Source organism: Niabella pedocola (genome assembly GCF_021044425.1).
Lineage (GTDB): Bacteria > Bacteroidota > Bacteroidia > Chitinophagales > Chitinophagaceae > Niabella > Niabella pedocola.
Genome location: NZ_JAJNEC010000005.1, coordinates 2,594,849 through 2,652,519 on the forward strand (window position 1 = coordinate 2,594,849; position 57,671 = coordinate 2,652,519).

Here is a 57,671-nt window from a genome sequence, read left to right on the forward strand (position 1 = left end):
AAGCGTATTTCTCCGCTGCCCCAGCTGTCGGTGGTATTGGTGATAAAGGCTTTTTCATTCATGCCCGTGGCATTGGAGAAATGGAGCTGGAATACGTGTCCACCGGTTTCAATATCAAAGCCAAGCGATAAGGGGTTTTTATAGAGATCCTTGTTTAAGCCGGAAACCACATAATGATAATCGGCTACAAAAGCCACTCTTTTCGAAAGTTTCAGCCGGCCGCCGATCCCTACCGCATACGTGTCATTGTCATCTGTTTGGCTGGCAACCAGGTTCCGGTGTACATAGGTGGGCGACACCTGGAGGCTGAAGGCTTCCGTAAATTTCCGGCCGATGATCACCTCACTATAATAGGCCATCCGGTGTTTTGTATCGGTGAATTTTGCATCGGCAGCAAATTTTTGCGTAGTAAGCGCCGCCCCGGCCGCCAGTACTACGGAAACCGGTGATGCGCCTTTACCGCCCGTAGCTTGTTGTATGGGCCGGTATTTGATAAAACCATCCAGCTCTTTTTCTGCCGTACTGCGACCGACACCAATGGTAAGGTTCTTTCCAAGACCATAGTCAAATCCCATGCGCATGGCTGCCTGATCGAGCCCGAAAAACTCCCCGATGCCGTCGCTGATCCTTCCAAACCGGTGCAGGATGCGCACGTCCAGCACATTTTTTCCGATAAATTCGACGGAATGGCCATTGATCACACGGCTCGATTTAAAGGCCCCGGTCACATATTCCTTTTGTCCGCCTGAATCGACCAGGCTAAGCAGATCCGCTTCCTGTGCCCAGATAACCGGAGCAATGAGGAGCAAGCAAATTGTTGTTAAAAACTTCATAGTAATTGGGTTTGTGCGTTGGATTGTTATTTTAAAACAGCGTAATTACAGTTGACCGACACCATCGCGGTTTTGGCAATTTTGTCGCTCACGATTCCGGGGATCGCAATTTTGTAATCGGCAATGGTGACCGGAAATTTTGCCAGGGCCTGAACCGTTGTTCCGGAAATGGCTAACGATCCGGAAGTGGTGATCTCTTTCTTTACGCCGTGGATCTCAAGGACGCCTTTTACGGTTACCGGGTAGTTGCCTGGTTTTTGAAAGAGCGCCGGCGTCAGGTTTACGATCTTACCTTTAAATACCGCCTTGGGGTATTTGCTGCTCTCCATATAATTTTCGTTGAAATGTTCCTGCATCAGGGCCCGGCGAAATTCAAAGCCTTTTATCAGCACCGCAAATTCTATTTGCCCGGTTGCGGCGTCCAGTACGCTGGCCGCTGTCTTATTGGTGGCAATGATGTCTTCCAGGGCGGTTCCGGCTTCAAACGAAACGGTACCGTTTTTTGTAAAATATTTCTGCGCAAGTCCTGCTTTTGCCAACACCAGCAGCATACAAAGCGCAAGGGCTGTTTTTTTCATGATAAGGGTTTTATTGAACGATACTGCATTTGTTAAGGACCACATCCATGAGCTTGCCGGTACATACGCCTTTAATAGTAACCTGTTGGCCGCTTTTCAGTTTTTTTACAGCTGCGGCTTCGGTATCATAAAAACTGCAGGTTACCGAAGTCATAGGATCCCCGCTGTCTAAAAAAACCGTAGCAGTACCTCCCTGCTCTATTTTTACGTCCTTGATGTTGCCGCTTACGGAAACAACCTTGTCTACATATTGCTTTGTGGCGGCTGACTCGTCTGTATTAAAGGCCGTAGTTAAACCGGAGGCGGTAATTTCAAATTGCGAATCGGCCTGTTTAATATTCTGTGGTTTCTTATTATACAAATACAATCCATACAGAACAGCCGTTACAACAAGGAGCACCACTGCTATTGCAATTTTTTTCCAGGTGGTCATTTTACTGCATTTAGTTGTTAGGAGTTCCGGAGGAGATCCAGCATCTTAATGTAGCCTTTTGATCGGCGGTAAGTGCTCCTCCCGTTTTCGGCATGCGGCTGTTAACCACCGCAGCATCATTGATTGCGGAACCCTTTGAAGATATCTGGGCGTAAGTAATCAGCTCTCCCGGTCCGTTGGTACTGCCGCTTCCGTGGCAACCGGAATTGGTAGCACAGCGGCTCTGGATGATGGGCAGCACATTCGCGGTAAATTTGGCCTGTATACTGGAACAATCATTTCCCTGTGGAGGGAGATTATCAACGGAGTCTTTTTTATCACCGCCGCAATTAACAGCTGTAAGGGCAATAAAGAGCAATAGGATTCCTGTAGAAAAAAGGTTCTTTTTTTTCATGATGACAGATTTAAATTGAATAAGAGGATTATATGTTTGTTTGCTACTGCATTACAAATCTTTTTTAATGGAGATCTGTGTACCCACACCGCCCAAACTCAGGTTACCATACCCGATCTCACCCATCGGGATTTTTACATAAGGAGCAATCTGCACGGATACATGCTCCCATTTTTGTTCGTAACCGATGGAAAGGTTGGCTACCGCATAAACGCTTTTTCCTTTACCGGATACATCCCGGTTTATAGGCACCGGTCCATCGCCCCGGTCAAGATCGTAGATATAACTCTGTTTTACGATCACTGTTGGGGATACGCCCGTACTTACAAATGCTTTGTTCTTTTTGGAGGCTACCACATCATAACGGACGTTTACGGGTACGTCAATCATGGTACAGGAGCCTTCGATATTGGAAACCCTGGAAGATACCGGGTTGCCGTTTGGATTGAAATCGGCGTTGTTCACATCGTAGGTCATGGATTCATATACCACACCCGACTCTACCGAAAAGCGCGACTGCCCCAGTTTCCGCTGCACCAGCAGCCCGGCATTTAAGCCCGGTTTTTTGGATACGTCGCCCCGCACCATGCCCAGGTTGGAGCCGGCTATAAGCCCTACCTGCCAGCGGTTGTTTGCAGGCCTGGCCGGGGATGTTTCCGCCAGGAACGGATTATAGTTCCCGGGGAGTGCCTGCCGCTCGCCTGCCGGTTTATCCCGCAGTGAAAAATAAGGTTTCCGCTGGAGCGTATCGGCCGGATGGTGTTCCTGTTCTGCCCCTGCCTTTTTGGGAATATCAGAAAACGCCCGGCCATTATGCACCAGGGGGGTGTATTCCTTTCCCGGAAGCAGGGGCTCGGAGCCTGTTGTAATTGCATTCAAAGAGCGAAGAACGTTTCCCGCATCATCCGGACTTAGCACGGCCGGCAACTGCGTGGTTCCGGATGGGAGGGGTACATCTTTAATAATACCTGAGACGATGCCTGCGGCGGAAGGGCTTCCGGCAAGTCCTGGTAACGGCTGCCGTTGAAGCATCCATAGCATACCCGCTATGGCCAGCAACAGGCAGGCGGCGGCCAGTTGCCAGGAGCGGCGCAGGATCAGGGGCCGGCGTTGGCTGGCACTTTCTCCGGCGGGAAGCATTTTTGTTTTATAAAAGTCATCCCATGCTCCTTCCGGGGCATCCGGAGGCTGAAAGCGGCTGGCTGCGTCGCGAAAGAGTTTATCCAACGCTTCATCGTCCATATTTGAAAATTTTTTATTCATTTAACTGCTCCAGCATTTCCCTGAGATTTTTACGGGCCTTCATCAGGTTGGATTTTGAGGTACCTACCGATATGCCCAATGTTTGTGCGATTTCTTCATGACTAAACCCTTCAATGGCAAATAAGCTGAAAGTGGCCCGGTAAGCCGGGCTTAATTGCTGGATCAGCTTTACCAGGTCCAGGTACGCCATATGATCTGTCATATTTCCGGATGCCTCTGCCTGCAACTCCGCGGGGCCTGCATCAACCCGTTCTGCCTTTCTTTTCGCAGATTGGTAGTGGTTGATACTTGTATGGATCATTATTTTCTTTAACCAGCTCATAAAAACTTTCGATAAATGTTCCTGATCTTCCGGTTCCTGAAAATGGGCCATGCCCCTGAATACCCTTACAAATCCGTCATTCACCATTTCGAGTGCCTCCTCCCGCGAAGCGGTATACCGCAGGCATACTGAAAGCGAAAACCCAAAGTATTGCTCATACAACCGCCGCTGCCAGGAGGGTATACCCAACTTACAGCCACCTACCATACTTGACAGGCTATACTCGGTCTTCGGAGGTACTGACAAACACTATGTATAAGGTTACGAAATGGTTTATATATAAGTACATACAGCAAATTCCGGCGAAGGGTTGCCTCCGTTAACATTTTTTTTATTTTACGGAAACCCGGCACTGCGGATGGATTAAAAAACGGACAGGAGTATAGTGTACGGGCGCGCCTCAGACAGAAACCTGCCCGGCCTGCTGCTCAAACTGCATTTTATGCAGCCGTGCATAATACCCATTCTTGTGCATCAATTCATCATGGGTGCCCATCTCTACCAACACACCCTTATCCAGTACAATTATTTTATCGGCTTTACGTATGGTACTGAGCCGGTGGGCAATAACGATGGACGTACGTCCTTTTACCAGCGTTTCCGTGGCTTTCTGAATGAGCAGTTCGCTTTCGGTATCAATGGAAGAAGTAGCTTCGTCCAGGATCAGGATCGAAGGATCATACAGCAAGGCCCGGATAAAGGAAAGCAACTGCCGCTGTCCCAGTGATAAGGTAGCTCCCCGTTCCTTCACATTATAGTTGTATCCTCCCGGCAGCCGCATAATGAAATCATGCATATCGATCATTTTAGCAGCGGCAATTACCTGGTCCTCGGAAATATCAGGATTCCGGAGGGTAATATTGTCCAGCACCGACCCGGAGAACAGGAAGACATCCTGAAGCACCACACCAATATTTTTTCGGAGGTATCCGGGCGACAGGGATTGAATATTCCTGCCGTCTACGGTGATGGTACCTTTTTGGATGGTATAAAAACGGTTCAGGAGATTGGTAATCGTGGTTTTGCCACTGCCCGTATGCCCTACAATGGCCACGGTTTCTCCCTGCCGGATGTGAAAGCTCAGGTTTTTGAGTACCCATTTCTCCTCAACATAAGCAAAGGACACGTCTTCAAAATCAACCGTGCCGGCTACCCGCTGTTGCGGATCCTGGTATCCGCCGGCCGGCGGCTGGTCCGTATCGGGGTTGTCCATTACGGTAAAAACCCGTTCGCTGGCGATGATGCCCATCTGCACCGTGTTAAACTTGTCTGCCAGCATCCGCAACGGGCGGAACAACAGGTTCAAACAAAGGATAAACGATACGATCACCCCCTGCTGCCCCTGTTTTAAATCCAATGCTTCACGGGCCGTATACCAGATAATGAGCCCGATAGACAGGGCCAGTACGATTTCAATTACCGGGAAAAATACGGAATAGGCAAAAATGGAACGGATATTGGCATCCCGGTGCTGTTTGTTAATGGTATTGAATTTATCAAACTCTTTTTTCTCCGCATGGAAGGCCTGTACCACACTCATACCCGACAAATGTTCCTGTACAAAGGCATTGAGTGCCGCTACGGCATTGCGTACCTTAAAAAAAGAGCGGTTGATGCTTTCCTTAAAATAATAAGTGGCAATGATCATGATCGGAAACGGGATCAGCGCAATGAGGGTCAGCCTCCAGTCGATCCAGAACATATATAACAATACACAAAGGATCGAAAGCAGATCGGCGATAATAGGGATCAGGCCATCGGAGAAGATCTCGTTAATGGATTCGATATCATTAATGGTACGGGTGGTGAGGGTGCCGATGGGGGTACGGTCAAATTGCCGCAGGTTCAAACGAAGGATCTTTTTATAGATCGCATCCCGCATATCTTTTACTACTGCCTGCCCTAGCCATGCGGTAGTAAAGGAAAAGGAAAAACGCATGGCGGTTTCAATAAGAATAATCACCAGTTGAATCAGTGTTACATACACCACCATTCGGGGAACGGAGTGCGTGATATAATCATCTACCGTAAGCTGGATCAACATCGGTCGCACAGGGGTGATAAGAGCCAGTAGGATCGCCAGTACAACAGACAGGTAGAACTTTTTTTTGTACGGTGCTGCGTATTGAAAGACCCGTCTGACCTTTGAAACGTCAAAAAATGCCTTTTTTGAATCTGCCATGGGGCTGCAAGATAATTATTCTGGAGACAATTTTTTTTTAAGACCCATAAACTTATCTATCTTTCATGCTTCTAAAAAAAGAAAACAGATATGGCATCCATCACATTGGCTATTGATATTGGCGGTTCCAAGGTAAAAGGGTGTACCCTCAATGCGCAGGGTGAAATAGTGCAGGAATATATCAAACTACCTACGCCTGTTCCGGCCACACCGGAAAACCTGGTGCATACCATCAAAGAGCTGGTGAAAGATTTCCGGTATGACCAGGTATCTGCGGGCTTTCCCGGTTATGTAAGGAACAATATCGTGTATACGGCACCCAACCTGGGTTCCCAGTACTGGAATAAGATAGACCTGGCAGCCCTGCTATCAAAGACGCTGGGAAAGCCGGCCCGGGTGGTGAATGACGCCGATATGCTGGGACTTGGCTGTATTGAAGGAAAAGGTTTTGAAATGATGATTACCCTGGGAACAGGTTTTGGAACAGCCTTCTTTCTCGACGGCAAACTGCTGCCACACCTGGAGATCGGGCAACACCCCTGTATCAATAATAAAACGTACGACCAATACCTGGGGCAGCGGGCCTATGATGACCTGGGAAAGAAAGAGTGGAACAAACGGCTGCAGGCTGTATTAAAGATCCTGCAAACGACGTTTAATTACGATCATTTGTTTATCGGTGGCGGGCTGGCAAAAAAAATAACGCTGGATTTGAAGGAGAATATGACCATCGTTTCCAATGTGGATGGTATCGATGGCGGCGTGCAGTTGTGGAAACAATAGTTTGTTTCAGGTTTAACGTTCAAAGTTTGAGGTTAGATTCGTTTTTATGCTTGGTGTAGGGCGCTGGATTTTAGATACCGGACGCCAGATATTAGACATGTGATGTCTAACGTCTGCAGCATATCGGCCTGAGGAGGTTTATGAAGCAGTTACGGATCTTCATTCCCACATTTTCAAATCTTCAAATGCGCACATTATTACAGATCATCTTCCCCTGTTTCCTTTTTGTACGCTTTAATGAATAATGCACCCAGGTTTTTGTAGGGCGGGATATAATCTTCCATACCTGTGATATGCGCTGCTGCCCGGAATTCTTTCCAGAAAGGAATCCAGTCGATATCTTTTTTATTTCTGAGTGTTTCCAGGAAAATGCGGATGAAAGGTAAATTGATATCCCGGTAGCCCGTTTGTTTCGACGAAATGATATGGGCGTCGGAAGACCGTCTTAAAATAGAGTCGATAAGGTTAAAACCACCGCAGGAGCCCATAAATACCACCCGGTTGGTCGGGCTCACATAACCTACACTGGTCATGGCATGGTAGCTATGGCCCCGGTGAAAGGTAACGGTGGGCGACAGGTTGTTTTTTTCAAGGTATTCTTCCATCGCTGTTTGAGCGACATAATCCTGGTCGTCCTCATTGGGCAGGGGACGGTTGGCATATACATAAACCGGAACGCCGCTGGTGGTTTTGGCCACTACAAACTTGCTGTTGCTCTGGTCCACTTTCCATTTGGGATCTGCAGAGAACGTGCGCACAAAAATATCAAAGTCCATTCTTCCATCCTCATCGCCGTAAAAGAACATTTGGGTAATCACCTCTCCTTTTTCGTTACTCAGATTTGAAAAAGGGACCATGTATACGGGCGGAATACCCAGTTCCTTGGTAAGGTTGATATTGTTGGCGGGGTTGGCAGACATAAACAACTTGGAAAGAATGGTATAAATAGCAATACCCCGTTGGTTGCCGCTACGCCGGTTACTTTCCAGGTTTCTTTTAATATTGGCCAGCATCTGGCGTGCCAGATCCGGCAGGGTTTCGTAAAGACTGGCATAAGAGTCGGCCACGTCCACTCCGTCTTCCAGGCCTTTGGATTTTTCCAATCCGCTGGCAAAAGCGGTCATCAGGTCCTGCGCGTGTGCATCACTTTTGAAAGTGGTAAAAAAGTTCTTAAGCGTGTTATAGGAAGCCGCCTGGCTGATAAATTTGCGGTAATGATCAAAGGTTACGGTTAGCAGTAAGGAATCTCCGCGGTTATTGATCTTACTCATCATCAGCGGGTATACCCCACTTACATAACTACTGGTGTATATCAAACCATCGGTTAATACAGCCAGGTAATACAATTCCTGCGCATTCAGGGGCTGCAGGCATTTAAACCGTACCGCATTGGGCGATTCATGAAGACCATTGATCTCTGAAACAAAATCTTCAGCTGCTTTCCGCTCCAGGCGTTTGGTCAGCTCCGCGTATCCGATAGCGGTATCTCCTCCAAGTGCCCGCTTTGCATAATCGATCTGGGTGTTTACCAACAGCCGGTAATATTTATAACGGTCGTCCTTGGCAGCGTCCAGCTGAGCGGTCGTGATCTTTCCTTTTACAAGATTGTCCAGGAAGGGGAAATAGATCTGTCCGCTTTTTTGCTGGGATAAGGCTACCACTGTTTTTACAAATTCATCGTTCTGTATAGACCGGATCTTATACCCCAGTTTGTTATTGGCCTGGGCATAGGAGTACAGTTGTTCGGGGTACTGTTTTCCAACCGCCTTTATCAGGCTGTCTGCCGCCGGTGCATCCGGGTAATCTGTAAGGGCAATAAATGTTCTATGCGGGTATTGCGTACAGTATTTTACCAGCAGGATGTCTTTTATTTGTTTGTAACTGGGATTTTCCTCAAAAATGCGGGGCAGGGTGGCGGTATATACGATATCATAAGGAAAATACGAGATATACGGCACCAGGGATTCTTTTTTCTGGTTGGCGTCGATCAGCTTCTTATAAAGCGCGATGATTTGGTCAAAATGCGTGGGACGCACTTCTTTTTTTAACCATCCGGTGCGCATATGACTCAAAATGGCCACCAATCCGGAAAGATAGCCGGTTTTCATACGGTTATCAATGCTGGCATTGGTTTCAATTTCATACTGGAGCCAATCCACTTTTGTGGTGATCGCTTTTGTAGCAATCTGGCTGGCACTTTCATTATTGTCGATGGTAAAACTGTCGTTAGCCTTGCCATCGCTGCCCAACAGCAGTTTCTGTTGCTTATTTACATTATCGTGAGAAAGCTGCCGGGTAATCGGAACCGTATACTCGGGTACATTACCATTTTCAGTTTGCGAAAATGCCTGGGTTACGGACGCCAATACCAATCCTAAAACAAAAGCCGATCTTTTCATAAAAAAACGTACAAATAATTCATGCGATGCGCAAAGCTACCCCCTTTTTGTGCAGGAAGGAAGCCCACGGCGATCTTTTAACAAAATCAAGACGCAAAAAATCAGATATCGGTTTCCCCGGTCTCTTTTTTATACGCTTTTATGAAAATAGCGCCCAGGTTTTTGTAGGGCGGAATATAATCTTCAAACCCCGGAACATTGGCCCGGCCCTTAAATTCCTTCCAGAACGGGATCCATTCGATATCTTTTCCCGTACGGAGTTTTTCTGTTAATAACAGGAAAAAGGGTTTATTGATGGCCGTTTTGCCGATCTGTTTGGAGGCAATAATATGGGCATCTTCCGATTTTCTTAAAATAGAGTCGATGAGGTTAAAACCACCGCAGGAGCCCATAAAGACGAGTTTTGAGGTGGGCGACATGTAATCGATGGTAGTAGGAGCATAGTAACTATGGCCCCGGTGGATGGTAACCGTGGGAAATAAATCATGCTCCTCCAGGTAGGCATTTAATGCCCGTTGCGCCTTATCATCTTCCCCTTTCAGTTCATCCAGCGGCCGGTTGGCATAAATGGAAACCGGGTTTCCTTTGGTGGATTTGATCACCACCCATTGTTTATTGCCCCGGTCGATCTTCCAGTTGGAGGGGTTAAACATATTCAGAAAACCATTAAAAATGTTACGCCCGTCCTGGTCACCGTAAAAAAATACCTGGCTGATCACCTCTCCTTTTTCGTTGGCAAGGGTATTAAAGCTGATATCATATACCGGAGGAATATGCAATTCCTTTGTAAGATCGATATGATTGGAGGAATCTGCCGAAAGAAACAGGTTGTTCAGGATGCTGTAAATGGCTACGCCTTTCTGATTGCCGGCCTGTTTGTTGCGGTTCAGGTTCTCCTTTACATCGCTCAACATCTGTCCGGCCAGGTCGGGGAGGGTTTCATAAACGCTCGCATAAGAGTCTGCCACATCTACTCCGTCTTCCAGGCCTTCTGTTTTTTCCAGGTTGCTCACAAAGGAGGTCATCAGTTTTTTGGTGTCTTCTTTGTCAGCAAATGTGCTTAGAAAGTTTTTGAGGGTATTATAGGAGGCCGCCTGGCTGATAAATTTGCGATAATGATCAAAATTGAGGTTCTTCAGCAACTCATCGCCTCTGTTGCGGGCTTTCCGCATCATCAGCGGGTATACACCGTTGGTATAACTGCTGGTATAGATCAGGCCATTGGTAAGCACGGCCACATAGTACAGCTCTTCCGCACTCAGCGGTTGCAGGACACGGAAGCGAATGGCATCCGGCCGCTCATGCAGCCCGTTGATGGGGGCTACAAATTCGTCTTTGGCCTTTTGCTCCAGTTTGCTCAAAAGACTCCGGTAGCCGATGGCCGTATCACCTGCTGAGGCCCGCTTCGAATATTCGATCTGCGTTTTTACCAGCAGGCGAAAATATTTTACAGGATCGTTTTTAACGCCATCAATATCCTGTATGGTTAGCTTTCCGGAGGAAATAAGGTCCAGAAACGGGAAGTAGAACTGGCCGCTTTTATTATCACTCCGCGCCATATCTACAATGCTTTTAATAAGGGCATCGTCTTCAATATTCTGGATTTTATAGCTGAGTTTATTATTGGCCTGGGCATAGTCATATAGCTGCTGGGGATATTTATGTGCCATTACCCGTATCAGGCTGTCAGCATACGGAGATTCAGGGTTGGTGCGCAGCGAGGCAAAGGTCTTATGAGGGTACCGCTCACTCAGTTTCAGCAGGAGCACGTCCTTGGTATCCTTATAACCAACATTGTCCTTAAACACACGGGGCAAAATAGCCGTGTATGCCACATCATATGGAAGATTGTAGATCACGGGAGCTATCGACTGTTTATTCCGGTCGGCTTCAATACATTTTTTATAGGTGGCAAGAATCTGTGGCAGGTAGGCTGCGTCCACTTCGCCCCGTCTCCAGCCGGTTTTTACATACCGGAGGATCTCCGAAAGTCCCGAAAGATAATTCGCCTTAAGTCGCTGATCCATAGTTCGATCAGTTTCTATTTCATATTGCAGCCAGTCAACCCGCTTGGCGGCGGCATCGCTTACCGCGGTATTTACCTGTCCGTCTGCAGAAACGTTTAGTTGTGCATCGGCCTTTCCATCACTGGCCATTAGTGCTTTTTGATCGGCATCTACCGCTTCATGAAGCTTTAACCGGATCATGGCGGGGGTATAGGCCGGAATGGTATCCACCACTTCGATGGGTGCCTGTTCCCGCTTTTTTTTTCTTTTGGATCTTCTTTGTGCGTCTGCCTGTACAGACAACAGCAGCAGTAAAAGGAAAGGTATAAGCTTCTTCATATACATTAAATCACAAGTTACACAGCCTGGATAAGAATATTTGGTTAAAAATCATGCAAAATTTATACCATGATACCCGGCCGGTAAAACCAGGCGGTTTTCGTCGTAATTTTATGATGATGATTAGATTAATTTATTATTAACTCTCTGTAATCCGGCCCGCAGAAAAGCCATATATCAAAAAAATACGGTTAGGTTTGCTTTAAATTTCTGTTAAATGGACAATAAAGGGTATAAAATTTTAGTTGCGGATGACGAACCCGACATTCTCGACATTTTATCTTATAACCTGATAAAAGAAGGCTATGATGTAACCACCGCCAGGGATGGAGAGGAGGCTATTGACATGGCAAACAAGGTAAAACCACACCTGATCATCCTGGATATGATGATGCCGAAGAAAACCGGGGTACAGGTATGCCAGGTGTTGCGGGCGCAATCGGTTTTTAAAGATACCCTGATCATGTTTCTTACCGCATTGAATGATGAGTCTACGCAGATCCGCGGTCTTGAAACCGGTGCGGACGACTATGTAAACAAGCCCGTGAGCCCGAAAGTGCTGTTAAGCCGGGTAAGTGCGCTGTTGCGCCGCATTCACAAAGAAGATAATAAATCCATCAAGGTGGGCCCCGTAACCATCGATCCGGAGAAATTTGTGGTGCTGAACGGTGATAAAGAGATCATTCTGGCAAAAAAAGAATTTGAATTACTATATCTGCTGGCCCTGAAGCCCGGCCGCGTGTTTCTGAGAAATGAGATCCTGAATGCGATCTGGGGTAACGATGTAATCGTAGGAGACCGTACCATTGACGTGCACATCCGCAAAATACGGCAAAAGCTGGAGCTGGATTGTATTACCACCGTTAAGGGAGTGGGCTATAAGTTTGAAGTGTAGGATGGTATCGATTTCCGGAATGATTTTAATGGATTGAGCATGTTTGACCCTAAAAACCTTTCACCAAGAAAATTATCGTTTTATACAGCATTGGGTCTGGCTGCTCCCATCAGCCTTATCGATTATATATTTGAACAAAAATGGCAGCCCGCGGTGGCGTCGTTTTTCGTGGTGCTCATCGGCGGATTCCTCCTGGTGAGTTTTGTACTGGAGCGGTTTATTTACCGGAAGATCAAGGTTATTTACAAGTTTATTTATCAAACCAAGGCCACCCGGCGGCAGGAAACCTATTACAAATATATTCTTCCCAAAAAAAGCCTGGATGAAGTGGCCGTAGATGTGGAAACCTGGGCACAGGAGAACCAGCAAAAAGTAGCCACGCTTCAGGCAAACGAGGAATTCAGGCGGGAATTCCTGCAAAATCTTTCCCATGAATTTAAAACGCCCGTATTTGCAATACAAAGCTATGTGGAAACGCTTTTAGCGGGCGATATGGTGGATCCGGTGATCAGCCGGAAATTCCTGGAAAAAACATCCACGAACGTGGAGCGGTTGACCAACCTGCTGCAGGACCTGGATGAGATCTCCAGCCTGGAACGCGGGGAGATTACCATTGTAAAACGGAACTTTATAATACAGGACCTGCTGAAAGATTCTTTTGAAGGTATTTCGATAAAAGCAGAACAAAAGAATATCCATTTCAGCATTAAAAAAGGCTGCGAGGCACCCATCATGGTGAACGCCGACAAGGAAAAGATCCGTCAGGTGGTGATCAACCTCCTGGAGAATGCCATTAAGTACGGAAAAATTAATGGCAGTATCAAGGCGGGTATTTATAAAACCGATGATAAGCGGATCCTGGTAGAGATCAGTGACGACGGAGTTGGGATTACTGAAAAAAGCCTGCCCCGGATCTTCGAACGGTTTTTCCGTACCGAAACCGGCCGCAGCATGGATATTACAGGCAGCGGGTTAGGCCTGGCGATCTGTAAGCATATTATTGAGGCACACCAGCAAACCATCCATATCCGCAGTACGGAGGGGGTGGGTACCACCATTGGATTTACCCTGGCGGCGAAGAAGGACTAGTGGTTTTTTGCAATTGCCGGCATTCCGCAATATTAACTGATCTTTTTCTTTACTTGTTTTACATAGGTAACCGTAACCTGGGCTAATGCTGCAATTTTTGATACTTCAAAATCGGTATTGGTGAGAAGGTTCATTACAAATGCAAAGCTGCGCTCTTTTTGGCCTTTTTTCTCGCCGATCCTGATACCCTCTTCACGGGCGTAGTTCAGCACATTGGCATGATCCCATTTATGTTTTAAGCTTTTGTCGTAAAGCATTTTTTCTTCTTTTGTAAGGTTACTGTATTCAGCAATATGAAACAGCTTCTGAAATATTGTTTTTCGCAGGAATACCGGCATTTTTTTCATTTGCCCAAGGTTCTTCAACACATACAGCCATTTCTCCAGGTCTGTTTTTAATGCCGCTTCTGTTTTCACAAATTTACGCAATTCAATATAAATGAATCCCAGCTTGTCGTAAAACCGTACTCCTGATCCGGCACTGCAAAGTCCTACATTATGAAGTACGGATCCTGCCGAAAATGCTTCCAGCTCAAAATCTTCCAGCAGTGCAACCAGGTACACTTCCGGTAATTCATAATTCCAAAGATGCCGTTTGCCTTTCGGTGCCAGGTCGCTGATCAGCCGGCTTGTATAAAAAAGCGACCGTTCCTTAAAATTTTTCTGATTGCTGCGCTGCACTTCAATGATGAATTTTTCACCGTTACTCCCGGTGCACAATAAGTCAAAAACGGCCCCGCCTCCATTGGCAGTGTCTCCTTTGTATTCCGTTTTGCTGAAACTGAGTTCTGTAATAAGTTTTTGTCCATTAAAGATGCTGTTGAGAAAAGCAATGAGCAGCTCTTTATGTGGCTCCGTTCCAAAGATGCGTTTAAAGCCAAAATCTGTAAGCGGGTCAATATAAACGGTGGCGCCCGGGTGTTTTGCAGTTGCCATAGGTATGTGTTTTAACAAAGGTGCACGATAAAGATACAGCTTCCGGACGGTAAAAAAAATGCGAAGCTTCCTGTCTTCCGGGGAATACTATAAACTTTATTAATGGTGTTGCCCGAAGATTAATGAACTGCAATTGCCTCCAAATCCAAATGAATTAGACATTACATAGCGAAGGGGGCGTTTTTCGTAAGTGTGTACCGGAATAAGCCCTGTTTTTTCAATGGGTGTTTCAAAATTCAGGGATGGATATATTTCCTGGTGGTGCAAGTTGAGGATACTGTAAATGGCTTCAACGGCGCCGGCAGCGCCCAAAGTATGACCGGTATAGGATTTGGTGCTGGCAAAGGGAGGTGGCTTGTCAAACAGGCGCAGCATCGCCACGCTTTCCGTTTCATCATTGTTTTCGGTAGCCGTTCCGTGCGCATTGACAAAATCAATGGCTCCCGGCTGCAGGCCGGCGGTTTGCAAGGCGCCCTGCATGCAAAGAAACGGGCCATCGGCATTTTCTGATGTAGAGGAAGGGTGATAGGCATCATTGCTGTTCCCATACCCTTTCAGTTCGGCATAAATCCTGCGGGAAGGCGTTATGTTTTCCTCTTTTTCCAAAACAATAAACGCTCCGGCTTCTCCCAGGTTCAGTCCTTTCCGGGCCATATCAAAAGGCCGGCAGGGCGCATCAGACAGGATCATCAGCGCATTAAACCCGTTGATCGTAAATTTTGCAAGACTATCAGTGCCGCCTACAATCGCACGTTCAGCCAGCCCGTTCTGCAGCAGGCGTGCTCCATACATAATGGCATTGGCTGAGGAGGAACAGGCGGTATTAAAGGTATTTACAATACCGCCGATGTTAAAAAAAGACTGCAGGAACAGGGTATTGGCACTATTGGAATAGGATGCCAGGTAAGGACTGCCGGCAGGGGTATCTGCATTTGCGTCGGCATACATATTGTCCGTCAGGCACATACCCCCCACTGTACTGGCGCCGATAAGCGCGGTAGCCGGGTTGCGTAGCTCCTGCCCGGAGAGTTGTGCGTCATCAATAGCCTCCTTTAATGCGTGCAAGGCAATCAGATCTGTACGGGTAACCTGGGGTTGAGGCGTGGGTAACAGATGGGCCAGGGCTTCTGTGCTTTTTTTTACTTCCCCAAACGGAAGCAGGGAGGTATACTTCGACTGTAAAAAGGAAGCATTTCCAATACCGGAACGCCCTTCTATGAGCGATTGCCGGTTTTCCGCCACCGTATTGCCGATCGCGGAAATAAGTCCTATGCCGGTAACTAAAATCCTGCCCAAAACGGAAACTTATTTTGTACGGTGCTGTTCGATATAATCTACCATGGTATTAACGGTAGTTAAAATTTTTCTTCCTTCTTTGGGATCCTGGATATTGATGCCATATTCGCGGGAAAGCATCACAATCAGCTCAATGGAATCGATGGAGTCCAGTCCGAGGCCTTCTCCAAACAAGGGCTCTTCATCTTTAATATCTTCAGGTTTTACATTATTCAGGTTCAAAAACTTAATGATCTGCTCTTTTACCTGTTGTTTCAGTTGTTCTTTTTCCATTGTTATGAATTCTATAAATAGTTATCAAAAATAAGCCTCGCCGGTGGTATTTAACACCTGGTTCTTTAGGTACAGATGCGGGGCATTCATTTTACGTTGCAGCAGTAAACTGTTTTAGAAAACGGACATCGTTTTCGCTGAACAGACGAATATCATTGATGCCGTATTTCAACATTGCCGGCCGTTCTACGCCCATACCAAAGGCAAAGCCTGTGTATTTTTCGGGATCGATATTGCAATTCCGTAATACATTCGGGTGTACCATACCACATCCCAAAATTTCCACCCATCCTGTTTTCTTACAAATATTGCATCCCTTGCCGCCGCATATAAAGCAGCTGACATCCATTTCGGCACTGGGTTCTGTAAAAGGAAAATAGGAAGGACGGAACCGTACGCGTACATCTTTGCCATACATTTCCCTTACAAAAAAATAAAGGGTCTGTTTCAGATCGGCAAAAGATACATTCTCGTCAATATACAATCCTTCTACCTGGTGGAAGAAGCAATGGCTGCGCGCGCTAATGGTTTCGTTCCGGTACACCCTGCCCGGGCAAATTACGCGGATCGGCAGTTTTCCTTTTTCCATTTCGCGGATCTGGGTATTGCTGGTATGCGTACGCAGCAGCCAGTCAACCGCTGTGTTTTCACCGGCATCTACATAAAAGGTATCCTGCATATCCCGCGCAGGATGGTGTGCCGGCATATTCAATGCAGTGAAATTATGCCAGTCATCTTCGATCTCGGGGCCTTCGGCCACGGCAAATCCCAATCGCTGAAAAATAGAAATGATTTTATGACGCATCAGGGAGATGGGATGACGGCTGCCCAGGGGAACAGCGTCGCCCGGCAGGGAAAGATCGGGTGTTGACTGATCCGCCGCACCGGCGCCGGCTGTCTCTTTCAGCTCGGCATACTTGCTTTCTGCAAACAGTTTAAATTCATTCAGCAGTTGCCCCGCCTCCTTTTTTTGTTCAACGGGTACATGTTTCATTTCTCCCATAGCCTCTTTTACCCGGCCCTTGGAGCCCAGCCATTGAATGCGGAATGCTTCCGCAGCCTGTTCACCCGAGCCGGAGAATTCCGCAATTTCCTGTTTGTAAGCATCTAACTTTTGAATCAAATCCTGCATAGCGGGCAAAGATAATCAAAATGAAGGAGGCAGGATACCGGTAATTTTGGGGAGATGGAACCATTTTGTTGCTTGGTTGATCCTGACCGGAGACCAACGCGGCCGGCATCGTGGCAACGGGTCCGGCGCTGCATTTGTTCCGATTTTTCCGTATGATAAAAATGGGGTAAATTGGGGTTGAAAACAGGCTAATCACTAAAAAAATGAAAACACCATGCAATTAACTGTCATTCAGCAAAGAATTTACGAATTAAGAGGTCAGCGCGTAATGATGGATTATGATCTTGCTGAACTATACCAGATGGAAACCAAGCGGCTAAAGGAATCGGTACGGAGAAACAGGAAGCGATTTCCGGAGGATTTTATGTTTGAGCTGACAAAAGAGGAATATGATTCTTTAAGGTCGCAATTTGCGACCTTAAAGAATCCGCCCAGCGTTGACGGTCAACCGGCAACTTCAAAAAGAGGCCAGCACTCAAAATACCCGCCTTTTGCCTTTACCGAACACGGCGTGGCAATGCTGGCATCTGTGTTAAACAGTGACAAAGCGATCGAAATGAATATTGCTATTGTGCGGGCTTTTATTGCTTTACGGCAACTGGCCCTGCAGCGAAGTGATTTCCTGCAGCAGTTGCAACAGCTACGTACCGAGCTGCATCAGCGCATAGACGTACATGATGCCCAGCTCAACCAGATCTATGAGGCCTTGGAAAATATGCTGGATATAGAAGCTGAAAAGAAGGCAAAGGAACAGGCATGGAAAAACAGGGAACGGATCGGGTATCAATAAACATAGCGCTTATAAAACAGTTGAATTCTGCGCCAGGGTACACTGAAATGGAAACGGGGCACAATTACCGCAATAAAAAAAGCCTTACAAGTATTGCTTGTAAGGCTTTTAAAGCTGTAGGGGGAGGGCTCGAACCTCCACGAGGCAGTTAGCCGCAACACAAAATCCGTGGTGGTCAACCCCGGTCGGTCCCAACCGAAATTGGAACCGGCTCTATGCTGTGTTTATCCTGGACTCCTCACCCCCGAGACAAGAGGGCATGTCTGCCAAAAATTTCATCACCCCACAGTGTAAAAGAACCCGCTATTTCAGCGTTTGATAGAACAAAAATAGAGATTGTTCCCCGTTCATTCCAAATAATTCAATAAAAATTTTGAAAATATAGAAAATGTTTAAATATTTGCAATGATTGTTAAATTATTTAAAATCAACATTGCCTAAATGAACAATAAATTGAATCTGGACAAACTCGATTTGCAGATCATCCAGCATATGATGGAGGATGCGGAGATCTCTTATGCCGACCTCGGTAAAAAGCTCTTTGTATCGGGCGGTACCATACATGTGCGCATAAAAAAACTGCAGAAAGACGGCATAGTGAAAGGTACGAAATTAAATACAGACCTGAAACTATTGGGGTACGATGTTATTGCTTTTATTGGAATTTATCTGAAAGAAAGTTCCCTGTATGATTCGGTAGCCAAAGAATTGTATAAATTAAAGGAGGTCGTAAGGCTCAATTATACTACCGGAAACTACAGCATGTTTGCAGAAATCATTTGTAAAGATATTAGTGAGCTTCGAAACGTACTGCATGAGAAGCTGCAGAAGATCAAAGGCATTGAAAGAACCGAAACGCTGATCTCGCTTGAAGAAAGCTTCGCCCGGAATGTAAAGGTGCTGGACTAAGTTTGGTCCTGATTCATTGTTCAATGGTTTTTGTGAATGAACAAGGACTGTTTCGCGGTGACTGATAAAGATCGTGAGCAACGATCGTATCGGAGATCCGTACCGGTTACAACTTTCCTCTCACATTGAGGGCATCCCGTAACCCGTTTCCAAAAAGATTAAAAGCCAGTACAAGGATCATAATGGCAAATCCCGGAGCCAGTGCCAGCATAGGGTTTTGCGTAATGATGAAATTATAGTTTTCCTTGATCATCAGCCCCCAACTGGGTTGAGGAGGCTGTACACCAACGCCCAGGAAGCTGAGGCCGGCTTCAATAACGATGGCCGATGCAAAATTGGCCGCAGCAATCACCAATACAGGGCCCATGATATTGGGCCAGATATGTCCCGCAATGATCCGCGCATTTCTAAACCCAAGCGCCCTGGTAGCTTCAATATATTCCAGTTCTCTTACGGCCAGCACCTGACCTCTTACAAGCCGGGCCACGTTTACCCACATTGTTAACCCTACCGCAATGAATACCTGCCAGAAGCCTTTGCCCAGCGCCAGTGTAATGGCAAATACCAATAGCAGCGTAGGAATACTCCAGATTACATTGATGAACCACATAATGGCGTCATCGATCCTGCCCCGGTAAAATCCTGCAAGGGAGCCGAGGATCAATCCGATACTTATTGAAATCAGCACGGTGATCAATCCCACACTCAAACTAACCCTTGTACCTACGATCAGCCTGCTGAGAATATCCCGGCCATAGCTATCTGTGCCCAGCCAGAATGTTTTGGTAACAACAGGGGTTTCGGCCAGCTGTGTTTTTGAGAAATGCATCTTTTCTGTAACGCCTTCATCAATATATTTATCAACAAAAATGCTATCGGCAGTGTACTGGTATGCCGTAATGGGGATATAATCTGCCTGGTCTGGCCGGCCATTCAGCAACCGTTGCATAAAACCGGCAGGATCCGGCAGCTGTTCTTTTTTTACTTTTAAAAAGGTTTGTTTCCATCCGGGCTTGGCACCCCCGATTTCGAGGATGATGCGGTTGGCATTAGGGGAGGCATCTTCTGCAAGGTAATAACAAAAGATTGCCACAAAGATGGAAAACAGGATCACACACAAACCCGCCACCGCTCCTTTATTTTTTTTAAGCCGTTTCCAGCCTGCCTGTCTGGAAGGCTGGACAAACCGGCGGAATATGGAGAATAATTGCATGGGTACCAAATGTAAGAAAAAACCAACCTGTACGTATTTTATTTTACCTGCCGTCCCTTCCACTCATACCGTCCAAAACTCCCCAGGAACCCGGCAAGTATGGTATAGCCGATATGCAGCGGCTGAAACAGAAAAAAATATTTTAACCGCGATTGTTTGTTAAAGAACCACGCCACGCTTTTGATAAAGGGATATTCGATAATGGTTTTTAGGCCCCAGAAGATAAACAGTACATACAGGCAGCGGCTGTTGATGAATGCTGCGATGAGCAAAACCAGAAAGGAAAGGTTAAAAAGATACACCAGCAGCAGCACGGCAAAGATGCGTTTGTCATCATAATGGGTGGCCTTGCTTGCCCAGCGGATCCGTTGATTGATAAAGGCCTTCCAGGTGGGGGCCGCCACTGTTTTTACAATCGTTTGCTTCGATTTGAGATAAGCGATGCGATGCGGATACTGTTTCCATATTTTGTGCATCAGCAACATATCATCACCGGAAGCAATGGTATCAATGCCTTTGAAACCCTTCACTTCTTCAAATACATCCCGCCGGTAAGCCAGGTTGGCCCCATTGCACATGGTATGTATATTTTTATAAACGGAGGCTGCGGTAATGCCCTGCAATGTAAGAAAATCCAGATCCTGGAATACGTTTACAAGCGTTTCCGCTTCCATAAAAGCAACAGGGGCGGCAATAAATACCGGGCCGGCTTCATGGATCAGTTGTGCAAAACCCTGTAGCCAACCGGGCGGAACAATACAATCTGCATCGGTGCAAACAATCCATTCATGCCGGGCAGCTGCAATGCCTGTTTCAATGGCTTTTTTCTTATAGGAGTTCAGCCCATCCCCGGTAAGACGGATAAGGGTTATTAAAAAGGACGGGTGGTTGGCTGCACGGAACTGTTCTACAAGCGTTGCTGTTTCATCGTCCGAATGATCATCCACAACAATAAGTTCAAAAAGATGAAGAGGATATCGTTGCTGTTTTATAGATTCCAGCAGGCGCAGGATATTGGCGGCTTCATTCCTGGCAGGAATGATGATGGTAAAACGGGTCTTCTCTTTAGCAGGGTCCGCTGCCGGAGCCTGCAACGGCATCTGGTTCCAGCTTCTGGTATAAAACAGGATAAGAACTGTATAGAATAAAAATAAAACACCGATAATGCCAATAAGCCACATGCAACAAAACTACTGCATCAGCAGAACAATTGATCATATTGACGAAAACTGGTCGCCGGAGCCAAACTATTCTTTCGGATGGGTTGCCGTCCCGATCCTTTTTGAGAAATCATAATTTATATATCTGACCATGCAACGGGTTGCTACAATACCCCACAAATGGCTGACGTAAACTGCAATCATTTTGTCGTTTTCTGTTATCACCCTTCGACAAGCCGCGGTATATTTTTGCTGCATGAAAAAAGTAGTTACATACAAACGGGTTTTAGGAACCGTAACAATAACAGCCGGTGTATTATCCGCTGCCTGTATGCTGGCGGGCATAATTGCAGTTGAGTTTAATTTTGATGTATTTAGTGATACGACTCTTTTACTGCAGTATGCACGTAATTTCAAATCAGCTTATTGGTTTTTGTTATTTGATATGGCCGGGTATTATTTGCTCCTGCTGCCGGTTATCTTTTACCTCCACCAGCAGTATAGGTATCATTCTCCGTGGGTTCCACTGTTCACTTTTAGCGGTATCGGTTATGTTTTGACCGGAGCAATTGGCGCTGCTGTGCTGGCTGCCGTTTGGCCATACTTAATGCAAAAATACAGTGGGGCACCGGCGACGGACCAACATATAATACATTTAATATTCAACGCTATGACGACGGCGGTAGCAAAAGGACTTTGGAATATGCTTGAAGTACTGTTTGCTGCTGTGTGGTGGATAGGGTTTGGTGTATTGCTTCGCAGGGACAATAAAATCATTGGAATGATGTCCATTATAGCAGGGGCTGCTTGTTTATCGGATGCGGTAGGAACCATAACCGATTGGAATGTACTGGCCGAAACCGGGGTTAATATTTATTTGCTTTTGGGCATACTGTGGCCCGTTATGCTGGGAATATATATCCTGCGCAAGCCCGATACGATGGCATCTTTCAGCACCGTTGCCCCAAATTTGTCAACCAGTGAAAAATAAAAGCATGTCAGTATTTAAGACTATAGGCAAATGGATCGGCAGAATAGTGCTCTTTTTACTTGCTGTTTTGTTGTTGGGATACCTCTTTATTTATTTTAGTACGGAGAAACGTATGAATAAGACCTACCGATTTGCAGAAACACCACTAACGATACCCTCGGACTCTCAATCTATTGAAAATGGAAAACACTTGTATGAAATAAGGAGTTGCGCCGACTGCCATGGCGCCAAGTTGGAAGGAAGCGTTTTTATGAATGACTTTATGTTATTACAAATAACAGCTCCCAATTTGACCAAAGGAAAAGGCGGTCTTCCACCTGATTATTCAACGGAAGACTGGGTACGTGTGCTGCGGCATGGAGTAGATAAGAACGGTAAATCACTCTGGATGATGCCGGCACATGAAAGCGCAGTACTCCATAAAAACGACCTGGCACAACTGATCGCCTATTGTCAAAGTGTGCCTGCAGTAGATAATCAACAGAAAAAACTAAAAGCCATAGGCCCGATTGGCCGTGTACTGATGATAATTGACCGGGTGGCTGTTTTACCGGCAGAGCGTGTCAATCATGAAATTCCTGTTGCTGTCAATGCCCCCGCCGGTAAAGTTGAGATCGGGAAGTACCTGGTATCAACTTGCCAGGGATGTCATATGACCGACATGAAAGGTGGCCCACCGGTAGCACCGGGGTTTCCATCGGTTCCGGACATCAGTGCAAAAGGTGCGCCTGGAAGATGGACAGCAGCAGAATTTATAAGTACGTTTCGCAGTGGTAAAACCCCTGAAGGCAAACTCTTGCGTACTGAGTTTATGCCCTGGAAAAATATGCAACATTTTACTGATGAAGAACTAACATCCATACTTAGTTATTTGAAAAGTGTCCACTAACTATCTGTTGGTTGTTTTACTGGTTCGATAAGAATTAGGCGTTACACCCGTCCACTGTTTAAAGGATCGCTGAAAGGCTGCTTTATCCGTGTAGCCAAGCCGGCCGGCAATTTCAGCAACAGTAAGATGCTTTGCAGAAAGAAGGTTACAAGCCATTTCTTTTCTTATTGCTTCTGTTTCGGTCCGAAAGCTGGTATTTTCCTCCTGTAGTTTACGTTGCAACGTACGCACCGTAAGGTGTAAACGTGCCGCTACTTCTTTAATGCCCGGAAAAGAAGGTTGGCTCAATTCCAAAATAAGCGTTCGCAGCTGTTGAATGAACGATTGATTTTCCTGATGCAGCTTTTGGTACAGCATGTTGATAAATACATCCTTTAATTCACGATTATAGCCAAGAATGCTGCGTTGCAGATCTTGTAATGAAAAAACAAGCGCATTTACGGGTGTATTAAATCGCGGCTGACATTTGAAAATCCGCTCGTGTTCCCTGGTATCTCTTATCCGTGCGTACCGATACAAAATCTGCAAGGGTTGTATACGGAAACCGGTTAGCAGCCGGAGAATATGTAAAGTACCGGAAAACGCAATATCTACACTTTGCCTTGCTGTTTCGGGTGAAAGATCATTCCACGTGGCAATAGGTTCGCACCGGTAAACGACTTCACTACCGTTTACTTCAACACCGAAATAATATAAGCGGGTGAATGAAGTCGTATATTCCTGCAGGTGATGCAATGCTGTTAACAGATCTTTGCTGCTTTCCATTAAATGACCTGTAATACCTAATACATTGACGGTAGTTCGCTCCCCGATGTGAAGCCCCAGGTCGGGATCACCTGAAATTTGAAGTGCTGCATCCATGAGTGCGCAGTTCTGCTCTAAAGACAGTTTCATGTCATGATTATCCAGGTCGGAAACAGCAATATTACCGTACGCACAAATTTTTTCCAACGCGTCTGTTGTGCGGGCTGCACCCAGAATAATATTGCGTAAAATGGACATGCTTACCCATAATGTTTGCATATTTGGTAGATATATGCCATAAAAATAGCAAACAATAACAAAAAATTGCTGCGCTGATTTGCCGGGGTGTTCATTGTCATAAGGCCTGGTTAAAATGGCCCGGATCTAAAATTTCATGGACTTCTTTATTTTGTAATAATCGATGTCCTGCCTCCAAAATCATTGTTTGTACCCGTTCCTCAATACCCGCCGAAAAATTGATGCCGTGCGCTGGAGGGATCACGTTATCATATTTTCCAAAATAGAGTTGTACGAGTGTTTTCCTTTGGGCAATGGTTTTTTTTATCTGGGCTATATCGGGTTTAAAAAACCGGAAGGCCGTCCAGGAGGTATATAGCATTTTACATACCTGTGGTTGGTGCAGGTAGTGAACGGCAAATTTTTTAACCCCGGCATTAATCAGCCCGGCTTTGTTCAGGACGCCTGCAAATTTTATCAGCCATCCCGGGTTTTTCATGGTACTGGCAAAAAGGCGGTTACCGATAAGCGTATGCGAAGCACACCAGTACCAAAAACTCATTTCCAACCCGTCCGGTGCCAGTAACAGCAGCTGCTGAACGGATTGCGGGTACAGCTGGTAATAGGAAAGACACATGCGTCCGCCCAGGCTAAACCCCACCAGTATCAACGGTTCTGCGGCGTTAAAAGATTCAGCGCTTAGCAGGAGCTGTATGATCTCATGAAGCTGGCCGGGGGTAAAGCGGAGCCCTTCCTTCCAACAGGTATTGCCGTGAAACGGTGCATCGATAGCCAGGATCGTATACCGGTTGGCACTGTTCTTTAGCACCGAAAAGGCCTGTGCCGACTCATTGAAACCATGCAGGCAGACCACCGGTTGCGGACCGGAACCACTAACGCCATAACTAATGACCGATTGCCTGTATGATAGATATTTCTGTTCCAGATATGCTGTTGAAACGTTCTTTGTACGGCTGCAATTTCGTTTTTTTTTTGGTAGCTAACGCAATCCTGGAGGCAGGGGTCACCGTTGGCGACCTTAATTTATATTTTACCGGGTCGGAAAAAATAGCGTACGCTTGCAAGCCTGCAGCGGAAATGCAGGTTCATCACAAAAAAATAACAATTCATTACAGGAGCCGGATACGGGTTGAACAGAAATTATACTTTTAATAAAAAAATGCGTGTTACCCTTTGCTGTTTTTTCGTATTGGCAATAGCCGGCAGCTGCCATAAAAAGAATTTACCGAATTTGCCGGCAATACGCTATACTGAATTGTATAACCGCACTGTTGTATTTGGGCAGCAGGCATCCGTGGATGCGGATGGTAACGGAACAAATGATCTTGTTTTTAAAACATCATTGGTAGGAGACCCTATTCACAAGGAAGATAAGCGGCAATGGCGTGTACAGGTTTATGCCGCAACCCGGTTTCCGGTGAACCCGGATGATCATATTCCGGTAATGTCTCAAAAGCAGCAGATCGGTGTGGCGGACTTTAACGGGTATCACTGGTCCGAAGGGGTTGCCGCATTGCTTGCGGAGAAAGTAACCAACGAAGAGGACCAGGTTTTCTGGCGGGGCGACTGGAGGGATGCGGATCACCTGTTTGTTCCCTTCATGATCGTGCAGAACAGCCGGATCTATACCGGTTGGGTAGAAGTGAGCTTTAGCACGAACCAGGAACAATTAATACTGCACCGGGCTGCTCTTTCACAGAAAGAGAACCAGGCGATTGAAACCGGTAGTTAACGTTTCATATTTACGAAACACCCCCTGGACGGGGTGGCCACAGGACGGCATCAAAAGTCTTATGCTCTAAAAGCGCGGACTTTTGATGCCGTCGTTTTATTGAGCGGAATCAACCCGGAAATGTTGGGATAGATGAAAAAATAAACTAACTTTGGTTAGTTGTTAAAACAACTATATGCCAAACAACCAATTTAAGAAAAGTGAATTGTACAGTTTCATCACCGGTGTGGCCAGTACGGCCATTGCCCGGCGGTTGCAGAAAAAGTTCAACCAGGCAGATCTGAGTCTGACTATAGAACAATGGAGTGTACTGTATCATTTATGGAAAGAGGATGGCATTAGTCAGCAGGATCTTTGCAAGGCTACGTTCCGGGATAAGCCCAGTATGACAAGGCTGGTTGACAACCTGGAAAAAGCGGGAATGGTAAAACGGATTCCCTCGCGGTCCGACCGCAGAAAGAACCTGATCTATCTTACGGAGCGGGCAAAGGAAATACAGGATACCTGTTACGGCTTTGCTGAGGAAACGGTAGAGGAAGCGCTTTCCGGTGTAAGCCAGGATAAAATTGAAGTTTGTAAGGAAGTACTGAAGGTGGTGTATGAGAATTTAAGGTAGGGAACTGCCCAGTAATCAGCTGTTAGCGGAGGCTTTCAGCATTTAGCCAAACAGCTGGTCCTTATTCCACAGCCGATGGGCTGCCGCAACCTGGAAGGTGGCGCCCGGAGGGCGGCAGTACCGGAAGGTACCTGGCCTGAAAGGTGCGGAACAATAGCCGGGGAATGCACGAACGGTGAAAGCCCCAAGTATTAAAAAACTTAAAAAACAAAAACAATGGATGCTGCTGTAAACAACGAAACAATTACCCACGGTGCCGAATGGCTGATAAAAGAACAGGAGCCGGCCGGAACATTTATTGCCAACGAATTTGATGAAGAGCAGTTAATGATACGCGACCTGTGCAACCAGTTCCTGGAAGCAGAGGTATGGCCCAACCTGGACCGTATTGACAGTATGGAACCGGGACTGATGAAATCGCTGGTTCAAAAAGCCGGGGAACAGGGGCTGTTGGCAACTTCGTTCCCGGAAGAATATGGTGGACTTGGAAAGGATTTTGTAACCTCCACCATTATCAATGAATACCTGGGTGCAGGACATTCTTTTTCCGTAGCTATTGCGGCACATACCGGTATCGGAACCCTGCCCATCCTGTATTTCGGAAATCCTGAGCAGAAACAAAAATATATTCCCAAACTGATCACCGGTGAGTGGACCGGCGCCTACGGGCTTACTGAACCCAATAGCGGCAGCGATGCGCTAAGCGCTAAAACCACCGCCAAACTAAGTGATGACGGTAAGTATTATTTGCTGAACGGGCAGAAATGCTGGATCACCAATGGCGGCTTTGCCGATGTATATACCGTTTTTGCCAAAGTAGACGGCGATAAGTTTACCGGTTTTATTGTAGAGCGGGGCATGGAAGGGTTTACCCAGGGACCGGAAGAACAGAAAATGGGGATCAAGGGGTCTTCCACCGTACAGTTATATTTCCAGGATGCAAAAGTACCTGTTGAAAATGTACTGGGTGAGATCGGAAAGGGTCATAAGATCGCCTTTAATATATTAAACATCGGACGTCTGAAGCTTTGTGCGGCGGCGTTGGGCGGTGCGCGCAAGGCCTTTAATACATCGTTGGAATATGCAAAAACACGCGAACAGTTTAAGCAGCCGATCAGTAATTTCGGTGCTATCAAGCACAAGTTAGCGGAAATGGCGATTGGCATGTTTGCCGCTGAATCGGCATTGTACCGTACGGCGAAATGGATCGACCGGTTTGAACAAAAACTGGTCGATGAGGGCAAACCCTTTAATGAAGCATTGCTGGGCGCGGCAGAAGAATATGCCATTGAATGTGCGATGTTAAAAGTTTTTGGAAGCGAACTGCTGGACTTTGTAGTGGATGAAGGGGTACAGATCCATGGGGGCAACGGCTTTAGCGCGGAATACAATATTTCCAGGGCCTACCGCGATAGCCGGATCAACCGGATTTATGAGGGTACCAACGAGATCAACCGGTTGCTGATCCTGGATATGACGCTGAAACGCGCGATGCAGGGGCGCCTTAACCTCATGGGGCCGGCAATGGAAGTGCAGAAGGAATTGATGAGTATACCGGATTTTGGAGGCGAAGACGAAACGCCGTTTGCAGAAGAACGGAAACTGATCGCAAATCTTAAAAAGGCGATCCTGATGGTGGCCGGAGCGGCTGCACAAAAACTGATGATGAAAATTGAAAGTGAACAGGAGATCCTGATGCATATTGCTGATATGGCTATGGAGGTATTTCATGCAGAAAGCATGTTACTACGCACCATAAAAACCGCTGCGGCCAAAGGAGAAGCCGCGGCAGCTGATTATGCAGACATGACCCGGGTGTACCTGTATGACGCCGCCGACAAGATCAACAAAGCGGGTAAGGATGCCATCAACGGGTTTGCAGAAGGGGATGAGCAACGCATGATCCTGATGGGACTGAAGCGGTTTACCAAGGCCCAGCCTTTTAACAGCAAGGAAGCGCGCCGCCGCATTGCAGACAAGGTAATTAACACTGGCTATTACTATTTTTAATACCCTCCGTATGAACATTGAGAAACCGGGGCGCTGCCCCGTTTTTTTATGGAATGTTATCAGAGCTGTTGGTTGCTTTTAAAGATACATCCGGAGCTTACCCGGGTATACAGGTAAACAGTATAACAAATTCGCCACATATATAAATAATGTTTACAGAGGATATTTTGACCTAAACTAACGGTTGTGCGCGAGGTTGCAATGCAACCTTTAATGCTACTTTTGTTATGCCCGGCCATACCCTGCAACAGTCTTTGCCGTTAAAAATTTTTCCATTTTTGACAGAGCTTTTATATTTGCTGCTGGATTTTAACTATTATGAGAACTACTTTATTTTCCGTACTGCTGTTTTTGACATTTTTTTTATTTCGTACCGTTCATGCCCAGGATGGGGCCAATTTTAAATTTGGTAAGGTTACGGCCGCTGATTTTACGATCAAGTCGCCTGTGGTCGATTCCAATACCAGTGCCGTGGTACTGGCTGATATTGGCAGCTCCCGGATTGAAGGAAATAACAAAGGATGGTTTTCGCTGATTCATAAACGTACTACGCGTATCAAAATACTGGATGAGAAAGGCTTTGATGCGGGTAATGTATCTATTGAGTTATATGTATCTCCCGAAAGCGAGGAAAAACTGACCGACATAAAGGGGATTACCTATAACCTGGAGAACGGCACCGTACAGCAAACCAAACTGGAGGCCGCAAATGTTTTTAAGGAAAAACTCAACCGTCACTGGACTGCGCGGAAATTCACATTTCCGAACCTGAAGGAAGGATCCATTCTGGAATATACCTATACGATTGAATCGGAGTTTTTATTCAATCTCCGGCCCTGGGAGTTCCAGGACAGTTACCCGCGGCTGTTTACACAATATACCGTAAACATTCCCGAGTTCTTCCAGTATGTATTTTTATCCCAGGGTTATGTGCCGCTGAAAAGTACCAAAAAGGATGTCTTTAAAAACTGGTCAGTATCCGAATCAAGCGGAACGCAGGCTACAGAGCATTATTCGCTTTCGGGCTATGAAACACAAACTACCTGGACGGCAACTGATGTGCCGGCATTAAAAGAAGAGCCGTTTACTTCCTCCATTCATAACCATAATTCAAAAATTGAGTTTCAGCTCTCCCAGTACCGGTTCCCCAATTCGCCGGCAAAAGACATCATGGGAAACTGGACCACGGCCAGTGAACAGCTGTTAAAACATGAAAATTTTGGAGCCGAGATTACGCGGCCCAATTACTGGCTGGGAGATGTGGTAAAAGATATGGTACCGGCCGGAGCCAGTAACCTTGAAACGGTGAAGGCGGTGTATACGTACGTAAGAGATCATTTTACAGCCACCCAGTCGAACGGGTTTTACATTTCTGATCAAACCACTTTAAAAGACGTATACCGGAAAAAAAGCGGAACGGCTGCAGAGATCAATATGCTGCTGATTGCGATGTTAAAGCAGCGGGGAATTACAGCAGACCCGGTATTGCTAAGCACCCGGAACCATGGTTGGGCCAATCCGTTTTATCCGTTGCTGGAGCGGTACAATTATGTGATCTGCGGGGCGCGGGTAGATGGGAGGCCGTATTACCTGGATGCCACACGACCCCGTTTGGGCTTTGGAAGATTACCGGTTGAATGTTATAACGGTCCGGGTTTTGTGGTGAGCACCGCACCGAGAAATGTAAACTTTGATGCGGATTCGTTGCGCGAACAAAAAACAACCCTGCTGTTCCTGATGAATAAAGAAGATGGTAAAGGACTGGAAGGTTCTTTCAGCAGTACCCCGGGGTATGTAGAATCATACCAGATACGGGATCAACTGGCAACAAAGGATATGGAGGACTATTTTAAAGAAACAGAAAAAGGCTATTCCTTCCCGATGAAATTTTTTGATACCGAGATCGATTCATTGAAAAAATTTGACTTCCCGGTTACCGTGAAATATAAAATGAGTTTTGACACCGGCGGGGAAGATATGATCTATCTGAACCCGATGTTCGGCGAAGCGATAAAGACCAATCCTTTTACTTCCGCGGTACGGAAATACCCGGTGGAAATGCCGTTTACCATGTACCAGATATTTGTGCTCAATATGGAGTTGCCTAAAGGATATGAAGTAGATGAGCTGCCCAAATCGACCCGGGTGCTGCTTAACGATCACGAGGGCACCTTTGAATACATCATCAGTTCCTCCGGAGGACGGCTGATGCTTCAAAGCAAGATCGATATCAAAAAGGCTGTTTTTCAGGCGGAGGATTACCAGACATTGCGGGACTTTTTTGGGCATATTGCAAAAAAACACGGTGAACAGGTGGTATTAAAAAAAATTAAACAGTGATGAAAGAGGCTATTTGCAGGAGCGTTTTCATTTTTCTTATTGCGGCGGTATGGCCAGTATGGGCAAGGGCAGCATACCCGGTAAGTGCTATACCGGAGGCCCTGTTAAAAAAGGCAGACCTTGTTAAGCGCCTGGATGAAATGACCATAGAAGTACGGGGCATCGGCAAAGCGATCTACCGCAGGCACTATGTATACACCGTTCTCAATGAGGCGGCGGACGAATATGCAGCCCTGGTTGTTGGCTATGATAAGTTTCACCTGATCAATGATATTTCCGGTACGCTTTATAATGCAGCAGGAAAGAAATTACGATCGGTAAAAAAGAAGGATATCCAGGATGGAAGCGGAACGGATGGCTCCAGCCTGATCACAGACGGGCGGTATAAATACCATAATTTTTATTATAAAGAGTATCCGTACACCATCGAATATGATATGGAGATGGAACTGAACGGGGTGTTTTATTTTCCGGAATGGATGCCGCAGAGCGGTCCGAAGATTTCGGTTGAAAGTAGCCGGCTTAGTTTTGAAACGCCTAAAGATTATAACCTGCGCTATAAGATGTTTCACTATGCCGGCATGCCACAGGCAAAGGAGCTCAAGAATACAAAGATTTGCTCCTGGGAACTGGGTCTGGTGCCGGCGCGCGAGGAGGAAGCATTTGCACCGGAATGGAACCAGCTGGTGACCCGGGTATTAACAGCCCCTTCTGATTTTGAGATCGGAGGGTATAAGGGAAACATGGACAGCTGGCAGCAGTTTGGAAAATTTATGACGGCACTCTACGCAGGCCGCGATGTGCTGCCGGCCGGTATGAAAGCAAAAGTGCGGGAGCTGACCTCAGGATTGAAAACCCAGCAGGAGAAAATTGACACGCTCTATCGCTATTTGCAGCAGAACTCGCGTTATATCAGCATCCAGTTGGGCATAGGCGGGTGGCAGCCGCTGGATGCCACCTATGTGGCCGAAAAAAAATACGGCGATTGTAAGGCCTTGTCGAACTATATGGTGGCCCTGCTAAAGGAAGCTGGTATCAAAGCATATTCGGCACTGATCACCGCCGGAACAGAAGATAAAGATATTGTAAGCGACTTTCCCTCCAACCAGTTCAACCATGTAATTGTTTGTGTACCCGGTGCCCGGGATTCTACGTGGCTGGAGTGCACCAGTCAAACCGTTTCTCCGGGTTATATGGGAAGCTTTACCGGCGACAGGGAAGCTCTGCTGATCGATGATGCGGGCAGCCGGCTGGTGCGCACCCCTGCTTACCGCCAGGAGGAAAACACCCAGTACCGGGTAATTAATGCGCAGCTGGATGCCGCCGGTACATTAGATGCTGCGGTTGTAACCCGCTGCACCGGGTTGTTGCAGGACGATCTGCACGGTGTGGTGCATGGTCTTTCAGACGAGGAGCAGCAAAAAAGATTGCGCAATCATTTTTCGCTCCCCAATTATGAAATCAACGCTTTTGCTTACCGGGAAGCCGGCAGTAATACGGTTCCGGTTATTACTGAAAAAGTACAACTGGTATCAAAAAATTATGCAACCATTACCGGGAAACGCCTGTTTATAGCACCCAATGTTTTAACGGGTAGTACCCGCAAGCTGTCTGATGATGAGCAGCGAAAGGAGGCGATCATTTATCCGTATGGTTTCAAAATAACAGACAGCGTTTCGATCCGGATCCCGCAAGGCTATACGGTAGAATCGATGCCAAAATCGGTAAAAACAGAAAATGTATTTGGTGTATATGAGATCCGGTTTGAACTAAATGGGGATACGATTCGCATGACCCGCCGCTACGAACGCAACAGCGGCCGCTTTCCCGCCAGTGACTATAAAAAAATGGCGGCATTTTACAATACCATCTATGCCGCCGACCGCTCGCGAATGGTGTTGGTAAAAAAAGGAGAGTAATCCGGTGCGATCCTTGCTGCGTTTATCTTATGGTGAGTAGCGCTGCCGGGTACAGCAAGTGTTACTGCTTTACACAGAACAGGTGTGTTTTGACAGCCGGTTTTTTCGGTGAAGTGGTCTGTCTATTTAACGGGCCATTTAAAAGCCGCAGGCTGAATATTTTTATACCAGGTGGTTGCTGCCGGGAGTTGTGGGCTGCAGGTAGCAAAGACTTGTTCCGGTGTATAAAGCGTTGCTGCTACAGCCCCAATATTCCGGGCCCAGGACACCCGTTTAGAGGCTGAGGAGCCCGGTCCCTGGCTGCCGTACTCTCCGTAATACACTGTTTTTTCGTTATCGGGGTTGCTCCAGTTATGCCATCCTTCCGGAGCGATGGCCGCGGGCATTTCGCAATGAATGAATACCGTTTTAGCGTATGCCCGCCAGGGTCTGCCCAGGAACAGTTTTTTTACGCCGGGTTCTGCCAGGATCCGGCAATGAGTAAACACCAGTCCAAACGCTTTCCCTTTTGTAGTGCTGGCCGCAGTAATATAGGAATTGGCTTTGGCTTTAATAATACAATGGCTGTAAAGGGCCGTTGCCGGGCCAAAAATAAAATCTGTGGTACCTTCAATATAACAGTTCCAAAAAAATTGCCGTGCTGTTTCGCCCCCGTTGAAAATGGTATCCTGGTTGCCAATAAACCGGCAGTTCTTAAAAAGGGCCTGGTCTGCATCTACGTACAATGCCAGAGCCTGGCCTACAGGCCCTGCCGCATTTACAAAGGTGATATTTTCTGCAATGAACCGGTTGCCCGATATCTTGGCGGTATAGGATGTAAAGGTGGTCAGTGAACCCTTACCGGAATAATCAGCATAGGTGATAATCGTGCTGTCTACACTTTCCCCGATAAATGTAACATCGGTATTGTTCGCAGGCAGTTCGATCTTTTCATTATAAACGCCATTGCGGATGTAGAGTGTTATGGGGGCCAGGGGATACCCGCGCATAGCCCGGATGGCATCCTGGATTTTTGTGAAGTTGCCGCTGCCATCCTGGGCCACGGTAAAAACGTATTGATACTTTTCGGGGTTTGCGGTTTGACCCCTTGCAGGAATAGCGGTATAAGCAAATAGCAGGAATATGATAACGATAACCTTCATACATACTTTGTTTGGCAGCCGGTCCGTAAATATAGTGGTCAGGTCCGGCGATCTTCCGGGCCCCGGGCTTTGTACAATAGGCATCATCCGCTTTTTCATCGTTTGTAGGTTACAAGATCATTAATGTATACTTCAATATTTGAATACTGCGTATCCAGCGTAAGGGCGGTTGCATCCCGTTTATCATCGGGGTTTAAGGCATGCGCTTTTTCCCAATCGTCCGGTATTCCATCCAGATCTGTGTCCGCCGGCGCCTGCCCCGGCTTTAAGAACGGCCAGGCGGTTACCGTTTTTTCATAGGGGGTTCCGTGAGGATAGTTTCCCTGAACATCAATCAACATTCCCGTCCGGTGCCTTACGTTATTAATGATGCGCCGATCCAGAGTATCTCTTTCAGGCAATATGGCCCCAGCCTGCTCCAGCACTGCATCATATGCATCCACCGCAAGTTGGCGGGGCAATACAACCGTGTTGAAGGCACGGGCCACAACCGCGGTTTCCTTATCTGTATCCGTTCCGTTATTGCCCATGCGGATACCCTTGTAGTTATTGCTGGTTATATCCGGGGCGCCATCTACATAATTACCGGCTACATAATAATGGCCAAAGGGAATCTGTTTTTTTTCTTCCTTATTGGGATTTACGATCTGGTATCTTACGGAAGTTTTGGTTGCGGGGCCGTATTTGAAATAATTGTTTACGATGTTATAAGCGCCTCCTTCACCGCCGTAAATATTATTACCACCCCAGTTGTAGATCACATTGTTCTGAAAGTCTGCCAGCTCTGCAATGGCACCCAGCCGGGCCCCGTTGAACCGCGGATTGCGACTGTTGCAGTGGGCAAAAAGATTGTGATGTGCGCTGAAATGTGCGCCGCCCCAGATACCACCGTAACCGTGGCGCTCGAAATCTTGATCGCCTTCTTCAAAATGATACGAATAATTCAACGGCTCGGACAGTATATTCCACTGCAGGGTGGTGCTGTCTCCCCTGTAAACAGAGCACACTTCATCCGTGCTCCAGCTCATACTGCAATGGTCAATAATGATGTTGCTGCGGCCCGAGGCTCCAAGGGCATCATCGGAACCCCCTCCATCCTGCATGCCCTTATTTTGATACCGGTCCCCCATCCGGAAGCGCAAGAACCGGATAATGATTTGATCGCCGGCCAAAACAACCGGCTGATCGGCCAGGCAAATACCTCCGCCGGGCGCAGTTTGTCCCGCTATGGTCTTGTGGCCTTTGATATTCAGCCGGCTTTTTAAATGAATGGTACCCGAAACCCGGAACACAATAATCCGGGGTTCATCGGAGCTAACAGCTTTGCGCAGGCTTCCATCTCCTTCATCATTTAAATGGGTAACCAGGTACACACGGCCGCCCCTGCCGCCGGTGGTATATTTTCCAAAACCTTCCGCACCCGGAAAAGCAATGACCGGACCGCTTTTGGAGCTGCTGTTTTCCTGGCCGGCGCTACAGAGTACGGTAACGGTAAAAATAAGCGTTAATAAACGATACATATCCTCAACAGTTTTGTAACGATATCCCGAACGGGAACATCCGGCGATACCGTCTTTTCGACCATTAAAAAATTTTCTTTTTTCATATGTCGATGCAATGCTTCAGATCCCGAAAGCCTGGAACATGGCAGCCGGTATGGTCCGGAGTGCAAGCCGAAACGGATACAAGGTAGGACTATTTCAAACGGGGAGATCTGTTTGCCGTGCGGTAATTTACGCAATCGTTGCCGGCAACGATTGTATAATATAGAGTATATTCGCTTACTGATAAGATATGGATATATGAAACTCAATGCCATTACAATAAAGGATATTGCCAGGGCACTTGGACTATCTGCCTCCACGGTTTCAAGGGCATTGCGGGATAGTTATGAGATCAGCGAGGAAACAAAAAAGAAGGTAAGGGATTATGCCAATGAGAATAAATACCGTCCCAATCTTGCGGCGTTAAGTCTGCGCAAAGGCAAATCCCGGTCAATCGGGGTGATTGTTGCAGATATCGCCAATAACTATTTCAGCCAGATCATCGGTGGTATTGAGTCGGTTGCCAACGAAAAAGGATATAATGTGATCATTACCCAAAGTAAGGATTCGGCGGAGCGGGAGCAGATGATCATAAACGACCTTACCTCGCGGTCGATTGACGGACTGATCGTTTCACTGGCTGCCGGTACAACGGATTATTCGTTGTTTGAAGAGATGATTGAGCAGGGCGTTCCGATCGTTTTTATCGACCGCATAGCAGAGCATATTGAAACACATAAGGTAACAGCGGATAATTTTACCGGCGCCTATAATGCCGTTCAACACCTGGCGAAAAGTGGGTATAAAAAAATTGCATTGATCGCCAATAACAGAAATCTCTCCATATCCAGGGAACGTATCGATGGCTGTATGAAAGCCTTTGAAGAGCTGGAGTTGGAGCAGGATGGGAAATGGGTCCAGTTTTGCGCTGCCGGCGGGTCGGACGACCGTGAGATCGAAAAGGTAATTACATCCTTGCTGGATATGAAGAACCGGCCCGACGCGTTACTGACCTTATCAGATACCCTATCCTTAAAAACGCTCCGGATCCTGAAGCGAAAACAGGTGCGCGTCCCCGAAGAAATCGGGTTGATGGGCTTTTCCAATTTCAACAATTCCGAATTGCTAGACCCGGCCCTTTCGGTGATTTATCAGCCTTCTGTGGAAATGGGCAGTGTGGCTGCCAAACTGCTGCTGGCGGATATTGAAAGCAAACGCCCGGTAACCAGTTTTACCAAGCAAGTATTGTCAACCCGCATCATTACACGAAAAAGTAGTGCGCCCGCACATTCATAAATCGCTTATTTTTGGGCGAATCAGTATTTCTAAACGATAAAAGAGCATGAAACAAACGCAAAATGCCATGATCCATACCATGCGCTGGTATGGCCCAAATGATCCTGTTAGTTTGAGTGATATAAAACAATCCGGCTGTACCGGTGTGGTTACGGCCCTTCACCATATACCTGTGGGCGCCATCTGGGAAATCGATGAGATCAATAAGCGCAAACAGGAAGTAGAAGCGGCCGGACTTACCTGGGAAGTAATTGAAAGCCTGCCGGTACATGAGGATATAAAAAAGCAGAGCGGTGATTTTGAACAATACATCGAAAATTACAAGCAAAGTCTCCGCAATGTGGCGGCCTGCGGTTTGCAGGTGGTAACGTATAACTTTATGCCGATCCTTGACTGGATGCGCACAGATATTCACTATACGGTTGCAGACGGAAGCAAGGCGCTCCGTTTTGAAAAGGCGGCATTTATTGCATTTGATGTATTCCTGCTGAAGCGTCCGGGAGCAACAGCAGACTATACCGCGGCCGAACTGGAAAGTGCAAAAAACTGTCTTGAAAAATTAAGCGAAGCCGACAAAGAAACCCTGTATCGCAATACGCTGTTGGGGCTGCCGGGAAGTGAGGAACGGTTTACGGAGGAAGAGATCCTGAAAGCATTAAAAACCTATGAAGCGATTGATGCACAAAAATTAAAGCAACATTTATTTTATTTTCTGCAGCAGGTAGTTCCTGTAGCGGAAGCGGCGGGTTTAAAAATGGCGATCCATCCGGATGATCCGCCTTTTCCTATTCTGGGACTGCCCAGGATCGTTAGTACGGAAGCCGATGCACTGGAATTGATCAACGCCGCCCCATCCCCGGCCAACGGCCTTTGTTTTTGCACCGGTTCTTATGGTGTGCGTGCCGATAACGACCTGGCGGGAATGGTAGCGCGCCTGGGTGATCATATTCATTTCCTGCACCTGCGCAGTACAAAAAGAGATGAAGCCGGTAACTTTTTTGAGGCCGATCACCTGGATGGTGATGTAGATATGTATGCCGTGGTAAAGGAAATTGTAACAACGATGCGCCGCAGAGGCGTATCCATCCATATGCGCCCGGACCATGGACACCAAATGCTGGACGACCTGAAAAAGACGACCTATCCCGGCTATTCGGCAATTGGGCGCCTGAGAGGCCTGGCAGAACTGCGGGGTCTTGAGCTGGGGATCCAGCGCAGCATTTAAGCGGAGTTGATTTTTTTGAAGAGCCTTTTCCGGATTCCGGGAAGGGCTCTTTTTACGATGGCCGGATATTCGTGATATGCACAGGCACCTTAAATAAAAGAACACCGGCGGCTTCATGGCACCGTTCAAGGCAACCGCGTCACCCGGAGCGCTGCGGTTTATCACTGTTTTCAGCCGTTACGGCCGATTGTTGTACCTTCAGCAACAAGGTATGAGAGCTTTTTTACTGGAAGACGACAGCGTTTTGTCCTCAGAGATCTTATTCTATCTCAACGCCCATGCAATAGATTGTGTGGCGGCGGCAGATGGAAAAACATTTCTGGAGCGGGCGTTTAGGGAAAAATTTGATATATATATCCTCGATATCAATGTGCCATTGGTTAACGGGCTGGATGTTTGTAAAAAAATACGCGAACAGGACGCCGGAACGCCCATCATTGTAATATCGGCCTATGATGATATCCTGGAAAAAAAAGAAGCCTTTCTCCGGAATGCGGATGATTACCTGGTAAAACCTTTTGTGCTGGAGGAGCTTTTATTACGCATCCATTCCCGGCTGCGCATTGCTGCCCAAAAGGAAAACAGCACCCGTATTGTGATAGAGGATCTTGAAATTTACCCGGAAGAGTACAAGGTTTTCAGAGGCGGGCAGGAAATTCAACTGACCCAAAAAGAATTTCAGCTGCTGGTACTGCTGGCAAAGGCAAACGGAAGAACCCTTTCCAAGCAATACATATCGGATGAGGTGTGGCAAAACCAGTTCCAAACCACCCACAATACAATAGAAGTGTATATTAACTTCTTAAGAAAAAAAATTGATAAGCAGTTTGATGTAAAGCTCATTCATACCCGCCCGGGTTTTGGCTATTACCTGAAACCGGTTTAAATGACATTAAAAAGAAGGATAGCGCTTAGCTGGAGCATTGCTTATTCATTGCTTTTTGGCGTACTGATGGTAATCATCTATTACGCCTTTTATGATTTCAGGCGCGACGAGTTCCGTCAAAATCTGAAGGACAAGTCGATGGTCACTGCCCATTTTATTGCAAAAACACCCGATTTTATAAAAGGTGTACCGCAGTTTTTAAGTGAATCGGATGATGGCTTGTACAAAGAAGAGATCCTGATCTTTAACCAGGATAAAAAACTGCTGTATAGTACCGTAAAGGATGAAAGTGTTTCCTGGGATGCAAACCTGTTAAGAGAACTGGACCTGAAAAATGAAATCTATGTAGAAAATACCACCCCCGAATATTTCGGTGTGCTGATAAAAATCGATGATCAGCAGTTTTATATATTAACCAGCGCAGAAGACATTAACGGGCGCTCCAAGCTTCGCTTTCTGGGTTATATCCTGTTGCTTACCTATATAATCAGTACAGCTGTGGTATGGCTCAGCAGTTATTTCTTTGTGCGGAAATTACTGCGCCCGCTGGATCAGTTAACGCAACAGATAACGGATATCACCGCGCACAATATTACAGAACCGGTGCCCGAAAAAGGAACCAACGATGAAATTACCGTACTGGCCCGCTCCTTTAATACCGTGATGCGGCGTATTAATGATGTATTTCAATCACAAAAGGATTTTACATCCAGTGCCGCACATGAAATCCGCACCCCGCTAACCCGCATTGCTTTTCAGCTCGAAAATCTGAAATACCAGGAGGCGCAACCGGAACAAATGGGTACTACTGTTGCCAATATTATTAACGACGTGCACCAGCTTTCGGACTTGACAAGGTCCCTGCTGCTGCTTTCAAAGTTTGATAAAGACAATATTAGCAGCATTTATGAAGCAGAGCGCATTGATGAGGTGGTCTTTAATGCGTACGAGCAGGTATTTACGCAGTACCCGGAACTGAAGATGGACTTTACCATTGTTACGGAGGATGCAAAAGAACCAGTGCTCCTTATAAAAGGTATCCGGTCATTGCTGGAAATTGTTTTTATAAACCTGTTGAAAAATGCGGCGGCATATGCTGTTACTTCACAGGTAACGGTCACCATCAGGGAAACGGATGAATGGGTGGAGGTGGATGTTTGCAGCCATGGGCCCCTGCTCCGGGAAGAAGAGCAGCAGCGGCTTTTTGAGCCGTTTATGAGGGGCAGCAATGCACAACACCTGTCCGGATCGGGACTGGGATTACCGATCGTAAAGCGTATCATCGATTACCACAAGGGACAGATCCGTTACCTGCCGGCTGCGCCCGATCAGAATATTTTCCGGGTCCGGTTACCCTTATAGCCTTCAGCGCTCAGCATTCGGCCTTCGGCATTTAGCCTTCAGTCTTCAACTTACCGCATCGCTGAAAATACAACTGATAAAAAAATACGCATGGCTGAAAACCGGCCGCTCATTTTTAAGCTGATTTTAAGCTGAACTTAAGGTGGTTTTAAGACCTGTGTTTCAATTTTGCCTTGAAACAGATCAGGTATGAGAGCCGTATTATTTTTTGCAGGATTGATAGCCGGAATTCCGGGATTCGGACAGGAGAAAATGACCCTGGAGGCCTGCGAAGCCATGTTTATGAGGAGTAATTTAGCACTGCTGGCACAGCAATATAATATCAGCCAGGCGGATGCGGATATTGCGCAGGCAAAGATCTGGGAGTTGCCCCAGGCGGGGTTTCAAACCAACTTGTACAACCCGGAAGCACATAAGGCCTTTGATTTAAGCAAGGCAAACAGCCTGTCTGTTCAGCAACTCCTGTACCTTGGTGGAAAGAAGAAATATGAAGTGGCGTATGCCCGTAGTAACCGGGAGCTGGCCTTGCTGGAATTTGATCAGCTGCTGGCGGAATTGAAGGCCCGCCTGTATGAAAGCTATTACACCCTGCATTACGAGGAGAAAAAGCTCATCGATATAAACACACAACTCGCCTATATGGCGGGGTTGCTGGATGCGTTTAAAGTGCAAACGGTAAAGGGCAACACGTCGCTGAAAGAACAGGTGAGGCTGCAGGCCATGGTTGTACAGCTCAATAATGATAAGATCGGGATCGTAAATACCATACTTCAGCAGCAGCAGCTGTTGAAAACCTTTACCGGCTTACAGGAGAACATTCATACCGCAATTACCAACGAAGAAGATAGTGCCCTGCTGGCAAAACGACCGATAATTTCCCTGGATACGATCAAACAACAGGCGTTGGCTCATAATGCAGGCTATCGCTATTCTTTAAAGAATGTAGAAGCCAGTAAGGTAAATGTAAACTGGCAGCGTTCGCAAAACGTGCCGGATCTTACCCTGGGTGGAGAATGGGACCAGCTGGGCGGTGCTTTCAGGAATGAAGTGAATTTTACCGTTGGCATTCCCATACCGCTTTGGAAACGAAATAAAGGGAATGTTACCAAGGCGCAATACCAGGTAAAGGAAAGCCAGGCGAATAGTGATATGAAAAAACTGGATCTCGAAACTTCCGTAGAGCTGGCTTATCAAACCTGGCAGAACCAGTATGAACAATATGCTGCAATTAACGCGGAAGACCTGCAAAACCTGCAGGCCGTGCATGCAGGAATGATGACCAATTTCAGGAAAGGGAATGTGACCCTGGTTGATTTTACCGATTTTATGGACAGCTACCGGCAAACCATTCTTCAATTGTACGAGATGAAAAAGCAGCTGATGATCGCCGCACAGGAATTGAATCGCTTAACACAATCAAAAATATTTTAAGAATGAATCGGGTACCGATACTGCCGGCACTGGGAGTGCTTCTGTTGTTATCCTGCGGGCAAAAAGAAAACGAAAAGCAACAAAATATTATAAAGGGTTTTGAGCTCAGCGAAGTAATGATGCGCTCCACCACAACTGAAACGGTGCACAGGCAACCCATTGAAACGGAAATGAATTTTTTTGGTAAGATTTCGGCCGATAAAAATAATTACATCGATGTATACCCGCTGGTGGGGGGCAATGTGATCAGCGTGAACGTGGAGTTGGGCGACTTTGTGCATAAGGGACAGGTGCTGGCTACCATACGAAGCACCGAAATGGCCGGTATGCAAAAAGATATCAGCGATGCAAAAACAGACCTTGCCGTGGCCCAAAATAACTTGCGTGTGGCACAGGAAATGTATGAGGGAAAGCTGAGCACGGAAAAGGAGGTGCTGGAAGCGCAAAGCCAGCTTACAAAGGCGCGTGACCAGCTGAAAAGAGCGGAAGCTGTGGGCACTATTTATAATATCCGCAATGGCAATATTTATGCAGTGGTGGCACCTATCAGCGGGTATATCGTACAGAAGAATATTAATAAAGACATGCAGTTACGAAGCGACCGGTCCGATAATATTTTTGATGTAGCCAATACTTCCAATGTATGGGCGATGGTGAACGTGAATGAGGCCGATATTGATAAGATCGGGTTAGGGATGAAGGCAGAGGTGGCCACGTTGAGTTATCCCGATAAAAAATTCTATGGAAAAATTGATAAGATCTTTAAGATCATCGATCCGCAAACCAATGCCATGCAGGCAAGAGTGGTACTGGATAATGTGCGGGGCCTGTTGATACCGGAAAGTAAGGCTACCATAAAGGTGTTCAATACACAGGATAGCAATGCCATTGCTGTGCCCTCACCCGCAATCATTTTTGACAACAATAAAAATTATGTGGTGCAGTTCCTTTCTCAAAGCAATCTTAAGGTGCGGGAAGTAAAGATTTTACAGCAAACCGGCGCCATCACCTATATCTCCGAAGGTTTAGAAGAGGGCGACCGGGTGGTAACCAATAACCAGCTGATGATTTACCGCTCGCTCAATGATCAGTAAACGGACCGCCGGAAAAACCTTGAGTGAAATTATCGAATAAATACGAGCACGCATGAACAGGTTTATAAAAAGTATCATTACTTTCTCGCTGAAGAATAAGGTATTCACATTTGTATGGGTAGGTATCCTGGCCATTGCAGGTTTGATCAGTTTCAGGAGTATGCCTATTGAGGCCTTCCCGGATGTGACCAACACCCAGATCGTGATCATCACCCAATGGAGCGGGAGGAGCGCAGAAGAAGTGGAGCGTTTTGTAACCACGCCGATCGAGCTGGCCATGAGCCCGGTGCAAAAAAAAGCCAGTGTGCGGAGCACAACAATGTTTGGGCTGTCGATTGTAAAGATCATTTTTGATGACGGGGTGGAAGACCTGATCGCCCGTAACCAGGTAAACAACCAGTTGCGGACGGTGCGCCTTCCGGAGGGGGCGGAGCCGGAAGTACAGCCACCATATGGTCCTACAGGAGAGATCTTCCGGTATATTTTAAAAAGTGCTAAAAGAGATTCGAGAGACCTGCTGACGCTGCAGACCTGGGTGGTAGACCGGGCGTTGCGGGGTGTACCGGGGGTTGCAGACATCAACGTATTTGGAGGGCAGGATAAGGTGTTTGAACTGAGTATTGATCCGCGTAAGCTGGACAAGTATAACCTTACCCCGTTGCAGGTATATGATGCGGTGGCAAAGAGCAACCTGAACGTTGGGGGTGATGTGATCGAGAAAAACGGCCAGTCATACGTAGTGCGGGGTATCGGGTTACTTAAGAACCCCGACGAGATCGGGAATGTTACGATTCAGACAGACAACGGGAATCCTATCCTGGTTAAAAATATTGCCGATGTACGTGAAAGCTCGCTGCCTCGTGTAGGCCAGGCGGGCCTGGATAGTGTGTCTGATGTGGTGCAGGGCATTGTGGTCATGCGCAAGGGTGAAAACCCGCGGGAAGTGCTCGATGGTGTAAAAGCAAAAATAAATGAGCTTAATACAAAAACACTTCCTAAAGATGTGAAACTGGTTACCTTCTACGACCGGGACAACCTGATGGATTTTACCACGCATACGGTGTTGCACAACCTGGTAGAAGGGGTCGTATTTGTTACCGTGATCGTTTTTCTTTTTATGGCGGATTGGCGTACCACGCTGATCGTGTCGATCATTATTCCCTTGTCGTTGCTTTTTGCGTTTTTCTGTTTAAAAATGGCGGGCATGAGCGCCAACCTGCTTTCCCTGGGTGCGGTTGATTTTGGAATCATTATCGATGGGGCTGTGGTTATGGTGGAGGGGGTGTTTGTAATGCTCGACCATAAGGCCCGGAAGTATGGTATGGAAAAATTCAATAAGCTGGCCAAGGCAGGCTGGATCCGCCAAACGGGAACCGGTTTGGGCAAGGCGATCTTTTTTTCGAAGCTGATCATCATTACTTCTTTGCTGCCCATTTTTTCTTTTCAGAAGGTGGAGGGAAAAATGTTTTCGCCATTGGCATACACCCTGGGATTTGCGCTGATGGGAGCGCTGTTATTTACGCTTACCCTGGTTCCGGTGCTTTCGCATATGTTGCTGAACAAAAATGTAAGAGAGCAACACAATGTCTTCGTACGCTTTTGGGACCGGGTTGTAGAAAAGGGATTCCGGGCAACGTTCCGTAATAAGCGCCTCAGTTTGATTGTGGCACTTGCCTTCCTGGTGCTGACCCTGTTTTCCGGAAAATTCCTGGGAACGGAATTTCTTCCGCAGTTAAATGAAGGGTCGTTATGGGTAACGGCCGAAATGCCCATGAGCACCTCACTGCGCGAATCGATGGAAACAACAGATGCGTTAAAAAATGTAATCCGCAGTTTCCCGGAGGTAATAGGTGTGCTTTCTCAAACCGGAAGAAGCAATGACGGAACCGATCCGAACGGCTTTGGGTTTGTGCAGTTTGCCGTAAACCTGAAGCCCAAAGATGCGTGGAAACGGAAAATAACCATGGACGAACTGATTGAAGAAATGGATCAAAGGCTGAAAAAATTCCAGGGGATCACCTTTAATTATTCGCAACCGATTTCAGATAATGTGGCGGAGGCGGTGGCCGGTTTTAAGGCCGAGAACGGGATCAAGATCTATGGAGATGACCTCCAGACACTGGACGGCCTTGCAAGCCAGGTACTGGAGCAGATCAAAACAGTACCGGGTGTAAAGGAGCCGGGTATCATTAAAAACATCGGCCAACCCGAAGTAAGTGTGGTGCTGGACCGGAATAAGATGGCCGCCTATGGGGTACAGCCGGCCGACGCGCAGGCGGTACTGGAAATGGCGTTTGGCGGGAAGACCGCATCCGAAATGTACGAGGGTGAGCGGAAATTTGATATTCGCCTGCGCTATGCATCCGAGTACCGCAGAAATGAGGACGATATCGCCCGGTTGATGGTACCCAGCCAGGACGGCACCAAGATCCCATTGAAGGAGATCAGCGATATTACCAGGGACAACGGTGCGGCATTTATATACCGCGATAATATTAAACGGTACATCGGGGTTAAATTTTCCATTCGCGACCGCGATTTGGGCAGCACCATTGCCGATGCGCAAAAAAGGGTAGCCGGCATTGCATTGCCGGATGGCTATAGCATCGGCTGGACGGGGCAATTCGAGAACCAGGTACGGGCCTCACATCGCCTGGGGCAGGTGGTTCCGGTAAGTATCCTTATGATTTTCTTTTTGCTGTTTATCCTTTTTGGAAATATGAAAGACTCGCTCCTGGTGCTGGCCAATGTTCCGTTTGCATTGATCGGCGGTATCATCGCCCTGCACCTTACCCATATGAATTTTGGAATTTCAGCAGGTGTAGGCTTTATTGCGTTATTTGGTATTTGTATTCAGAACGGCGTAATCCTGATTTCAGAATTTCATAACAATATAAAATTGAACATGCCGTTGAATTATGCCATCCTGCAGGGGGTAAAAGTGCGCACAAGACCTGTGGTAATGACGGCGCTGATGGCTTCGATCGGCTTGTTGCCGGCGGCGCTTTCAACCGGCATCGGCTCCGAATCCCAGAAGCCGCTGGCGATCGTGATCATCGGAGGACTGATCACCGCTACGGTATTAACCCTGCTGATCTTTCCCATTATTTTCTGGGTGTTTAACCGCACAAAAAAGGAACAGATCACCTGAACGCGCACGGGGAAACAGTTTCAGAAGTGCGTTACAACGTAACGTCATACTGAGCTTATTTCAGCATCTATTGATCGCTCATTTCCGATAGGAAATAAGTTCGGTATCACAGGGCAGAAGATTTTTGCGACAGCTATCCGGCTACTCCTCCCACTCTCCAAGACCCTTCCGCACCAGTACATTTTCCGCGCCGGTGCAATCGATGATGGTAGACGGAATCATGCCACCAATGCCGCCATCAATAACGATGTCAACAAGGTTCTGGTAATGTTCGTGAATGATTTCCGGGTCTGTATATTCTTCTACCAGCTCACCGGGAAGCGTGGTGCTTAAAATAGGATGTCCCAATTCCCGGATCAGGGCCTGGGTGATCTTATTGTCAGGAACCCGGATACCCACGGTATTTTTTTTACTGTGCAGAATTTTGGGCACCTGTTTGCTGGCCTCCAGGATAAAGGTATAAGGCCCGGGAAGATATTCCTTTAGTAACCGGAAGGTGCTGTTGGAGATCTGTTTGGCAAAATCACTGAGATGGCTCAGGTCTGCACAAACAAAAGAGAACTGCGCCTTTTTCGGGTCAATTTTTTTGATCCAGGCGATACGCTCAATGGCCTTGGTCTGGAAAATATCGCAACCCAAACCGTAGATGGTATCGGTAGGATAAATAACGATTCCCCCTTCTCGCAGGGTATCGGCTACCTGTTTGATCAAACGGGGCTGGGGATCTTTGGGATGGATGGGGATAAGCATATTTCGATTATACTGCAAATATCGGACAGGTTTGCGGTAGAAAGATAAAATTTAAAATATAGAATTTTAAATATAGAAGGAGCGACAGGATATGGTTTGGGGATCATTATTCCCGGCCCGTAAGTTCCTTTTACGTTAACATTCCACATTCAGCATTTTAAATTCCGGAGGATGCGGCAACCTTCACGGCCGTTAACGCAAATACCATGGGGATCTTATTCCCCAGGTGCTGAATGCGGTATTTTTTGGGCGCTATTGTTTCTGTTTGCCGGAAACAATTATAGGGAGAATAATCAAACTCCTCAAACGCGGTAAGCTTAAGCCCGTTTTGAAGAAGGCCGGTGAGTACCTCGGCCGTACCATGGTTCCACATTACATACTCCTGGTGCATATCCGCATCCCGGTCGGCATACGTACCGTTGTTGACTTCGCTGATGGCGCCGGTGTTAAAGTAGTTATAGCCTATTTTAGCAAAATCATCGTCGAACATCCACACCACCGGGTGAAACTCGGCAAATACAAACCGGCCACTGGGTTTCAGGAAGGTTGAAATAACGGATGCCCAACGGTTCAGATCCGGCAGCCAGCCAATGGTTCCATAGCTGGTAAAAACAATGTCGAATGTTTCGTTCAGATGATTGGGAAGATCATAAAGATCGCAGCAGATAAAACGTGCTTCCGTATGGGTTTTGGCTGCCAGGTCATTGGCCGCCTCAATGGCTTTGTCAGAAAGATCAATGCCGGTAACCTGCGCACCCATGCGGGCCAGCGAAATGGAGTCCTGCCCAAAGTGGCACTGCAGGTGCAGGATGCGCTTGCCGGCCACATCACCCAGCAGGTTCAGCTCAATATCATTCAGGGATGAGGCTCCGTTGATAAAGCCCTTTACATCATAAAACTCCGATTCCAGGTGAAACCGCACCTTATTGTTCCAGGAAGCTTTATTAATGGCCAGATAGTCTTTGACAGGATCCATAGGAATGTAAAATACGAAATATTCAATGTAAAATACAGAATGACCGGAATTGCCGTGAAGTGTATGAACGCTGGAATGAAGAAAGGAAAGGTAATACCGTGAAACCACGGGTCATAAAGCAGCAACGGGATCGCTGCTTTTACTGTTACGGTTAATGGTGCTTATTCCTCCTTCCTATTGTATGGTCCACACTTCTTTACCGCGCAGCAGGGCATCCAGGTCTGGCGTTTTCCGGGCCCTGGCGTCTTCCAGCTGCAGGGCCATCATTTCTTCATAACAAGGACGGTCTGCTTCATAAAACACCCCAAATGGCCGGGGCAGGTGCCCTTCCAGTGCCGGGTTGTCGAAAATACGGGTAAGGAGTTGTGCTTTAAAAATGTCTTTTTCGTCGTGTATCCAAAGATCATCTGCGCTGTATCCTTCGCCCAGGGTAACCACCTGCGGTTTAAATCCATCCAGGCGGATGCCTTTTTTGCCTTCGGCGCCAAAGATCAACGGCTTGCCATGTTCTGCAAAAAGGGTTTCTTCTGCTTTGGAGCTTTTCTCTGTGAACACTTCAAAAGCCCCGTCATTGAAGATATTGCAGTTCTGGTAGATTTCCAGGAAAGAAGCGCCCTTATGCTGGTGGGTACGTGTCAGCATCGCCTGAAGGTGTTTGGGATCGCGGTCCATGGTACGCGCTACAAAGCTGGCATCGGCGCCCATCGCCAGTGCCAGGGGATTGAACGGATGGTCGATACTACCAAATGGAGTGGATTTGGTAACCTTATTTTCTTCTGATGTAGGGGAGTACTGTCCCTTGGTTAACCCATAGATCTGGTTATTGAACAACAGGATATTTACATCAAAATTCCTTCTTAATAAATGAATGGTATGGTTACCACCGATGCTGAGCGCATCTCCGTCGCCGGTAACGATCCAAACGCTCAGTTCCGGACGTGTGGCTTTAAGCCCCGACGCGATGGCTGTGGCACGGCCATGGATCGAGTGCATGCCGTACGTGTTCATGTAATAAGGGAAACGGCTGCTGCAGCCAATACCGGAGATGAACACAATATTTTCTTTAGGAATACCCAAACCCGGCATCACACGTTGCACCTGCGCTAATATAGAATAATCGCCACAGCCGGGACACCAGCGTACTTCCTGGTCGGTTGCAAAATCCTTGGCTGTTAAGGCGGGAGTTAAAACTTCGGACATGATCTTAAAAATAGGTTGCAAAGTTAATCATTCTGGGGGATTGGAACGGCTGTTCTCTTGATAACGAACGACTGTTAACATGTGGTTGTGCCTTCAAACCCTTGTTTCTGTTGATTTTTCCTAAATTGCGGGGAGTTGTCATTTATTTGTAAAAACTTATTTTATGAGATATAAAAAGATTTCTATTGCATTTACGTTTATTCTTTTAACCATTATGGCGGGTACATCGTATTCGCTGTACCGTCCGCCGCATAACCTGAAAGTGCTGCCCCCGGATATTACGCATGAACGTCTGGACAGTATAATGGAATCGTATAATAAGGCCTTGGGCGTAAAATGCAGTTTTTGTCATGCAAAGCGAAAAGATTCGGACCGGCTGGATTTTGCCTCCGATGAGAACCCCGCCAAAGAAGTGGCCCGTAACATGCTGCGGATGACGATTGACATCAACAAAAATTATTTCCGTACAGATTCGGTGATCCATCCCGCTTATTTAAATACTGTTACCTGCAACACCTGTCATAAGGGAGATGCCTACCCGGAGCATTAGTGCTCCTTAGCGAATAGGATTATTGCTTCGCAGGAAGAAATCGCAGGAGAGGTATTGCCCAATCCTTTCCGGTGTGCCTGCAGGGCCGTTGATCTGCCCCGGTTATACTGCGGCCCTGCGGTGAACATTGTTGTTACATTCTGAAATAAAGTATAACTTCAGCAAAATGAACAATGATGAATTGCCTTCGAACTCCCTGCCTGTACTTGTTGGGCCTTGTATTGGTTGTGGCATCCGCGTGTACAGATCCTGATCCGAATAACCGGTTAACAAAAGAGGAAAAAGAACAGGGCTGGACCTTACTGTTTGACGGAACGTCTGCCGCCGGCTGGCACCTGTACAATAAAAAAAATACGACGGCCGGGTGGATTGCCAGGGATGGTGCGCTGGCGGTAGATACTGTAAACAAAACGGAGGTCAACGACCTTGTATCTGATAAAGCGTATACCAATTTCGATTTGCAGTTCGAATGGAAGCTGTCAAAAAACGGTAACAGCGGTGTATTTATCAATGTGCTGGAGCGCCCGGATCTTACTACTGCCTGGGCTTCGGGCCCGGAGTACCAGCTGCTGGATCCGTTACATGCCGATAACGCCAATCCCGTAAAGAAAGCGGGCGCCCTTTTTGCACTGGATGCACAGAAAAATCCCGTGATGGCCAGGCCGGCAGGTGAGTGGAACCACTCGCGTATTAAACAGGTAAATGGTAAAGTTGAATTTTATCTTAACGGTGTATTAACCGTACAGGAAGATTTTACCGTTCCGGCATGGCAGGATTCCGTCAGCCATACACATTTTAAAAACTTTCCTGAATTTGGGAAATATACCAGCGGCCATATTGCCCTTCAGGACTGGGCCAGCGGTGTCGCGTTCCGGAATATAAAAATTAAGGAATTATAGCTGCGGCTGGCCCGGTGGGTGCTGGGGTATCAGCGTTTTACCGTTACCAGCAGATAGGTAGCGGTAATTGCTGTATAGTTTGGCGTTCCGCTTTTGTTTTCAGCAGTAAAAAGCTTCTCCAGTTCCTGCTGCAGCTCCGCAGACCTGTTGTTCTTCTCTGCTGCTTCAAAGGCCGTCATGGTAGGGCCATAAAAGTGGCGGAATACGGCAGCAAATTCAACAGGACCATAAGGCGCATCAAACGTCCAGGGTTCCCTGCTGAACGTAATATTTTCTTTTGGAACACCTGCCTGCTCAAACCGTTCAATAACATGGGATGCTATCCCCCAGGTCATAGGGCTGATAAAGCCTTCCGGCGGCGGAGGGGTGTAGGCAGCACTGATCTTTAATAGCTGGGCTACCAAGGTGGGATCGCCCGGTATCCAGTTGCCCATCAGGATTTTTCCGCCCGGTTTTGTAACGCGTACCATTTCTTTGGCTACATCAAAGGGCCTGGGTGCAAACATGGCTCCAAATATACTTAGGGTGGCATCAAATGAAGCATCCGGTATGTCACTTAAATGGCTGGCGTCTCCTTCGCGAAACACACAGTTTGGAAGTCCTTCGTCGTTAGCACGGGTATTTCCGGCCTTTACCAGGTTTTCTGCAATATCGATAACAGTTACATCGGCGCCGGTCTTTGCCAGGGGGATGGCCGTGGTACCGTCGCCACCACCCAATTCAAGTACCTGCATGCCTTTTACAATCTCCAGCCTGGACGCCAGCGCTTCCCCGCTTTTACGCATGGTTGCTGCAATGCGGGTGAAGTCGCCCTTTTCCCATAAAGCTTTGTTCGGATTCATTGTTTTTAATTAAATTGAAAAGATCAAATGAATATCATACCCGGCTACATAAACCACCTTGGGGTGCTGTTCTTGTATTTTAAATAGGCATCCCCAAACCATTGCTCCATCCATTTTTCTTCTTTGAGTACGAATTGCGTATGAAGGATAATAAAAAACAGCGGAAGTATCAACAGCGGGGAAACGGTGCCTAAAAGGATGGCGGTCCCCATAAGCATGATAAGAAGACCCGCATACATCGGGTTCCTTGTATACCGGAAGGGGCCCTTAACGACAATGAATGTGGCCCGGGCGCCCGGGCGGAGATGCGTGCCCGATTTCCGGAATAGAAGGGCGCTTCCTGCACTAAGTGCAAAGCCGGTAATGAGCATCAGGATCCCAAGGTATTTCCAGGGGGCATGTAACCAATACGCGATCGGCCAATAGGCATTTAGCAGGAGCATCGCAATCAGCGATAAAAGAAAATAAACGGGCGGGGGTATGCGGGGAATTGAAGTATCCATCTTGTAAAGATTTTTCAATAACCAGGGATGTGTTGCTGTGACAGATCTGGCCCGGTGGGAGCGTTGCATCTTCTTACCGAATTTAGTACAAAAAGAGCATATGGGAACCGGCATACCTTATTTTGGTGATCCCTCTAACAGGGTGCCCGATTCGTTTTACAGGAGTTGCAGGCAATCGCTGCTGCACAATTTGGAAAGAAACAGAAACCCGGTTTATGCTGTTGGAAAGTCGGCCATTTGTTTTTGAAATTGTTTGGATTGCTTGCCGCCATTACTTACGGCCCAGGCCGCCATTGCATGTAAAACAGGTCTTAATGCTTTTCCCTGTTTTGAAAGCTCATACGTTACATAGGGCGGTACAACGGGTTTGGATTTTCTGATAATCAGCCCGTCTGTTTCCAATTGTTTTAAATGTTGTATCAACACCTTTTCAGTAATGGACGGAATGGATCGTTTCAGCGCACTGTACCGCTTTGTGCCTGTAAGCAAATTAAATAAAATGATCGGTTTCCAATACCCGCCGATGCGTTCCATTACGAATGTTACGGGGCAGGCAATAAACGCGTTGTTTTTATTTTCCTGGATAACCGAGGTCTTTTTTATGGCTGTCATATGTATACATACTATGGGGTAAGTACTTCCATAAAAGTAAGTATAAATTTATTTTTGTGCAAACAAATTAAAACAGTAAAAAATGAAAGTAACAGTAACAGGCTCTTTGGGAAACATCAGTCGTTTGCTCATCGAAAAATTAGTGGCCGCCAAACACGAAGTGTATGTAGTAAGTTCTGATACGGCCAAAGCGGAAGCGATCCGGAACCTGGGTGGCCATCCGCTGATTGGTTCGGTGGAGGATTACGGGTTTGTAAAAAAAGCGTTTGAAGGAAGCGAAGCCGTTTACCTAATGATACCGCCTAATTTTCATACCCCCAACTTAAAACAGTATATAAAAACGGTTGGTGAACAATATGTGCGGGCAATAGCGGAAACGGGTGTTCGCTATGCGGTTAACCTGAGCAGCATCGGCGCACATCTGGAAACGGGGCTGGGCCCCACCGGTGCCAATTTTTATGTGGAGCAACAACTGAATGGATTGCAGGACGTACACGTGTTACACCTGCGGCCGGGCATGTTTTTTACCAATTTTTACGGGGCCATTCCCATGATCAAATATCAGCAGATGCTGGGAAATAATTTTGATGGTACCGTTCGCCTGCCACTGACACACCCCAGGGATATTGCAGAAGCTGCATTTCAGGCGCTCCACAACCGGTCTGTTTCCGGTAAGCAAATTCAATACATTGTCAGCGATGAGAAAAACGGTTTTGAAATAGCGCAGCTATTGGGACAAGCAGTGGGGAAACCCGATGTGCAGTGGATAGCGTTTTCGGATGCGCAGCTTTTGAATGCATTGGTAGAAAATGGTTTTTCAGAACAGATGGCCAAGGTGTATATGGTGGAAATCGGTGTTGCACTGCGTGAAGGAAGTTTTATGGAGCATTATAATGAAAGCAGCTCTCTGTTTGTTAACGGAACTTCCCTGCAGGATTTTTCCAAAGAGTTCGCAACAGCCTATGCGTATCACAACTAAACTTCCCGCATCGTTTCCCGGAAGGGAGGCCGCGGGTGGGGAACGCACGGTTTTAACCCATTCCGGTTGCGGCAGTTCTGCGATTCCCTGTTTTTTAAAAATAGCCTGTGTACAGAAAGGCTCCAATAAGTATAAGAATGGCAAGAGCAGGAAAAAACTTCCGGGTACTTCTTTTAAAAAGGATGATCGACGAAACAATCATAATAAAAAAGGCACCGGTCAGCGCGGGAAGCGAAAGCAGTTCAAAAACCGCACCGGTGATGGCATACCGGTACATATTTACCGAGGCACAAAGCAGCCAGAAAAGCGCGATGATGCTGCTGACAATAAAGAGCCATTTGCCCGTACTAGGTTTATTCAGAAGATTGTATTTGGTATGCATGGCTTAACGGTAGTATATGTTAGTATAAATATACGTTTTGCAAACCGCTCTGCAAAAAGGAAGGATCTCAGGTGGTTAAACAAAAAGCGTGCATCTCTTTCAGGAAATCATAAAGTGATTTCATGGAAGGAATGGGTTCTGCTACCAGTAAGAACAGCCGCCCGGTTTGTTTTAAACGGGCTTTATTGGTACCTGTTTGTACATACTGGATGATCTTCTGGAAAACATTCGCTTCGAAATAGGGCGAATCCGGCCGGTTAATAAAATGACAACGCAGGGTTTCATTTTTCAGGGTCATTTTCTCAAAACCCAGGTCTACGGCCAGTTTGCGGCATTTAACGGTTTCAAAGAGGTCGTTGACCGGTTCCGGAACCGGTCCGAAGCGGTCCTGCAATTCGGTATACATCTCTGCCAGCTCTGCCTCCGATTCGCTGTTATCCAGGCGCTGGTACAGCGACAGGCGCTCGGTAATGCTTTCTACATAATCATCGGGAATCAGGATCTCCAGGTCGGTATCAATCGTACAATCGCTTACAAAGTCATCCTGTTTGCTGATCTCTTCCTTAAACAGCTCTTTGAACTGTGTCCGTTTCAATTCACGGATCGCTTCATCCAGGATCTTCTGATACGTCTCAAAGCCGATCTCCGCCATAAACCCGCTTTGCTCACCACCCAGCAGGTTGCCGGCTCCGCGGATATCGAGATCACGCATGGCGATCTGGAAACCGCTGCCCAGTTCGCTGTGTTGCTCCAGGGTTTGCAGGCGTTTCCGCGAATCGGCCGGCAGGGTGCTCATCGGCGGCGCCAGCAGGTAACAAAACGCTTTTTTATTGCTCCGTCCCACACGGCCCCTTAACTGGTGTAGATCGCTGAGCCCGAAATGATGGGCATTATTGATGATGATGGTGTTTACGTTCGGAATGTCTACGCCGCTTTCAACAATATTGGTACAAACCAGCACATCATAGCGGTGATCAATAAAGTCCAGTATTTTTTCCTCGAGTTTGGCACCCTCCATCTGGCCATGTGCATAGCTGATGGAAAGATCCGGACAAAGCCCCTGGATCAAGGTCGCCATTTCAGGAAGCCCGGCCACCCGGTTGTGGATGAAAAATACCTGCCCTCCGCGTTCTGTTTCAAAGTAAATAGCATCACGGATAGCGTCTTCATTATATACCAGCACTTCGGTCTGGATCGGCTGCCGGTTGGGTGGTGGCGTATTGATGATGCTCAGATCCCTGGCGCCCATCAGTGAGAACTGGAGGGTGCGGGGAATGGGTGTTGCAGTAAGGGTTAAACAATCCACCGTATTGCGCAGCACTTTTATCTTTTCTTTATGGGCTACGCCAAATTTTTGTTCTTCATCAATCACCAATATGCCCAGGTCTTTGAATTTTACCTCTTTTCCCAGCAATCCGTGCGTGCCTACCAGGATGTCGATCTTGCCTTCTTCCAGTTTTTTTAGGGTCTCTTTTTTTTCCTTGGCCGATTTAAAGCGGTTGAGGTAATCGACGGTTACCGGAAATTCTTTTAACCGGTCGCTGAATGTTTTAAAGTGCTGGAAGGCGAGGATGGTAGTAGGTACCAGCACGGCGGCCTGTTTGCCATCTACGCAGGTTTTAAAAGCCGCGCGGATCGCGATCTCGGTTTTGCCGAAGCCTACATCACCACATACCAGCCGATCCATGGGCGATTCCGATTCCATATCTTTCTTAACATCCGCAGAGGCCTTGCTCTGGTCGGGTGTATCTTCATAAATAAAGGAAGCTTCCAGTTCGGTTTGCAGGTAATTATCCGGTGTATGGGCAAAGCCTTTCTGCGCTTTGCGCTGTGCATACAATTTGATCAGGTCAAAGGCGATTTCCTTAACCTTGGCTTTTGTTTTTTCCTTTAACCGGGTCCAGGCATCGCTGCCCAGCTTATTTACCTTGGGCACACTGCCGTCCTTTCCGGTATACTTGGAAATTTTATGCAGGGAGTTGATGTTGACGTACAATACGTCTTTATCCTTATAAATAATACGTACGGCTTCCTGTGTTTTTCCGTTTACATCCATCTTTTGCAGGCCGCTGTATACCCCCACACCGTGGTCGATATGGGTAACAAAATCACCTGGCTGCAGTTCTCTTAAGGTACGCAGGGTGATGGCCTTGTTTTTATTATAGGCCTGCTTAACGCGGTATTTATGATAGCGCTGGAAGATCTCATGATCGGTATAGCAGAGGATCTTCAGATCTTCATCCGTAAAACCCAGGTGGATGGCCGCCGAAACGGGGTTAAACACCAGTCCTGCATCCTGGTCATCGAAGATCGATTGCAGGCGCTGCAGTTGCTTTGGATTTTCTGAAAAGATATACAGGGCAAATCCTTTTGCTTCGTGCGCCTTCAGGTCTTTGATCAGCAGCTCAAACTGCCGGTTGAACGCTGGCTGTTCTTTGGTACGGAATGCATATTCACGGGTCACTGATGCGGGCATCTGTTCCAGGTGTACGACAGTTCTTGCCGCCAATGCCGTTTCAAAATCATGCGCCGTTATAAAATCCTCAATGCCGACGTTCTTCTTGAATAACTTGTCATCCCGGTTATCTTCCACACGCCCGTTGCCCGTATCCTGCAATTCAAGAAAATGGGCCAGTTCTGAAGCATTGTCCTTTAACCGTTCGATACATAAAGATGCATCCTGTACCCAAACGGCTGTGTTTTCCGGCAGAAAATCAAAAAGCGATACGTGTGCTTCTTTGGCAAACTGGGTATCCACATTCGGAATGATGGAAACCTGTAATAATTTGCGTTCGCTCAGCTGTGTTTCCGGGTCAATGATCCGGATCGAGTCGATATCGTTTCCAAACAATTCGATCCGGTAGGGTTTGTCGTTGCCAAAAGAGTAAATATCAAGGATCCCCCCGCGCAGGGCAAACTGCCCGGGTTCATATACAAAATCACTGCGTTCAAAACCATACCGGTCCAGCTTTAGCAGCAATTCCTCTATATCCAGCGGATCTGCCGTTTTCAGGTGGATGATATTTTCTGCCAGCGTGGAGGATACCACTACTTTTTCAAAAATAGCATCGGCGTAAGTGACCAATACTTTTTTATTGCCACCTCCGGCCAGTTTTGTGAGTGCTTCCGTGCGCAGCATTACATGCGATGCATTCAGCAGCCGGTAGTTCTTTGTGGTTTTGAAAGAGGAAGGAAAGTAGAAAATATCGAGCGCGCCGGTAATATTTTCCAGGCTGTTCTGGAAATAGGCCGCATCTTCCGGTTCGTTAAGAATGATTACATGATTGAGTGCCGGCGATTGGGCCATACAGGCACCTACAATGAACTGGGAAGCGCTTCCATGTACACCGGAAAGCGCCAGTTGCGCAGGTTGAAGCAAGGAGAGTTCGCTCGCTATTTGTAAACAGCGGGGGTCTTCACCATAAAAATTCTTCAACACTTCCGTTTGCATGGGGGCGCAAAGATACGACGACTTTAAAAAAAATCCCAACCTCCCGTTTATCAAAATCACCGCACCTCCTTCAAATGCCTGTAAACCAGTGTCTTTACCCCGCGTTAAAAAAACGCTGCGGTAGAGGCAATTAGTAGGCTGCCGGTAGAAGTTTTACTAAAATTTACTTTATCTTACAAAGAAAAACGGTATGTCCCTCACTTGGCTTACAGGAACGGTTGTAGACATTATCGATGAAACGTATAATACCAAACGGTATTTTATACAGGTGGATGCCAGCGAGCATTTTGATTTTACAGCAGGCCAGTTTGTAACGCTGGATCTTCCCATTCATGAGAAACCCAATAAGCGCTGGCGCAGTTATTCCATTGCCAGTGCCCCCAATGGTACGGCAATATACGAGCTGCTGATCGTGCTGGTGGAAGACGGACTGGGTACGCCGTATATGTTCAAAAACTGGGAGCTGGGCAGCAAGGTGATCTTTCGCGGGCCGCTGGGGGTGTTTACCCTGAAGGAAGAACAATTGCAGCATGATCTGTTCCTGGTATGTACCGGAACGGGAATTGCACCGTTCCGCAGTATGCTGCATACGCTGGTACGGGAGAATATTCCGCATAAGGATATTTACCTCATTTACGGTTGCCGCACACAGGAAGACCTGTTGTATTATGAA

The 57,671-nt window shown here is 47.0% G+C and carries 50 protein-coding genes (2 of these 50 running past the window's edge); 23 read left to right on the forward strand and 27 right to left on the reverse strand.

Features of this window, described 5'->3' with window-relative positions; all coding sequences use genetic code 11:
* The 7 genes from LQ567_RS18230 to LQ567_RS18260 form a co-directional block, all read right to left on the reverse strand.
* A protein-coding gene (locus LQ567_RS18230) for a DUF5777 family beta-barrel protein (protein ID WP_231006936.1) crosses the window boundary here: on the reverse strand, positions 1–833 show its 5' portion. 61 nt of this gene lie to the left of the window's left edge; only the first 833 of its 894 coding nucleotides appear in the window; it begins with the start codon at positions 831–833; the stop codon falls past the left edge of the window.
* A 26-nt stretch (positions 834–859) separates the two neighbouring features.
* Positions 860–1,411: a YceI family protein gene (locus LQ567_RS18235; protein WP_231006937.1), complete on the reverse strand. Its 552-nt coding sequence runs from the start codon at positions 1,409–1,411 to the stop codon at positions 860–862.
* A gap of 10 nt (positions 1,412–1,421) precedes the next feature.
* Complete coding sequence (locus tag LQ567_RS18240) at positions 1,422–1,844, reverse strand: OB-fold putative lipoprotein (RefSeq protein ID WP_231006938.1); 423 nt, start codon at positions 1,842–1,844, stop codon at positions 1,422–1,424.
* Positions 1,845–1,854: 10 nt separating this feature from the next.
* Positions 1,855–2,238 carry a hypothetical protein gene (locus tag LQ567_RS18245; RefSeq protein ID WP_231006939.1) on the reverse strand — a complete coding sequence of 128 codons (384 nt, stop codon included), beginning with the start codon at positions 2,236–2,238 and terminating at the stop codon, positions 1,855–1,857.
* Positions 2,239–2,289: 51 nt separating this feature from the next.
* Complete coding sequence (locus tag LQ567_RS18250) at positions 2,290–3,480, reverse strand: outer membrane beta-barrel protein (RefSeq protein ID WP_231006940.1); 1,191 nt, start codon at positions 3,478–3,480, stop codon at positions 2,290–2,292.
* A gap of 13 nt (positions 3,481–3,493) precedes the next feature.
* Positions 3,494–4,069: an RNA polymerase sigma factor gene (locus LQ567_RS18255; RefSeq protein WP_231006941.1), complete on the reverse strand. Its 576-nt coding sequence runs from the start codon at positions 4,067–4,069 to the stop codon at positions 3,494–3,496.
* A gap of 154 nt (positions 4,070–4,223) precedes the next feature.
* Complete coding sequence (locus tag LQ567_RS18260) at positions 4,224–6,005, reverse strand: ABC transporter ATP-binding protein (RefSeq protein WP_231006942.1); 1,782 nt, start codon at positions 6,003–6,005, stop codon at positions 4,224–4,226.
* A gap of 90 nt (positions 6,006–6,095) precedes the next feature.
* Between LQ567_RS18260 and LQ567_RS18265 the strand changes: the two genes are divergently transcribed.
* The gene (locus LQ567_RS18265; RefSeq protein ID WP_231006943.1) at positions 6,096–6,788 is read left to right on the forward strand and encodes an ROK family protein; all 693 of its coding nucleotides are present in this window, start codon (positions 6,096–6,098) and stop codon (positions 6,786–6,788) included.
* A gap of 197 nt (positions 6,789–6,985) precedes the next feature.
* On the opposite strand, the gene LQ567_RS18270 is transcribed toward LQ567_RS18265, so the two are convergent.
* The gene (locus LQ567_RS18270; protein ID WP_231006944.1) at positions 6,986–9,187 is read right to left on the reverse strand and encodes a hypothetical protein; all 2,202 of its coding nucleotides are present in this window, start codon (positions 9,185–9,187) and stop codon (positions 6,986–6,988) included.
* A gap of 101 nt (positions 9,188–9,288) precedes the next feature.
* Positions 9,289–11,532, reverse strand: coding sequence for a hypothetical protein (locus LQ567_RS18275; RefSeq protein ID WP_231006945.1), 2,244 nt, complete (start codon positions 11,530–11,532; stop codon positions 9,289–9,291).
* A 217-nt stretch (positions 11,533–11,749) separates the two neighbouring features.
* Here LQ567_RS18275 and LQ567_RS18280 point away from each other — a divergent pair, with 217 nt between their 5' ends.
* Positions 11,750–12,427 carry a response regulator gene (locus tag LQ567_RS18280; protein WP_231006946.1) on the forward strand — a complete coding sequence of 226 codons (678 nt, stop codon included), beginning with the start codon at positions 11,750–11,752 and terminating at the stop codon, positions 12,425–12,427.
* A 39-nt stretch (positions 12,428–12,466) separates the two neighbouring features.
* Positions 12,467–13,516 carry a sensor histidine kinase gene (locus LQ567_RS18285; protein WP_231006947.1) on the forward strand — a complete coding sequence of 350 codons (1,050 nt, stop codon included), beginning with the start codon at positions 12,467–12,469 and terminating at the stop codon, positions 13,514–13,516.
* Between the two features lie 32 nt (positions 13,517–13,548).
* On the opposite strand, the gene LQ567_RS18290 is transcribed toward LQ567_RS18285, so the two are convergent.
* From LQ567_RS18290 to pheS, 4 genes are all read right to left on the reverse strand, one after another.
* Positions 13,549–14,451: an Rpn family recombination-promoting nuclease/putative transposase gene (locus LQ567_RS18290; protein ID WP_231006948.1), complete on the reverse strand. Its 903-nt coding sequence runs from the start codon at positions 14,449–14,451 to the stop codon at positions 13,549–13,551.
* A 99-nt stretch (positions 14,452–14,550) separates the two neighbouring features.
* Complete coding sequence (locus tag LQ567_RS18295) at positions 14,551–15,747, reverse strand: beta-ketoacyl-[acyl-carrier-protein] synthase family protein (RefSeq protein ID WP_231006949.1); 1,197 nt, start codon at positions 15,745–15,747, stop codon at positions 14,551–14,553.
* Positions 15,748–15,756: 9 nt separating this feature from the next.
* The gene (locus LQ567_RS18300; protein ID WP_090392273.1) at positions 15,757–16,020 is read right to left on the reverse strand and encodes a phosphopantetheine-binding protein; all 264 of its coding nucleotides are present in this window, start codon (positions 16,018–16,020) and stop codon (positions 15,757–15,759) included.
* Between the two features lie 91 nt (positions 16,021–16,111).
* On the reverse strand, positions 16,112–17,152 hold the full coding sequence (gene pheS / locus LQ567_RS18305; RefSeq protein WP_231006950.1) for a phenylalanine--tRNA ligase subunit alpha: 1,041 nt from the start codon (positions 17,150–17,152) through the stop codon (positions 16,112–16,114).
* Positions 17,153–17,366: 214 nt separating this feature from the next.
* Here pheS and LQ567_RS18310 point away from each other — a divergent pair, with 214 nt between their 5' ends.
* Entirely contained in the window at positions 17,367–17,942 is a 576-nt protein-coding gene (locus tag LQ567_RS18310; protein ID WP_231006951.1) for an ORF6N domain-containing protein, read from the forward strand.
* A 441-nt stretch (positions 17,943–18,383) separates the two neighbouring features.
* Complete coding sequence (locus LQ567_RS18315) at positions 18,384–18,851, forward strand: Lrp/AsnC ligand binding domain-containing protein (protein ID WP_231006952.1); 468 nt, start codon at positions 18,384–18,386, stop codon at positions 18,849–18,851.
* 106 nt (positions 18,852–18,957) lie between these two features.
* Here the strand turns inward: LQ567_RS18315 and LQ567_RS18320 are convergent, their stop codons facing one another.
* Together LQ567_RS18320 and LQ567_RS18325 are read right to left on the reverse strand one after the other, a co-directional pair.
* Positions 18,958–20,064 (reverse strand): ABC transporter permease, encoded by a 1,107-nt coding sequence (locus tag LQ567_RS18320; protein ID WP_231006953.1) that lies wholly within the window; start codon positions 20,062–20,064, stop codon positions 18,958–18,960.
* 38 nt (positions 20,065–20,102) lie between these two features.
* Positions 20,103–21,245, reverse strand: a complete 1,143-nt coding sequence (locus LQ567_RS18325) for a glycosyltransferase family 2 protein (RefSeq protein WP_231006954.1) — start codon at positions 21,243–21,245, stop codon at positions 20,103–20,105.
* 235 nt (positions 21,246–21,480) lie between these two features.
* Between LQ567_RS18325 and LQ567_RS18330 the strand changes: the two genes are divergently transcribed.
* Together LQ567_RS18330 and LQ567_RS18335 are read left to right on the forward strand one after the other, a co-directional pair.
* The gene (locus LQ567_RS18330; RefSeq protein ID WP_231006955.1) at positions 21,481–22,215 is read left to right on the forward strand and encodes a hypothetical protein; all 735 of its coding nucleotides are present in this window, start codon (positions 21,481–21,483) and stop codon (positions 22,213–22,215) included.
* Positions 22,216–22,219: 4 nt separating this feature from the next.
* Positions 22,220–23,104 carry a cytochrome c gene (locus LQ567_RS18335; RefSeq protein WP_231006956.1) on the forward strand — a complete coding sequence of 295 codons (885 nt, stop codon included), beginning with the start codon at positions 22,220–22,222 and terminating at the stop codon, positions 23,102–23,104.
* Here the strand turns inward: LQ567_RS18335 and LQ567_RS18340 are convergent, their stop codons facing one another.
* Positions 23,105–24,127, reverse strand: coding sequence for an AraC family transcriptional regulator (locus tag LQ567_RS18340; RefSeq protein WP_231006957.1), 1,023 nt, complete (start codon positions 24,125–24,127; stop codon positions 23,105–23,107). It lies immediately after the preceding gene.
* Positions 24,128–24,203: 76 nt separating this feature from the next.
* Positions 24,204–24,959, reverse strand: a complete 756-nt coding sequence (locus tag LQ567_RS18345) for an alpha/beta hydrolase (protein WP_231006958.1) — start codon at positions 24,957–24,959, stop codon at positions 24,204–24,206.
* Between the two features lie 378 nt (positions 24,960–25,337).
* Here LQ567_RS18345 and LQ567_RS18350 point away from each other — a divergent pair, with 378 nt between their 5' ends.
* From LQ567_RS18350 to LQ567_RS18370, 5 genes are all read left to right on the forward strand, one after another.
* Positions 25,338–25,838: a hypothetical protein gene (locus tag LQ567_RS18350; protein ID WP_231006959.1), complete on the forward strand. Its 501-nt coding sequence runs from the start codon at positions 25,338–25,340 to the stop codon at positions 25,836–25,838.
* A 175-nt stretch (positions 25,839–26,013) separates the two neighbouring features.
* Positions 26,014–26,454 carry a MarR family winged helix-turn-helix transcriptional regulator gene (locus LQ567_RS18355; RefSeq protein WP_231006960.1) on the forward strand — a complete coding sequence of 147 codons (441 nt, stop codon included), beginning with the start codon at positions 26,014–26,016 and terminating at the stop codon, positions 26,452–26,454.
* A gap of 216 nt (positions 26,455–26,670) precedes the next feature.
* Positions 26,671–28,464: an acyl-CoA dehydrogenase family protein gene (locus LQ567_RS18360; RefSeq protein ID WP_231006961.1), complete on the forward strand. Its 1,794-nt coding sequence runs from the start codon at positions 26,671–26,673 to the stop codon at positions 28,462–28,464.
* A 318-nt stretch (positions 28,465–28,782) separates the two neighbouring features.
* Positions 28,783–30,804 carry a DUF3857 domain-containing protein gene (locus LQ567_RS18365; protein ID WP_231006962.1) on the forward strand — a complete coding sequence of 674 codons (2,022 nt, stop codon included), beginning with the start codon at positions 28,783–28,785 and terminating at the stop codon, positions 30,802–30,804.
* Positions 30,804–32,723 (forward strand): DUF3857 domain-containing transglutaminase family protein, encoded by a 1,920-nt coding sequence (locus tag LQ567_RS18370; protein WP_231006963.1) that lies wholly within the window; start codon positions 30,804–30,806, stop codon positions 32,721–32,723. The genes LQ567_RS18365 and LQ567_RS18370 overlap by 1 nt, the downstream gene beginning before the upstream one ends.
* Before the next feature lie 122 nt (positions 32,724–32,845).
* Here LQ567_RS18370 and LQ567_RS18375 read toward each other — a convergent pair whose 3' ends face one another.
* Positions 32,846–33,964: a pectinesterase family protein gene (locus LQ567_RS18375; RefSeq protein ID WP_231006964.1), complete on the reverse strand. Its 1,119-nt coding sequence runs from the start codon at positions 33,962–33,964 to the stop codon at positions 32,846–32,848.
* The gene (locus tag LQ567_RS18380) at positions 33,961–35,385 is read right to left on the reverse strand and encodes a pectate lyase family protein (protein WP_231006965.1); all 1,425 of its coding nucleotides are present in this window, start codon (positions 35,383–35,385) and stop codon (positions 33,961–33,963) included. Before LQ567_RS18380 ends, LQ567_RS18375 begins: the two co-directional genes overlap by 4 nt.
* Positions 35,386–35,667: 282 nt before the next feature.
* Here LQ567_RS18380 and LQ567_RS18385 point away from each other — a divergent pair, with 282 nt between their 5' ends.
* The 7 genes from LQ567_RS18385 to LQ567_RS18415 all read left to right on the forward strand — a co-directional run bounded on the left by LQ567_RS18385 (position 35,668) and on the right by LQ567_RS18415 (position 45,854).
* On the forward strand, positions 35,668–36,705 hold the full coding sequence (locus LQ567_RS18385; protein WP_231006966.1) for a LacI family DNA-binding transcriptional regulator: 1,038 nt from the start codon (positions 35,668–35,670) through the stop codon (positions 36,703–36,705).
* A 46-nt stretch (positions 36,706–36,751) separates the two neighbouring features.
* Complete coding sequence (uxuA, locus tag LQ567_RS18390) at positions 36,752–37,930, forward strand: mannonate dehydratase (protein WP_231006967.1); 1,179 nt, start codon at positions 36,752–36,754, stop codon at positions 37,928–37,930.
* 211 nt (positions 37,931–38,141) lie between these two features.
* A complete protein-coding gene (locus LQ567_RS18395; protein ID WP_231006968.1) occupies positions 38,142–38,816 on the forward strand; it encodes a response regulator transcription factor in 675 nt (224 codons plus the stop codon).
* The gene (locus tag LQ567_RS18400; RefSeq protein WP_231006969.1) at positions 38,817–40,178 is read left to right on the forward strand and encodes a sensor histidine kinase; all 1,362 of its coding nucleotides are present in this window, start codon (positions 38,817–38,819) and stop codon (positions 40,176–40,178) included.
* A gap of 189 nt (positions 40,179–40,367) precedes the next feature.
* Positions 40,368–41,609, forward strand: coding sequence for a TolC family protein (locus tag LQ567_RS18405; protein WP_231006970.1), 1,242 nt, complete (start codon positions 40,368–40,370; stop codon positions 41,607–41,609).
* 2 nt (positions 41,610–41,611) lie between these two features.
* On the forward strand, positions 41,612–42,703 hold the full coding sequence (locus LQ567_RS18410; protein WP_231006971.1) for an efflux RND transporter periplasmic adaptor subunit: 1,092 nt from the start codon (positions 41,612–41,614) through the stop codon (positions 42,701–42,703).
* A 52-nt stretch (positions 42,704–42,755) separates the two neighbouring features.
* The gene (locus LQ567_RS18415; protein WP_231006972.1) at positions 42,756–45,854 is read left to right on the forward strand and encodes an efflux RND transporter permease subunit; all 3,099 of its coding nucleotides are present in this window, start codon (positions 42,756–42,758) and stop codon (positions 45,852–45,854) included.
* Between the two features lie 141 nt (positions 45,855–45,995).
* On the opposite strand, the gene LQ567_RS18420 is transcribed toward LQ567_RS18415, so the two are convergent.
* From LQ567_RS18420 to LQ567_RS18430, 3 genes are all read right to left on the reverse strand, one after another.
* A complete protein-coding gene (locus tag LQ567_RS18420; RefSeq protein ID WP_231006973.1) occupies positions 45,996–46,604 on the reverse strand; it encodes an L-threonylcarbamoyladenylate synthase in 609 nt (202 codons plus the stop codon).
* A 157-nt stretch (positions 46,605–46,761) separates the two neighbouring features.
* Positions 46,762–47,580, reverse strand: a complete 819-nt coding sequence (locus LQ567_RS18425; protein WP_231006974.1) for a class I SAM-dependent methyltransferase — start codon at positions 47,578–47,580, stop codon at positions 46,762–46,764.
* 174 nt (positions 47,581–47,754) lie between these two features.
* The gene (locus LQ567_RS18430) at positions 47,755–48,780 is read right to left on the reverse strand and encodes a 2-oxoacid:ferredoxin oxidoreductase subunit beta (protein WP_231006975.1); all 1,026 of its coding nucleotides are present in this window, start codon (positions 48,778–48,780) and stop codon (positions 47,755–47,757) included.
* Positions 48,781–48,943: 163 nt separating this feature from the next.
* Between LQ567_RS18430 and LQ567_RS18435 the strand changes: the two genes are divergently transcribed.
* Both LQ567_RS18435 and LQ567_RS18440 read left to right on the forward strand, forming a co-directional pair.
* The gene (locus LQ567_RS18435; protein ID WP_231006976.1) at positions 48,944–49,330 is read left to right on the forward strand and encodes a c-type cytochrome; all 387 of its coding nucleotides are present in this window, start codon (positions 48,944–48,946) and stop codon (positions 49,328–49,330) included.
* A 173-nt stretch (positions 49,331–49,503) separates the two neighbouring features.
* Positions 49,504–50,229: a 3-keto-disaccharide hydrolase gene (locus tag LQ567_RS18440; protein ID WP_231006977.1), complete on the forward strand. Its 726-nt coding sequence runs from the start codon at positions 49,504–49,506 to the stop codon at positions 50,227–50,229.
* A gap of 29 nt (positions 50,230–50,258) precedes the next feature.
* Here the strand turns inward: LQ567_RS18440 and LQ567_RS18445 are convergent, their stop codons facing one another.
* The 3 genes from LQ567_RS18445 to LQ567_RS18455 form a co-directional block, all read right to left on the reverse strand.
* Entirely contained in the window at positions 50,259–51,071 is an 813-nt protein-coding gene (locus tag LQ567_RS18445) for a class I SAM-dependent methyltransferase (protein ID WP_231006978.1), read from the reverse strand.
* A 44-nt stretch (positions 51,072–51,115) separates the two neighbouring features.
* Positions 51,116–51,574, reverse strand: coding sequence for a methyltransferase family protein (locus LQ567_RS18450; RefSeq protein WP_231006979.1), 459 nt, complete (start codon positions 51,572–51,574; stop codon positions 51,116–51,118).
* A 213-nt stretch (positions 51,575–51,787) separates the two neighbouring features.
* Positions 51,788–52,186, reverse strand: coding sequence for a winged helix-turn-helix transcriptional regulator (locus tag LQ567_RS18455; protein ID WP_231006980.1), 399 nt, complete (start codon positions 52,184–52,186; stop codon positions 51,788–51,790).
* An 82-nt stretch (positions 52,187–52,268) separates the two neighbouring features.
* On the opposite strand from LQ567_RS18455, the gene LQ567_RS18460 reads away from it, so the two are divergent.
* Positions 52,269–53,165, forward strand: a complete 897-nt coding sequence (locus LQ567_RS18460; RefSeq protein WP_231006981.1) for an NmrA family NAD(P)-binding protein — start codon at positions 52,269–52,271, stop codon at positions 53,163–53,165.
* A 94-nt stretch (positions 53,166–53,259) separates the two neighbouring features.
* Here LQ567_RS18460 and LQ567_RS18465 read toward each other — a convergent pair whose 3' ends face one another.
* Both LQ567_RS18465 and mfd read right to left on the reverse strand, forming a co-directional pair.
* Positions 53,260–53,547, reverse strand: a complete 288-nt coding sequence (locus LQ567_RS18465) for a hypothetical protein (protein ID WP_231006982.1) — start codon at positions 53,545–53,547, stop codon at positions 53,260–53,262.
* Positions 53,548–53,614: 67 nt separating this feature from the next.
* Positions 53,615–57,037 (reverse strand): transcription-repair coupling factor, encoded by a 3,423-nt coding sequence (gene mfd, locus LQ567_RS18470; protein ID WP_231006983.1) that lies wholly within the window; start codon positions 57,035–57,037, stop codon positions 53,615–53,617.
* Positions 57,038–57,188: 151 nt separating this feature from the next.
* Here mfd and LQ567_RS18475 point away from each other — a divergent pair, with 151 nt between their 5' ends.
* On the forward strand, positions 57,189–57,671 hold the 5' portion of the coding sequence (locus LQ567_RS18475; protein ID WP_231006984.1) for a ferredoxin--NADP reductase. The gene runs 231 nt beyond the window's last position; only the first 483 of its 714 coding nucleotides appear in the window; its start codon is at positions 57,189–57,191; its stop codon lies off the right edge, out of view.

What these genes read in the sequence shown, in the direction of transcription:
- LQ567_RS18235 (WP_231006937.1), bottom strand. Translation starts at nt 1,411, where the DNA reads ATGAAAAAAACAGCCCTTGCGCTTTGTATGCTGCTGGTGTTGGCAAAA.
- LQ567_RS18240 (WP_231006938.1), bottom strand. Translation starts at nt 1,844, where the DNA reads ATGACCACCTGGAAAAAAATTGCAATAGCAGTGGTGCTCCTTGTTGTA.
- LQ567_RS18245 (WP_231006939.1), bottom strand. Translation starts at nt 2,238, where the DNA reads ATGAAAAAAAAGAACCTTTTTTCTACAGGAATCCTATTGCTCTTTATT.
- LQ567_RS18250 (WP_231006940.1), bottom strand. Translation starts at nt 3,480, where the DNA reads ATGGACGATGAAGCGTTGGATAAACTCTTTCGCGACGCAGCCAGCCGC.
- LQ567_RS18260 (WP_231006942.1), bottom strand. Translation starts at nt 6,005, where the DNA reads ATGGCAGATTCAAAAAAGGCATTTTTTGACGTTTCAAAGGTCAGACGG.
- LQ567_RS18265 (WP_231006943.1), top strand. Translation starts at nt 6,096, where the DNA reads ATGGCATCCATCACATTGGCTATTGATATTGGCGGTTCCAAGGTAAAA.
- LQ567_RS18270 (WP_231006944.1), bottom strand. Translation starts at nt 9,187, where the DNA reads ATGAAAAGATCGGCTTTTGTTTTAGGATTGGTATTGGCGTCCGTAACC.
- LQ567_RS18275 (WP_231006945.1), bottom strand. Translation starts at nt 11,532, where the DNA reads ATGAAGAAGCTTATACCTTTCCTTTTACTGCTGCTGTTGTCTGTACAG.
- LQ567_RS18280 (WP_231006946.1), top strand. Translation starts at nt 11,750, where the DNA reads ATGGACAATAAAGGGTATAAAATTTTAGTTGCGGATGACGAACCCGAC.
- LQ567_RS18285 (WP_231006947.1), top strand. Translation starts at nt 12,467, where the DNA reads ATGTTTGACCCTAAAAACCTTTCACCAAGAAAATTATCGTTTTATACA.
- LQ567_RS18290 (WP_231006948.1), bottom strand. Translation starts at nt 14,451, where the DNA reads ATGGCAACTGCAAAACACCCGGGCGCCACCGTTTATATTGACCCGCTT.
- LQ567_RS18300 (WP_090392273.1), bottom strand. Translation starts at nt 16,020, where the DNA reads ATGGAAAAAGAACAACTGAAACAACAGGTAAAAGAGCAGATCATTAAG.
- pheS (WP_231006950.1), bottom strand. Translation starts at nt 17,152, where the DNA reads ATGCAGGATTTGATTCAAAAGTTAGATGCTTACAAACAGGAAATTGCG.
- LQ567_RS18310 (WP_231006951.1), top strand. Translation starts at nt 17,367, where the DNA reads ATGCAATTAACTGTCATTCAGCAAAGAATTTACGAATTAAGAGGTCAG.
- LQ567_RS18315 (WP_231006952.1), top strand. Translation starts at nt 18,384, where the DNA reads ATGAACAATAAATTGAATCTGGACAAACTCGATTTGCAGATCATCCAG.
- LQ567_RS18320 (WP_231006953.1), bottom strand. Translation starts at nt 20,064, where the DNA reads ATGCAATTATTCTCCATATTCCGCCGGTTTGTCCAGCCTTCCAGACAG.
- LQ567_RS18325 (WP_231006954.1), bottom strand. Translation starts at nt 21,245, where the DNA reads ATGTGGCTTATTGGCATTATCGGTGTTTTATTTTTATTCTATACAGTT.
- LQ567_RS18330 (WP_231006955.1), top strand. Translation starts at nt 21,481, where the DNA reads ATGAAAAAAGTAGTTACATACAAACGGGTTTTAGGAACCGTAACAATA.
- LQ567_RS18335 (WP_231006956.1), top strand. Translation starts at nt 22,220, where the DNA reads ATGTCAGTATTTAAGACTATAGGCAAATGGATCGGCAGAATAGTGCTC.
- LQ567_RS18340 (WP_231006957.1), bottom strand. Translation starts at nt 24,127, where the DNA reads ATGCAAACATTATGGGTAAGCATGTCCATTTTACGCAATATTATTCTG.
- LQ567_RS18355 (WP_231006960.1), top strand. Translation starts at nt 26,014, where the DNA reads ATGCCAAACAACCAATTTAAGAAAAGTGAATTGTACAGTTTCATCACC.
- LQ567_RS18360 (WP_231006961.1), top strand. Translation starts at nt 26,671, where the DNA reads ATGGATGCTGCTGTAAACAACGAAACAATTACCCACGGTGCCGAATGG.
- LQ567_RS18365 (WP_231006962.1), top strand. Translation starts at nt 28,783, where the DNA reads ATGAGAACTACTTTATTTTCCGTACTGCTGTTTTTGACATTTTTTTTA.
- LQ567_RS18370 (WP_231006963.1), top strand. Translation starts at nt 30,804, where the DNA reads ATGAAAGAGGCTATTTGCAGGAGCGTTTTCATTTTTCTTATTGCGGCG.
- LQ567_RS18375 (WP_231006964.1), bottom strand. Translation starts at nt 33,964, where the DNA reads ATGAAAAAGCGGATGATGCCTATTGTACAAAGCCCGGGGCCCGGAAGA.
- LQ567_RS18380 (WP_231006965.1), bottom strand. Translation starts at nt 35,385, where the DNA reads ATGTATCGTTTATTAACGCTTATTTTTACCGTTACCGTACTCTGTAGC.
- LQ567_RS18385 (WP_231006966.1), top strand. Translation starts at nt 35,668, where the DNA reads ATGAAACTCAATGCCATTACAATAAAGGATATTGCCAGGGCACTTGGA.
- uxuA (WP_231006967.1), top strand. Translation starts at nt 36,752, where the DNA reads ATGAAACAAACGCAAAATGCCATGATCCATACCATGCGCTGGTATGGC.
- LQ567_RS18395 (WP_231006968.1), top strand. Translation starts at nt 38,142, where the DNA reads ATGAGAGCTTTTTTACTGGAAGACGACAGCGTTTTGTCCTCAGAGATC.
- LQ567_RS18400 (WP_231006969.1), top strand. Translation starts at nt 38,817, where the DNA reads ATGACATTAAAAAGAAGGATAGCGCTTAGCTGGAGCATTGCTTATTCA.
- LQ567_RS18405 (WP_231006970.1), top strand. Translation starts at nt 40,368, where the DNA reads ATGAGAGCCGTATTATTTTTTGCAGGATTGATAGCCGGAATTCCGGGA.
- LQ567_RS18410 (WP_231006971.1), top strand. Translation starts at nt 41,612, where the DNA reads ATGAATCGGGTACCGATACTGCCGGCACTGGGAGTGCTTCTGTTGTTA.
- LQ567_RS18415 (WP_231006972.1), top strand. Translation starts at nt 42,756, where the DNA reads ATGAACAGGTTTATAAAAAGTATCATTACTTTCTCGCTGAAGAATAAG.
- LQ567_RS18420 (WP_231006973.1), bottom strand. Translation starts at nt 46,604, where the DNA reads ATGCTTATCCCCATCCATCCCAAAGATCCCCAGCCCCGTTTGATCAAA.
- LQ567_RS18425 (WP_231006974.1), bottom strand. Translation starts at nt 47,580, where the DNA reads ATGGATCCTGTCAAAGACTATCTGGCCATTAATAAAGCTTCCTGGAAC.
- LQ567_RS18430 (WP_231006975.1), bottom strand. Translation starts at nt 48,780, where the DNA reads ATGTCCGAAGTTTTAACTCCCGCCTTAACAGCCAAGGATTTTGCAACC.
- LQ567_RS18435 (WP_231006976.1), top strand. Translation starts at nt 48,944, where the DNA reads ATGAGATATAAAAAGATTTCTATTGCATTTACGTTTATTCTTTTAACC.
- LQ567_RS18440 (WP_231006977.1), top strand. Translation starts at nt 49,504, where the DNA reads ATGATGAATTGCCTTCGAACTCCCTGCCTGTACTTGTTGGGCCTTGTA.
- LQ567_RS18445 (WP_231006978.1), bottom strand. Translation starts at nt 51,071, where the DNA reads ATGAATCCGAACAAAGCTTTATGGGAAAAGGGCGACTTCACCCGCATT.
- LQ567_RS18450 (WP_231006979.1), bottom strand. Translation starts at nt 51,574, where the DNA reads ATGGATACTTCAATTCCCCGCATACCCCCGCCCGTTTATTTTCTTTTA.
- LQ567_RS18455 (WP_231006980.1), bottom strand. Translation starts at nt 52,186, where the DNA reads ATGACAGCCATAAAAAAGACCTCGGTTATCCAGGAAAATAAAAACAAC.
- LQ567_RS18460 (WP_231006981.1), top strand. Translation starts at nt 52,269, where the DNA reads ATGAAAGTAACAGTAACAGGCTCTTTGGGAAACATCAGTCGTTTGCTC.
- LQ567_RS18465 (WP_231006982.1), bottom strand. Translation starts at nt 53,547, where the DNA reads ATGCATACCAAATACAATCTTCTGAATAAACCTAGTACGGGCAAATGG.